Origin of the sequence: Bacillus sp. 22190, assembly GCF_052045575.1 — a bacterium.
Taxonomy (GTDB): domain Bacteria; phylum Bacillota; class Bacilli; order Bacillales; family Bacillaceae; genus Bacillus; species Bacillus altitudinis.
Window position 1 is genome coordinate 57672 of the sequence record NZ_JBQEPF010000002.1, and the last position, 57671, is coordinate 115342.

Here is a 57671-nt window from a genome sequence, read left to right on the forward strand (position 1 = left end):
ACTAACGCATGAAGCAGTAGAGCGATTAGCTGATCCGTCTATTACGATTTGTGATACGAGAAAGACGACACCCGGTCTGCGCATGCTGGAGAAGTACGCAGTAAAAGTTGGAGGCGGAAAGAATCATCGTTTCGGCTTATCCGATGGGGTGATGATTAAAGATAATCATATTGCGGCTTGTGGTTCTATCAGGGAAGCTGTGGAGAAAGCAAGAGCATACGCCGGTCATATGGTGAAAATTGAAGTGGAAATTGAATCAGAAGCACAGCTGATGGAAGCCATTGAAGCCAAAGCAGATGTCATCATGTTTGACAACTGCTCTCCAGACGAAGTGAAGCGCTTTAAACAAATGACCCCTGAAACTATATTGACAGAGGCATCAGGCGGCATCACGTTAGAGAATGTGGCTAACTACCGAGGGACAGGTGTAGACCTTATTTCACTTGGATTTCTCACACATTCTGCTCCATCATTCGATTTTAGTATGAATATGGAATTCAGCCATAAAGGGGGAACGACTCATGTCCATGCTTGATGTGTTAGCAGCGCAGCATACAGCCATGATGCCAGATGAATATAAACAGCGCTCTTATGATGAAATGAAAGAGAGAGTATTAGAGATTAAACGCGCTTTTGGATCAAAGCTTTTTATACCGGGTCATCATTATCAAAAAGATGAAGTCATCCAATTTGCTGATGTGACAGGTGATTCATTGCAGCTTGCACAAATTGCTGCTGACAATCACGAAGCAGAATACATTGTATTTTGCGGGGTTCATTTTATGGCAGAAACGGCCGATATGTTATCAAAAAAGAATCAGCACGTCTTTTTGCCAGATATGAGAGCAGGTTGTTCAATGGCAGATATGGCGAATATGAAACAAACAGACAGGGCGTGGGATCAGCTCACTGAGCTGTTTGGAGATACGATCCTTCCGCTGACTTATGTAAACTCAACGGCTGATATTAAAGCATTTGTCGGCAAACATGGCGGATCGACTGTCACATCTTCAAACGCTAAAAAAGTATTGGAGTGGGCGCTGACCCAAAAAGAGCGGATTCTTTTTCTTCCTGATCAGCATTTAGGGCGTAACACGGCCTATGATTTAGGGATTCCGCTAGAGGAAATGGCTGTCTGGGATCAAATAGAAGAAAAGCTCATCACCGACCAACCGCTTCATCGAATCAAAATGATTTTATGGAAAGGTCATTGCTCTGTTCATGAGAAATTTACCATTGAGAATATTGAACAAATGAGAAAACGTGACCGTGACATACAGATTCTTGTTCATCCAGAGTGTACGCATGAAGTCGTAAAGGCATCTGATCTAGCTGGTTCAACAAAATTTATTATTGATACGATCAAGCAGGCACCAGCAGGAAGCAAGTGGGCCATTGGAACAGAAATGAATTTAGTGAAACGCATCATTGACCAGCACCCTGACAAACAAATTGAATCCCTCAATCCAGATATGTGTCCATGTTTGACAATGAACCGTATTGACCTGCCTCATCTACTATGGTCACTTGAAAGCATTGAAAAAGGGGAGCCAGTCGGTTTGATTCAAGTGGATGAAGAGACGACAAAAGAGGCATTGCTCGCTTTAAATAAGATGCTGACCATTAAATAATGAAGTGTCCCCTCCTATCAGAAAACAAGTTTTTATCATATCGGCTTGTAAATAGGCATAAATTTATGTTGAAACATATTGTACTTCTGACATAACCGCTACGTTCACGTTTTGCATAGGAGGGGAAAACGTTGAAAATTCATATTGTGCAAAAAGGAGACTCCCTTTGGAAAATTTCAAAGAAGTACGGAGTCGACTTTCAAGAATTGAAAAAATTAAATTCACAGCTCAGTAATCCAGATTTGATCATGCCAGGAATGAAAATCAAAATTCCATCTAGTGGTGTTCCTGTAAAAACAGATCATCACAAAGCAAAAGAAATGCCAAAAGCAAAAGAACACCCGTATGTAAAAGAAAAGCCAAAGGATGTCGTGCAAGTTCAAGATACGAAGCCGAAGGAAAAACCGAATGAACCGGTACCTTATGTGCCACCAGTACCAAAGATTGAGCAGCCAGTTTTTCCACAAGTTGATGTAAACTATTATCAGACGAATCTCTACCAGCCATTCACGCCTCCTCCCAAAAAAGAACATCATGAGAAAAAAGATCACGTTCATGAAAAGAAAGATCATGTTCATGAGAAAAAGGATCATAAAGATCACAAGGACCATTTTCATCATGAAAATAAGGATCATTTCAAAGATGAAGTGGCAAAGGGATATGATCCATTCATTCATATCCCACATCAAAAAGAGGAGGGAAAAGATATGGAGCATAGTAATTACCCAAACCTTCCTAATTTCCCGCAAATGCCGAATGTTGGAGGGGCAGCAGTAGGGGGCATGGCTGAAAATAAAGAGCATCACCACCATCATCAAGAATCATATGATCCTTATTATGGTTATGGTCATTACATGCCAGCAATGTATCCATATCCGCAGCAAATGGTACCCGCTTCTCCTATATTACCGGGATCAGGCCTTTGTTATCCGGTACAGCCGTATTATCACCATCACATGATGCCGTACCCTTATCCGGCGGCTCAGCCGTATTACCCTGCGTATCAAGCACCAGCTTATTACGGTGAAAATCACGAGCATCATGCAAACGATGGGCATCACTGGCACCACCATATGCATCCAAATGCAGGAGCGAATGCGAATGCCAATGCCAATCAAGGCTTTTATCCAAACGCTCCAAATGAAGCATATGGCAAGGAAGACTGCGGATGCGATGATGGGATGAAGCATCATCAACCATGGCCTGGACATTATCCAAACCCTGTTCCATATGGTCAAATGGGTGCTTATCCAGCACAGCCTTATATGCAGCAGCCTTATCAAAACCCATCTGTTTTTGCAAGACCAGAAGAAAACGAAGAAGATTAATGTCACAAGGGACGATCTCAATCGTTCCTTTTTTTGTTTATAACTGACAGCTTGTTTTTGTCCTCAACTGTACATGCTAAAACAGAGCCTGTTTTGCGCTCATGAGATTCAATTTGTACAGGGGGTTTTTCGTTTGAGACAAAAATGGCAAAAAACAATCGCCTTAGTGCTTCTACCTATTGGATTAACGGCATGTGGTACAAATAACAATGCGGGTGTAGATACACGTCATAATCAATCTGGCCAGCCAGTTGGATACCACTCCAATCAACAGGCAACAGACAACAATCAAGATCATCAAGGACCGGTTTCTGAGCTTATGGAGGGAATGAACGGAAGAAATACAACGAATGTTGATGATCGTTCACGCCCTACACAGGATCAAGTGAGAATGCCACTTACTGGTGGAGATGGACGCTACAGTCATGGAGATATGAACTATCATAACCAAATGTCGTTCTCTGGCTACGATAAACAAGAGAACATCCAGCGTTCAAGAAAAATCGCCAACCGAGTGAACAAAATGAACCATGTGACAGACTCACAAGTCATGGTGACGGATGAAAATGTGTATATTGCTCTTAAAACAGATGGGCGCTTGACATCAGAGGGTGTATCACAAGTAGAAGAAGCAGCGACTCGTTATGCAGATGGAAGAGCTGTCCAAGTCATTAAAGACGAAGGCGCATTTACACGCTTCAGAGATATGAGAAAAACGCAATTTGAAACAGGTCAGACAGGCATGACCCGATAGGCTGGAATAAAAAAGGCTAAAGTTCATGACGAACTTTAGCCTTTCTTTAAAAATAAACTTTGATCCCGATATAAAATTCATAAAAGAAATAACAGCCAAATCCAAGTAATAAAATACCGGCAATAATGGAAGTCCACTTAATCATTGTTCGGTTCATCACTTTTCTTGTTAGGGAAACAATCGTGAGAAGACCGATGTCATGAAGAAGAATCCCTGCCAAAATACCCGCAGCAGCCAATATAAATTCAGATGAATTTGTATTCGTATAAGCATCTGCCAGTACAGCACCAAACACAGATACCCAGAACACAAGGTTTCCAGGTGATACCGCGACGAGCAGCCCATTTCGGTATGTTTTAGCAAATGATTTATTCACTTTTTCTCCTGCTAAATGGATGTCTTGATCCGCATTTTTAATCGAATCGTAGGCAAGAATCATTAAAAAGATGGCACCGATCAGCCAGAGAGGAATTTGGATAAAGGGCAAAGATAAAAATTGAGCAAATCCAGCATATAAAGTCAAGATGAGCAATATATCGATGGTCATACCACCAGCGCCTACAGTTAATCCATGAAAGAATCCGTTTTTTAATCCCTGCTTTGTCATTTCAACCGTGATCGCTCCAACAGGTAGAGCAATTGAGAATCCAACGACGATAAATGTAAGAAATGTTTGCAATCGACTAGAACTTCCTTTGAATCATGTTTGTATAAAAATTCTCCGTTTAGATTAATTATACATAATAGGAGAAAAGGATCAATGATTATTTCTAATTTAATCGAAATGAGAGAGATAGATCGTGTATAGAAAGATGTATATCGTGAAGATCGTGTATTGATTGTAGGGGAAAGGAACTATTTTCCTGAAACTTCTTTTTTTCATTTCTCAGCTATGCTACACTGTTGTGGAAATCAATATAAGTGACTAGGGGTGCCCGGAAATGCGGGCTGAGAGAGAAGACAAGCTTCTTAACCCTTTGGACCTGATCTGGCTCGTACCAGCGTGGGGAAGTTGAAGATGATACATGTGCCATATGAATGGCATACATGTTTTTTTCTGACGACGAAACCAGGTTCTTTACATAGAATCTGGTTTTTTGCTGGTGCTGATTCCATCCTGACCGGTCACACGAAAAGAAGGAGAGAACAGCAAATGAATGAAAAGACAAATGTTCCATCAACGCAATCTTTATTATCAAACTTTGAAGGCAGTCGAAAGGTATATGAACAAGGCTCAAGACCTGACATTTTGGTGCCAAAAAGAGAAATCGTGCTCACAAATACAGTGACACAAGCAGGTGATATCGAAAATGAACCGATTCGTGTGTACGATACAAGTGGACCGTATACAGATGCGGAGGCTCATATTGATGTCACAAAGGGATTAAAGCGCCTGAGATCAGCATGGATTAAAGAAAGAGAAGATACTGAAAGCTATGAAGGGCGTCAAGTAAAGCCAGAAGATAATGGATATCGCTTGAATGGGAAAGAATCCTTTCAAGCTGCCCATACAGATTTTCATCATGTGCCGCTCCGCGGGAAACAAGGTGCTTGTGTGACGCAAATGCATTATGCAAAAAAGGGCATCATTACGCCTGAAATGGAGTTTATCGCTTTGAGAGAACAGCTAAGTCCTGAGTTTGTTAGAGAGGAAGTGGCTAGTGGGAGAGCGGTCATTCCAGCGAATATCAACCATCCTGAAAGTGAGCCGATGATCATCGGAAAGAATTTTCACGTGAAAATTAATGCGAATATTGGCAATTCAGCTGTGACGTCGTCCATTGAAGAAGAGGTGGAGAAGATGACATGGGCAATTAGATGGGGGGCAGATACGATGATGGACCTGTCTACAGGAAAGGACATTCATACAACGAGAGAATGGATTATCCGCAATTGCCCAGTCCCAGTAGGAACTGTCCCAATTTATCAGGCACTTGAAAAAGTGAATGGAATCGCAGAAAATTTGACGTGGGAAGTATACCGAGACACATTAATTGAACAGGCAGAGCAAGGGGTTGACTACTTCACCATTCATGCGGGCGTCCTGTTAAGGTATATTCCGCTCACAGTCGACCGTGTCACAGGAATTGTTTCAAGAGGCGGAGCCATTATGGCAAGATGGTGTCTCGCTCATCATCAAGAGAACTTTCTGTATACCCATTTTGAAGAAATTTGTGAAATCATGAAAACATATGACATTGCCTTTTCGCTTGGGGACGGGCTCAGACCTGGATCCATTGCGGACGCAAATGACGAAGCGCAGTTTGCAGAGCTGGAAACGTTAGGGGAATTGACAGAGATCGCTTGGAAACATGATGTACAGGTCATGATTGAAGGACCTGGTCATGTTCCAATGGATAAAATCAAAGAGAATGTCGATAAGCAGATGGAGATATGCAAAGAGGCACCTTTTTATACGTTAGGCCCTCTAACAACAGATATTGCACCGGGATATGATCATATTACATCCGCAATCGGTGCGGCGATGATCGGCTGGTACGGAACAGCCATGCTGTGCTATGTGACACCAAAAGAGCATTTAGGTCTGCCGAACAAAGAAGATGTAAGAGAAGGCGTCATCGCTTATAAAATTGCTGCACATGCAGCTGATGTAGCAAAAGGACATCCTGCTGCTCAAAAGCGTGATGATGCCTTATCAAAAGCGAGATTTGAATTCAGATGGCGGGATCAATTTCACCTGTCACTTGACCCAGAACGAGCGCTGGCATTCCATGATGAAACATTGCCTGCTGAAGGTGCTAAAACCGCTCATTTCTGTTCCATGTGTGGACCAAAGTTTTGCAGTATGAAAATATCCCATGACATCCGCAACCAATCAGAAGAAGTGAAAAGAGAGATGGAGAAGAAGGCAAAAGAGTTTATCAGTCAAGGAAGTCAAATCTACCAATCCTAAAAAAAACCTCGCACTCCTCTAGTGCGGGGTTTTTATAAAACGGCTGAAATGGCTTTTCTCACGAGGTGCAAAAATGCTCTAACTGCAATCGCCATCGTTTCAATACTTGGGATGAGGGCATCTGTTAAATGAAACAGGACTGTTTGTCTCTCTGGAGATGTTCGTTTTTTCTTTTGTTTCATAAAGGCAGCCTCCTTTTCATTCAATATACTTCTTTTGAAGAATATATAGATAGATATGTTGTGCGAATTTAAACAAAATTTAAACTTCTTGTGTTTAGAAGGAAAGAAGCAGGGGAAACGGATTGAATAGAGAATGAATGAAAAGAGCTGACCGATTCGGTTAGTGAACAAGACAGAGTGGAAGGTGATCTTATGATGAAAGTATTTAAGGTAACATTTCATATGAACAATGGGGAAGTGCTCGATTTCGAGCTGAAACGTCCAGCTACCTATGATGTGTATAAAAAAATTGAGGAAGCCAATCATTGGTTTAAGCTGAATAATGAAATCATTAACCTATTAAATGTGAATAGTATCCATGTAGAAACAGAATAAAACAGAAAGCCGCTCAAAGAGAGCGGCTTTCAGCGTGTAGACAAAGCCTCGCATTCGGTGTCAGTCCTGCGTGCCGGTGCTCACGAATGTCAAATTCGCTCCGCGCCAGTACTCGTCATTCCTAGGGCTGCAAAGGTTTTCTATCACGCTGAAGAGAAGACAAAGGGCTAAAATCAAGTTCATTTTAGCCCTTTGACAACAATCTGAAAGCCGCTCTTTTCGAGCGGCTTTCATTATGCAGTAAAATCATTTCGATTGTTCAGCTGACTTCGAGACAGCCAGTTTTTCTTATACAAATAGGCAATCACTTCAAGCCATAGACGCGGCGCTTTTTTAGGGAAAAAAGGTTTTTGATAATAGGTGTATGCAGCTTTTAAATCATCCCATTGATGACATGTTTTCGTTTGCGTGAAGCGGGCGACGTCAATGACCCTGACGCGGCCATCCTTTGTTAAAATTAAATTTCGCAGATGAATATCAGAAGGATTTAAACCTTTCGCGCGTGCTTCTTCCAATGCATCATCTACTTGTTCAATCATTTGTTTTTTGATCGGAATTCCTTTTGTCAGGCATTCATAGAAAGTATAACCTTTAATATATTCCATTAAAATATATTGATCCCCAGACTCGTAAATCTCAGGATAATAGGAGGAGCCGGAAAGTTTTTCATAAATTGCAGCCTCTTTGCGGGCGATGTTTCGATAAGAAGGAAAAAAGACTTTTAACGCCATTTTCTTGCCGTCTTTTCTGTATGAAAATACATAGGCACTTCTTCCTTTGCCGCACAGCTCAAGCTCAGCCGGTTTAAAGACGAGCTTATTAAAACGCTTTTCTTCTTGATACTGAATCGATTCGGCTAATCTTTTGACATCTGACATTGACTTCACCTTCTTTGGTTTCAGTTTATGCGGCTGAAAAACGAATGATGAAAAAACCATGTAATTCGGTAGAGCAATGGATTGTATAAAACATAACATTTACGCACGAAGGATACAACGAAAGACGCTCAATATGTGTCAAGACATCGATTTGGTTAATGTGGAGCAAAATGGGTCAAACTACATATGTCATGCATCGATCTTATGTTCTAAAGAGGTGTAAATAGTGAAAGTGAAAATAAAGTATTTCGTTACAGGACTTATCATGACAAGTGTACTCTTTTTCGCTGTTGATATGGAAGCAGCAGAACACTTGCAAAAAGAGTCAAAAACCATCAACGTTCAGCTTGAAAAGGTCTATCTAGACGGCGATGTAAGTATTGAAAGACAGCGGGCATCATTAGAAGACAAAGACACATTTTGGGCCCAGTATAAGGGCTGGACATTGGTAGAACAGCGAGAGGATTTTGCCCTTTTTAGAAAGCAAATTGACGATATATCGCCTTTGAGTAAAGCAAATGGATATATCGGATTATCAGAAGACGGCGTGATTTCTACGTTTCATGGAAGGCCTGACGGGTGGGCGGAGCCTATTCATCTCTTTTTTCAAATTGATACGTCCCGCTTGGAAAGTCATGTAGAGCAGCAGCTTGCACAAGGCATTCCGTTTCGAACAAAAGATGAATTTGAGCATGTGCTTGAAGTCATGAAACCTTACCGAAATGAACAATCATTTTAATCGTATGACAGCTTGCTGGTGTGAAGACCGCAAGCTCTTTTTCATGGGTTGACGATGAAAAAAGGCTGAGCGAACGTATGTTAACTTTTATTACGGTTTTCTCTTCGATTTATGTTACAATGGAGAACAGTCAAAGAGGTGAAAACGGTGATAGAGTTTGTAAAAGGGACCATTGATTATGTGTGCCCGCAATATGTTGTCATTGAAAACGGCGGAGTGGGATATCAAGTCTATACCCCAAATCCGTTTATCTATCGAGTAACAAAACAAGAAACGATTTATACGTATCATTACATAAAGGAAGACGCTTTTTCGTTATATGGATTTCAAACACGAGAAGAAAAAGCGTTGTTCACAAAACTGTTAAATGTCACAGGCATTGGACCGAAGGGTGCGCTTGCGATTCTTGCTTCCGGTGACCCTGGCGCTGTCATTTCAGCGATCGAACGAGAGGATGAAGCTTTCCTCATTAAATTCCCGGGTGTTGGCAAAAAAACAGCACGACAGATCATTCTAGATCTGAAAGGGAAGCTCGCAGATGTGGTGCCTGAAATGATAGGAAACTTATTTAACCACGAGGATCATATCCAGATTGAAACGCAGCAAAGCGCTTTAGATGAAGCGGTTGAAGCCTTAAGTGTCCTTGGGTATGGTGATCGTGAAATCAAAAAGGTTCTTCCTTTATTAAAAGAAGAGAAGAATCTTACAACCGATCAATATGTGAAAAAAGCTTTACAAAAAATGTTGAAATAGGGTGATGTCTCATGGATGAACGGCTCGTCTCAACTGAAGCAGACAACCATGAATCAGCCATTGAGCAAAGTCTGCGTCCACAGACGCTTAGTCAATATATTGGCCAGCAGAAAGTAAAGGATAATCTCAGCGTATTTATTGAAGCTGCCCGAATGAGGCAGGAAACACTGGATCACGTCCTTTTATATGGGCCGCCGGGACTTGGGAAAACAACGCTTGCGTCGATCATTGCCAATGAAATGAATGTTCAGCTGCGTACAACGTCTGGACCAGCGATTGAACGCCCTGGCGATTTGGCGGCGATCTTAACATCTCTTGAACCTGGCGATGTTCTGTTTATTGATGAAATTCATCGCTTGCAGCGTTCAATAGAGGAAGTGCTATATCCAGCGATGGAGGACTTTTGTCTAGATATCGTGATTGGAAAAGGAGATACAGCACGCTCTGTGCGGCTTGATTTACCGCCATTTACGCTTGTAGGTGCTACAACCCGTGTTGGGCTTTTAACAGCGCCGCTTCGTGATAGGTTTGGGGTTCATGCAAGATTGGAATACTATGAGCAAAGAGATTTGGCTCACATTGTAGCAAGAACAGCCGAGCTGTTTGAGATTGGGATCGACATTCGTTCAGCTGAAGAGATTGCAAGAAGATCTAGAGGCACACCGAGGGTCGCCAATCGTCTGCTCAGAAGAGTAAGAGATTTTGCGCAGGTGCTAGGAAATCATGCGATCACACAAGACATTGCAGAAGATGCTCTTGAGCGTCTGCAAGTTGACAGACTCGGACTTGATCATATCGATCATAAACTGCTTTTAAGTATGATTGAAAAATTTAGAGGCGGTCCTGTTGGACTTGATACGATCTCAGCGACAATTGGAGAAGAATCACATACGATTGAAGATGTGTACGAACCGTATTTACTGCAAATTGGTTTTCTACAAAGAACGCCAAGAGGGCGGGTCGTCACAAGAGAAGCGTATGAACATTTTCATATGGAGGTTCCGATTCGTGACTGAATTCCCTAAAATGTTGATGATTTTAGGTGGTGTCCTTTTTGCCGCAGGTTTAGTGTTTCAATTGGTTGGGAAACTTCCAGGCGATATTTTCGTGAAAAAAGGGAACGTAACGTTCTTTTTTCCTGTGATTACATGCATTGTCATTAGCATCGTCCTAACCATTTTACTCAATGTCTTCGGACGGATGAAATAACGTTAACTAGTTAACTACAGAATAGGTGAAGGAAATGAAGTTAGAACTATTTGATTTTGATTTACCAGAAAGATTGATTGCACAAGTGCCGCTTGAAAAACGAGATGCATCAAGACTGATGGTCTTAAATAAACAAACAGGTGACATCACACATGACACATTCTCGCAAATCACAGATTACTTTCAAAAGGGTGATTGTCTCGTTTTAAACAATACACGTGTATTGCCTGCACGTCTGTTTGGAACGAAAGAGGATACGGGTGCTAAAGTGGAGCTGCTTCTTTTGAAACAAGAAGAAGGAGACAAATGGGAAACGCTCGTGAAACCAGCAAAACGTGTGAAAAACGGAACAGTCATTACATTTGGTGATGGACGATTAAAAGCGGTATGTACAGAAGAACTGGAACATGGCGGAAGAAAAGTTGAGTTTCAGTATACAGGCATTTTTTATGAAGTACTTGAATCCTTAGGTGAAATGCCGCTGCCTCCGTACATTAAGGAGCAGCTTGACGATCGTGAGCGTTATCAAACCGTTTATTCCAAAGAGGTTGGTTCGGCTGCTGCGCCTACTGCCGGTCTTCACTTTACAAATGAACTGCTGGATGCACTGAAAGCAAAAGGAGTGCATATTGCGTTTATTACGCTCCATGTAGGACTTGGCACATTTCGACCGGTCAGTGCTGAACGCATTGAAGAACATGAAATGCACGCAGAGTTTTACGAAATGAATGAAGAAACGGCAGAAGAGCTTAATCGCGTGCGCAAAGAAGGCGGGCGGATTATTTCAGTCGGAACAACTTCGACAAGAACGCTTGAAACCATTGCAAGTGCTTATGATGGTGAATTCAAAGCGTCAAGCGGCTGGACATCGATTTTTATTTACCCAGGCTACACATTTAAGGCAATTGATGGCATGATCACGAATTTCCACTTGCCAAAATCGTCTTTAATTATGCTTGTCAGTGCATTAGCTGGACGAGAACACGTCCTAAAAGCGTACAATGAGGCTGTAAAAGAGGAATACCGATTCTTCAGTTTTGGCGATGCCATGCTGATTCAATAACATCATACAACAAAGACAGGAGGGCTCATTTTTGTCGCAATTACCGATACGTTATGAGTTCATTAAATCATGCAAACAAACAGGTGCACGTCTTGGGCGCGTTCATACACCGCACGGCTCCTTTGAAACACCTGTATTTATGCCAGTTGGTACACTGGCTACAGTCAAAACAATGGCGCCTGAAGAGTTAAAAGCAATGGAAGCAGGCATCATTTTAAGCAATACGTATCATTTATGGCTGCGCCCGGGGCATGACATTGTCAAAGAAGCAGGCGGCCTGCACAAATTTATGAACTGGGATCGAGCGATTCTAACAGATTCAGGCGGTTTCCAAGTGTTTTCTTTGAGTGAATTTAGAAAAATTGAAGAGGAAGGCGTTCACTTCCGTAATCACTTAAATGGAGATAAGTTGTTCCTTTCTCCTGAAAAAGCGATGGAGATTCAAAATGCGCTCGGCTCAGATATTATGATGGCATTTGACGAATGCCCTCCATACCCAGCAGAGTACGATTATATGAAACGGTCTGTAGAACGGACAAGCAGATGGGCAGAGCGCTGCTTAACAGCGCACCAGCGTCCAGAGGATCAAGGACTGTTTGGCATTGTGCAGGGCGGAGAATACGAAGAGCTTCGTAAACAAAGTGCAAAAGATCTTGTTTCACTTGATTTCCCAGGCTACGCCATTGGAGGTTTATCTGTTGGTGAACCAAAAGATGTGATGAACCGTGTGCTGGAGTTCACAACGCCATTTTTACCGGATGACAAGCCAAGATACTTAATGGGTGTTGGCTCACCAGATTCATTAATTGACGGCGCGATTCGCGGTGTCGATATGTTTGACTGTGTACTGCCGACGCGAATTGCCAGAAACGGTACGCTCATGACAAGTGAAGGACGCCTTGTTGTGAAAAATGCTAAATATGAGCGTGATTTCAGACCAATCGATGAAAACTGTGACTGCTACACATGTAAAAACTACACACGTGCTTATATTAGACATTTAATCCGTACAAATGAGACGTTCGGAATTCGATTAACAACTTATCATAATCTTCATTTTCTGTTAAAATTAATGGAGCAAGTGAGAGAAGCTATCCGTGAGGATCGTTTAGGTGATTTTAGAGAAGAGTTTTTTGAGCGTTATGGCTTTAACAAGCCGAATGCGAAAAACTTTTAACGCATAAACGAAAAGCTTTACAATGCTTTAGAAAGGGGTGAGATAGAATGGATGGTGGTATGGGTTCAATCATTATGATTGTTGTCATGTTTGCTGTGCTTTACTTCTTGTTAATCCGTCCACAGCAAAAGCAACAAAAAGCTGTGCGTCAGATGCAGCAATCTTTATCAAAAGGCGATAAAATTGTCACAATCGGTGGTTTACACGGTGAAATCGACTACATTGATGAATCAAAAGTGGTCATCAAAACAAGCGAAAACAACCGTTTAACTTTTGACCGACGTGCTATTAGAGAATTAGCTGACAAAGGTTAATCCTCCAATACATAGCGATAAAAAAAGAGCGATATCATTCGCTCTTTTTTTATTTGCCCCGAAGATTAACGCCAATCATTCCCCCTAGCATACAAATTCCCAAAAAGGCTGCATGATAGATGAATTGTTCTGGTGAAAAGGTTTCTCCAAACCCTAAATATTGAAATAAAAAAACAGTGAGTGAAAAGATAAAAGAGGTCATGGCGCCAATGAGCCAGCCCCGTTCCTTTGCTTTCCCTCCAGAAATCATTCCTCCTAGAAAAAGTGCCGCAAAGGACAAGATCATGATCATCCATTTAAACGATGATTCCTGCATACTTGTGAAGGTAAGCATCAGTGATACAAGTAAGCTTGTGACAATCATCACGACAAATATAGCAATTAAGCCAGATAAAATGCCTTTTCCTATTTGTTTCGTTTCCTGCATGTGATTCGTCTCCTCTCCAATTGACCGAAGCTTGTCTTTTACTAAAATGTATTCACGGCGAAGAAAAAATAGACATGTTTCTCGTGATAAAAACCGAGGCTTTCTTTTCTACATAAATAAAGTGTTTTGACACAAGCTATGGTGGAGAAGGAGGGGTTACATCATATGCAGGACATCTTAATTATCTCCATGAGAACGATCATTTTATATTTTCTCATTTGGTTTATCTTCCGTTTAATGGGCAAAAGGGAGATTGGGGAACTGAGTATTTTAGATCTTGTTATTTTTATGATGATCGCTGAAATTGCGGTGCTCGCCATAGAAGAAGTAGAGGATCACATGTTACATACAGTATGGCCGATCCTGCTGTTAACCTTCATTCAAATCACCCTTGCCTATTTGTCACTAAAATTCCAAGGTGTCCGTCGTTTTCTCGACGGTAAGCCGGCCCTGCTCATCATCAACGGAAAAATAGACGAGGGTGCGATGAGAAAACAGCGATACAATTTTGATGATTTGCTGATTCAATTAAGAGAAAATAACATCGATAGTATCCAGGACGTCTCATATGCCATCTTAGAGCCTTCAGGAAAGCTCGCCGTTGTTGAAAAAGAAAACAAGCGCAAACATGCAGCGCTTGAGCTCCCGCTTATTGCAGACGGTGTGGTTCAGCATGATCATCTCAAGCAGATCAACCATGATGAACAGTGGCTCATAAAGGAGCTTGTCAAAAGAGGCTATCATGACATCGAGCAAATCTCTTACTGCAGCTTTAATCAGAAGGATTTTTATATTGATTTGAAAGATGAAGTGATCAAGAAAGAATGAGCTAAAGCAGCTTCCCAATAAACGGGATGCGGCGTAGCTCTTCTCGTTTCACTAGCCCAAGACAGATTAATAGAATGACATACAGCATGCACGTCAAAAAGATCATCATGACAAGCTCTAAAGGTGCGGAAAAGAGTCCGCTCGCTTGATGTTTCATCCATAAGCTGACCGCCCCAGTACCGATGATCACAAGGACGCAAAGTCCATATTCTTTTAATGGTAAATGAATAGGCAGTACTTTACCGACAGTTGCCGCATGGAGCAACGTGACAAGAACGATGCCGATGAGTATCGCAAGCGCTGCGCCCATAATGCCAAAGCTTGGCTGTGAAGCAAGAACAAAGATCATACCTGTTTTCACAACAGCTCCTATCAAACTGTTGGTCATCGCTGCCCCCGCTAAATTTAATGCTTGAAGGACAGCCTGCAGCGGCCCTTGAAAGTAATAGAGCAAAAAGAAGGGGGCCATGAATTTTACATAGACAGCGGCATGAGATGAACCATACATGAAGAGGGTTAAATTTTCTGCATACACGAAAAGGATAATACATGAAATGCCCCCGCTTAATAAACAAAGGCGCATCGCCTGCTTGAGCCGGTATTCGACCGTTTTGCGTTTGTTCTGTTCCATCCCCTCACTAATCGCTGGAACTAGTGCGGTGGAGAGAGAATACGTGATAAAACTAGGAAGTGTCAAAAGGGTGAGCGCAAGTCCTGTCAATTCTCCGTACTGCCTTGTTGCTTCCACAGCTGCATAACCGGCAATCGCAAGGCTTTGAGCGACGACAATCGGTTCTAAAAACCAAGAGATATTGCCGATGAAACGGCTGCCTGTCGTTGGCAGGGCAATACTCATGAGTTGCTTAAACGTGTCCTTCCCATCATGAATTGCCTTGAAAAAACGTTTTCGGATACGGATGGTCTTTTTATAACGAAAGGCAATCAGTAAGTAAGCAAGTGAAATCATTTCGCCAATGACAGATGAAATCATGGCGCCTGCTGCTGCGTATTCAATTCCATAAGGCAGGAACGCTGTTGTACATACTGCCACGAGTGAAATTCTTGCGACCTGTTCTAGTACTTGTGACATCGCAAGCGGGCTCATTTGCTGTCTTCCTTGGAAATAGCCCCTTAACACACTAGAGATCGCAATAACGGGTACGACTGGTGTAATGGCAAGCAGAGGATAGACCGTTCTAGGATCTGTCAGCATATTTTCCGCCATAATAGGGGCAAACCATAAAAAGAGCGGCGTGAAAATCAGGCTGAGTGTTCCTGTTATCGCAAGGGACATCACTAGAATGCGTTTTGTTTTCTGTTTGTCACCACGGGCTTCTGCTTCTGCGACTAGCTTACTAATCGCAACAGGAAGTCCGAATTGAGTCAGCGTCACGGCGAGAAAAAAGGTAGGCGCTGCCATCATATAAAGCCCTACGCCTTCTTCACCAATGAACCTTGCAATCACAATTCGATTGACAAAACCCAATATTCTTGTAATAAAACCTGCTAAAATTAAAATAATGGTCCCTTTTAAAAACGTTTGCTTCGTCAAATCACAGATCACCTGCCTTCTCAAACGACATAGAATCATATACAATAAGATATGCGTGTATATCGTCCAAGCATGACAAGTCTCTCGATAAAAAACTGAAAAGGGGGAGCCTCACATTGACACAACATCCGGCTGCTATATACAAAGACCATTTAAAGCCTTTTCTGTTCAGTAAGCTTGAAGAATTCATCGTTTTGGGCTATAAAGATGTAGATTTAGAGGAATTATGGTCATACTTAGAGAATAAGAAGTGGAAGAAAAAACAAGAGTATCCGATTCATGAAATGGTTGCAGATATTTTATCTGTGAAAATTGGCGAATTTATGAACTATGCAACCGTTCAGTCGTTTAAAACGTCTGCTTTTTTGGACAGTGAAGATGGCAAGAATATGCTGGACGAACTGTTGAAATAAGCCATCTAAATGGATTCAGGTGTTTAAGGAGGAAATACATAATGAAAAAAGGGCGCATACTTGCGTTTTTCTTAGTGGTTCTGTTAATCGGAACTGGTGTGGGCTTATTAACGAAGCCCGTTGCGAAAGATATGACGCTAGGGCTGGACTTACAGGGTGGATTTGAAGTTCTGTATGATGTACACCCAGTGAAAAAAGAAGACAAGATCACAAATGGTGTTCTCGTCAGTACAGTAGAGGCTTTGAACCGAAGAGCCAACGTGCTTGGGGTCAGTGAGCCGAACATTTCGATCGAAGGAAACAACCGTATCCGCGTACAGCTTGCGGGCGTAAAAGATCAAAACAGAGCACGGGAGATTCTATCGACTGAAGCACAGCTTTCCTTCAGAGATACGAATGACAAAGAGCTTCTAAACGGATCTGATCTTGTTGAAAATGGTGCAAAACAAACATTCAATCAAACGAATGAGCCGATCGTGACGGTCAAACTAAAGGATGCGAAAAAGTTTGGTGACGTGACAAAAAAAGTAGCGGCGATGGCACCAAACAATCAGCTTGTCATTTGGCTTGATTATCATAAGGGAGATTCCTTCAAAAAAGAAGTCTCTAAATCAAATCATAAGTATGTATCTGCGCCGAATGTAAACCAAGAAATTAACAGCAGTGACGTACAAATCGAAGGAAACTTTACGGTTCAAGAGGCAAAAGACCTTGCGAGCATTTTAAATGCCGGCGCATTGCCAGTAAAATTAACCGAAAAATATTCAACATCTGTGAGTGCACAGTTTGGTGAGCAAGCACTAAACGAAACAGTCTTCGCAGGAATTGTAGGAATCGCATTTATCTTCTTATTCATGCTGTTTTATTACCGATTACCAGGTCTTGTTGCTGTCATTACACTGTCAGCTTATATCTATATCACACTGCAAGTCTTTGACTGGATGGGTGCGGTCATGACACTGCCTGGAATCGCTGCATTGATTCTTGGGGTAGGGATGGCTGTAGATGCCAACATTATTACGTATGAGCGGATTAAAGAAGAGCTCAAGCTCGGTAAATCTGTCCGTTCTGCTTTCAGATCGGGTAACCGCAGATCATTTGCCACGATCTTTGATGCAAACTTAACAAGTATTATTGCCGGAGGGGTTCTGTTCTTCTTTGGAACAAGCTCTGTCAAAGGGTTTGCAACCATGCTTATCCTATCGATTTTGACAAGCTTTATCACGGCTGTCTTCCTATCAAGATTCCTTCTTGGATTACTTGTAGAAAGCCGTTATCTCGACCGCAGAAAAGGCTGGTTTGGTGTTCGTCAGAAAGACATCATCGATATTCATGAAACAACTGAAAATACTGAACCGAAAACACCATTTGATAAATGGGATTTTGTCAGCAAACGTAAAGGCTTTATGATTTTCTCGGCAGCCATTACCATTGCTGGAATCATTGTGCTGTCGATCTTCAAGCTCAATGCAGGTATTGACTTTGCAAGTGGTACTAGAGTTGATATTCAAAGTGACCATAAACTGTCAACAGAACAGGTGGAGCAAGATTTTAAAAAGCTAGACCTTGAGACAGACAGTGTTGTGTTATCGGGTCAAAAAGAAAATCAAGCAGCAGCTCGATTTGTCGGTGTTCCGAATAAAGAAAAAATCGCTGAAGTGAAAGATTACTTCAAAGATAAATATGGAACGGAGCCTAACGTAAGTACAGTGTCTCCGACGGTTGGAAAAGAGCTTGCGCGTAACGCATTATACGCTGTCATCATTGCTTCTATCGGGATTATCTTATATGTATCCGTCCGATTTGAGTATAAAATGGCGATTGCAGCCATTGTCTCTCTGCTTTACGATGCATTCTTTATCGTTGCCTTCTTTAGTATTACGCGCTTAGAGGTGGATGTCACCTTCATTGCAGCGATACTCACGGTCATCGGGTACTCAATCAATGACACGATTGTCACCTTCGACAGGGTGCGTGAGCAAATGAAGAAACGCAAACCGAAAACGATCGAAGATTTATCGTACATTGTGAATTTAAGTTTACAGCAAACCTTTACGCGTTCTGTGAACACTGTACTCACTGTACTTGTAGTGGTGATTGCACTTCTCATTTTCGGTTCAGCATCTATTACAAACTTCTCCATCGCCTTACTTGTCGGCCTATTAACAGGGGTGTATTCATCCCTTTACATTGCGGCACAAATTTGGCTGATATGGAAAGGTCGTGAGCTGAAAAAGCCGGCTAAAATCGACACAGAACAAGATATTTAAACAAGAAAGACTGCCAGCTTGGCAGTCTTTTTTTCATGCATCATACTTGTCATCGTCACAACAATAAGATGATATGTAAAAACATTTCGGGTTTCATTGATCTTGAAATGGTCTTTTGCTATAATGACATACGTTTAGATCAGTATAGAAAGCAAGTGTCCGTTTGGGGCATTTGGCTTTTATTCATTGGAGGGGCTGTTATGAAGGTTCGGGAAACTGAACTGCCAGGTATCGGTCACAAAGCCGAAATGATCACAAGAAATAATGAGAAACTTGCCATTATCACACATGATGACGGCAGAAGAGAGATGTATCATTTTCAAGAAGATGATCACGAAGAATGTATTTCTGGTATCTTGCTTAGCGATGAAGAAGCAAGACAAATCTCGGCTATTTTAGGCGGCATGGTCTATAAACCAAAAGCGCTTGAGACAGTGGAGGTGGCCATTGATGAACTCATCATTGAATGGTTTAAGATTGAAAAGAACGCACCGGCTGTTAACCAGACGATCGGAGACCTGAGTGTTCGCCAAAACTATCAAGTAACAGTCATCGCCATTGTGAGAAAATCACATGAGAAAATTTTAAATCCAGGACCAGATACGGTGATTGAAGAAGGAGACACCCTTGTCATCTCTGGAGAAAGAAAAGAATTAAAGAGCCTCATTAAAGAAAAACTCAGCAGCTAAGCGCCCATGCTGATAGAAAACCTTCCGCCATGTTCTTTCGGTGTTTAAAAAGGACAAGAAAGAGGGAAGAATAAAAGAAAAAGCTTGGGGGATTTGTAGATGAATAAACAACAATGGACCATCATACTCGCATTTATTTTCGTATTAATTGTCTCGGTATTTGCTGTTATTAACGTGCGGCCTGTACAGGTAGACTACTTATTTGGAACGGCTGAATGGCCGCTGATCCTTGTCATTATCGGTTCTGTTCTTATGGGCGGACTCATTGTGGCTTTTGCGGGGATTTTCCAAATTGTGAAACTAAAACGTGAATTAAAAACATTAAAAGCTGAACACGCAGCCGCTAAAGCAAGCCCTGCTTCTTCTCATAAAAAGGCGGACAAAGACGTTCAAAAGAAAACGAATGTCACACCTTTAAAAGAACAGCCAGCGTCTTTTGACCGGAAGGAAAAATAATCTTCCAGTACAATTTCATAAAATAAAAATTGAAACCCCTCAGTCCACTCTAGTATAATAGTGTGGTTGAGGGGTGAATTTATGTTATTATCCAAAATGCGTTGGGAATATGAACATCCTAGCGAAGAAAAAGTGAAATCACTCTCTGAAAATCTGAATATTTCAGCGCTGACTGCATCACTTCTTGTACAAAGAGGGCTCGAAGAAGTAGAAGAAGCGAGGTCTTTTTTATTTGATCAAAAAGCCGTATTTCATGATCCATTCTTATTAAAAGGAATGAAAGAAGCAGTAGAGCGCATCAACAAAGCGATCGAAGAGCAGGAATCGATTGTGATCTTCGGAGATTATGATGCAGATGGTGTGACAAGTACGTCTGTACTTTTACATACATTAAAAGAGCGGTCTGCGAAGGTGGACTTTTATATTCCAGATCGATTTAAAGAAGGATATGGGCCAAACGAACAGGCTTTCCGATATATCAAAGAGCAAGGAGCATCGCTTGTTATCACCGTGGATACAGGGATCGCTGCTGTAAATGAAGCACGTATTGCAAAAGAAATAGGATTAGACCTGATCATCACAGATCACCATGAACCAAGCGAGGAACTGCCTGAGGCACTTGCAATTGTACATCCTAAGCAGCATGGGTGTGAGTATCCGTTTAAAGAGCTGGCGGGTGTCGGTGTTGCGTTTAAAGTGGCACATGCACTCCTCGGTAAACTCCCAGTAGAATTATTAGATCTTGCTGCAATCGGTACAATTGCGGATCTTGTCCCGCTGCATGATGAAAATAGATGGATTGCCAAAAAAGGTCTTCTGCAGCTTCGTCAATCTAGACGGCTTGGGTTAAAAGCGTTATTAAAAGAAGCAGGCGCCACTCTTGAAGAAGCAAATGAGGAAACGGTCGGCTTTCAAATTGCGCCAAGGCTGAATGCTGTTGGACGAATTGAGCAGGCAGATCCGGCTGTTCATCTTCTCATGACTGAGGATATGGATGAAGCAGAAGAACTCGCTCGTTTTGTACAAGAATTGAACAAAGAACGGCAGAAAATTGTGAGTACGATCACGGAAGAAGCCATTCAAATGGTTGAAGAGACAGGCGCTGACCAGTCTGCTATCGTCGTAGCAAAAGCTGGCTGGAATCCAGGCGTTGTCGGCATTGTTGCCTCAAAATTGACGGATACATTTTCTCGTCCGGCGATTGTGCTTGGAATAGACGAAGAAACGCAGATGGCGAAAGGGTCAGCACGAAGTATTCCTGGCTTTGATTTATTTTTCCATTTGAGTAAGTGCCGTGACATCCTGCCGCATTTCGGTGGACACCCGATGGCAGCAGGAATGACACTTCAAGCGGATGATGTTCCTTTACTTAGGGAAAGATTGAATCAATATGCAAATGAAACGTTGACAGAAGAAGATTTTATTCCAATTCAACGGGTCGATGCAGTATGTAAAGTGGACGAAATGACGGTGCAAGCCATTGAAGAAGTGGGACTGCTGTCCCCGTTTGGCATGCAGAATCCTAAGCCGTTCATTATGATTGAAGACGCCAAGCTTGAAGACATCCGAACGATCGGGGCCAATCAAAATCACATTAAAATGTCACTAAAAGACGAAGACAAGCTGCTCGACTGTGTCGGTTTTCACCAAGGCAAGCTAAAAGAAGAACTTGTCCCAGGGAGTCAAATCTCTGTCGTTGGCGAGGTCTCGATTAATGAATGGAATAACCGAAAGAAACCTCAGCTCATGCTAAAAGACGCTAGAGTCGATGAATGGCAGCTGTTTGATTTGCGCGGGAAAAAAGATTGGGAAAAGAAAGTATCAACACTTGATCCAGCAAAAACGATGGTCTTCTGTTTTGACGAAGAAACAAAAAGGCAATCGGAGCTAGTGGATATTCCGATTCATCTTATTGATGCAGAAAATGTATCCACGTTTGATGTGCAGGAAAAGTATGTGATCTTTGCCGATGTTCCTGCCGATGAACACTTGCTCAAGCTGCTTTTAGAAAACCAACAACCAGCAAGAATTTATACGGTGTTTCAGCGGAAAGAAGATCACTTTATGTCCTCATTCCCGAGCCGTGATCAATTCAAATGGTTTTATGGGTTCTTGTTCAAACGAGGAAGTTTTCCTATTAAAGAACAAGGCATGGAGCTTGCCAAACATAGAGGTTGGACAAAAGATACAATCATTTTTATGACAAAGGTGTTTTTTGAACTCGGTTTTGTTAAAATAGAGAATGGTGTGCTGTCAATAGTGCGTGATGCCCCTAAAAAAGATTTAACCGCATCATCGTCTTATACAGCAAAACAACGATTGATGGAACTCGATCAAACACTAACATATTCCTCAGCCAAAGAGCTGAAGGAATGGCTGAATAGCATGATGAGCGAAGTCTCACCTGTGCTTTGACGTACGAGGAGGAAAAGGAAAAGATGGATTTAAAACAATATGTGACAGTTGTACCTGACTACCCAAAGGAAGGTGTACAATTTAAAGATATTACAACGTTAATGGATAAAGGCGAAGTGTACCGTTATGCAACGGATCAAATCGTTGAATACGCGAAGGAAAGAGACATTGATCTCATTGTTGGACCTGAAGCGCGTGGATTCATTATTGGCTGCCCTGTAGCATACGCACTTGGTGTAGGTTTTGCCCCAGTTCGTAAAGAAGGAAAGCTTCCTCGTGAAGTCATCAAAGTCGATTACGGTTTGGAATACGGTAAAGATGTATTAACGATTCATAAAGATGCAATTCGTCCTGGTCAGCGTGTACTGATCACAGATGATTTGCTTGCGACAGGTGGAACGATTGAAGCGTCCATCAAGCTGGTTGAGGAATTAGGCGGCGTTGTGGCAGGGATTGCATTTTTAATTGAGCTGACGTATCTTGATGGCAGAAAGAAGCTTGACGGTTACGACATCTTGACGTTAATGCAATACTAATGGAGTTTTACGCAAAAAGCACTCAGTAAGAAGGGTGCTTTTTTCCTATCAAAAATCTTTTAGCGGACTTCTTCTCTTTACATCTATCGAATTTTTCTTGATAATAAACTACAATACAGTTTTCATTTAAAAAGGTGATTCCATGGCGAACGAACAAGTTTTAACGGCGCAGCAGGTCATTGATAAGGCAAGAGAATACCTGTCCGCTGAACATATTCAATTTATAGAGCGTGCATACGAATATGCTGAAAATGCTCACAAGGAACAATACCGGAAATCCGGTGAGCCCTATATTATCCATCCTATTCAAGTGGCGGGAATTCTTGTTGATCTTGAAATGGACCCTTCGACCATTGCAGGCGGCTTCTTGCATGATGTTGTCGAAGACACGGATGTGACATTAGAAGATTTAAAAGAGCATTTTAACGAAGAAGTGGCCATGCTTGTTGATGGTGTGACAAAGCTCGGAAAGATTAAATATAAATCACAAGAAGAACAACAGGCTGAAAACCATCGTAAAATGTTTGTTGCAATGGCGCAGGATATTCGCGTCATCTTAATTAAGCTGGCAGACCGTCTTCACAATATGAGAACACTCAAACATCTTCCGCAGGAAAAGCAGCGAAGAATTTCAAATGAAACCCTTGAGATCTTTGCACCGCTTGCGCACAGATTAGGGATTTCAAAGATTAAGTGGGAGCTTGAAGATACAGCCCTCCGCTATTTAAATCCGCAGCAATACTACCGGATTGTGAATCTCATGAAGCGCAAACGAGCGGAACGTGAAGAATACTTGGACGAGGTTGTCAATGAAGTGAAAGACCGCGTGTCTGAGGTGAACATTAAGGCTGAATTCTCCGGCAGACCGAAACATATTTATAGTATTTATCGCAAAATGGTCATGCAAAATAAGCAGTTTAATGAAATATATGATTTGCTGGCTGTTCGTATTTTGGTTGACAGCATTAAAGACTGCTATGCGGTACTTGGCATTATTCATACATGCTGGAAGCCGATGCCAGGCAGATTTAAGGATTATATTGCGATGCCAAAGCCGAACATGTATCAGTCTCTTCATACAACGGTGATTGGTCCAAAAGGGGACCCGCTTGAAGTTCAGATTCGTACAGTGGAAATGCACGAAATTGCGGAATACGGAATTGCGGCACACTGGGCGTATAAAGAAGGCAAAGAATCAGCAGAATCGACGGAAGAAGCCGTTTTCCAGAAGAAGCTGTCTTGGTTTAGAGAAATCCTTGAATTCCAAAATGAATCCACAGATGCGGAAGAATTTATGGAATCGTTAAAAATTGATCTTTTCTCTGATATGGTGTTTGTATTTACACCAAAAGGAGACGTCATAGAGCTGCCGTCTGGTTCTGTTCCAATTGATTTCTCATACCGGATTCATTCGGAAATTGGGAATAAAACAATCGGAGCCAAGGTCAACGGTAAAATGGTCACACTTGATCATAAGCTAAAAACAGGTGACATTATTGAAATTCTGACATCTAAGCATAGCTATGGACCAAGCCAGGATTGGGTCAAACTTGCCCAAACCTCCCAAGCGAAGCACAAGATCAGACAGTTTTTCAAGAAACAGCGCCGTGAAGAAAATGTCGAAAAAGGCCGAGAACTTGTGGAGAAAGAAATCAAAAACCTTGAGTTCGATGTCAAAGACATTTTGACAGCTGAAAATCTGCAAAAAGTGGCTGATAAATTTAATTTCTCAAATGAAGAGGACATGTATGCAGCTGTCGGTTATAACGGAATTACGGCACTCCAAGTGGCGAATCGTTTAACGGAAAAAGAAAGAAAACAAAGAGATCAGGAAGAACAAGAGAAAACCGTTCAAGAAGTGTCTGTAGAGTCAAAACCATATCACGGGAAAAAACGCGAAGCTGGCGTACGAGTGAAAGGAATTGATAACTTGCTTGTCCGTTTATCTAAGTGTTGTAATCCTGTTCCTGGTGATAGCATTGTTGGCTTTATTACAAAAGGCCGTGGCGTATCTGTTCACCGTGAGGACTGCCCAAACGTGAAGACAGGAGAAGCGCAGGAGCGGTTAATTCCGGTCGAGTGGGAGCACGAACAGCCTGCTCGAAACCGTAAAGAATACAATGTGGAAATTGAAATATTAGGATATGACAGACGCGGCTTACTTAATGAGGTGCTTCAAGCAGTCAACGAAACCAAAACGAACATCTCGTCGGTATCTGGTAAGTCTGATCGTAACAAAGTGGCGACGATTCATATGGCGATCTTTATCCAAAATATTAACCATTTGCATAAAGTAGTGGAACGTATCAAACAAATCAAAGACATTTACTCAGTTCGCCGATTTATGAATTAGAAAGGAAGTATATCGTCTATGAGGCTTGTTGTTCAGCGTGTGACGAGTGCATCTGTGAAAGTAGAAGAAGAGATCACAGGTGCCATCAATGAAGGCTATATGGTGCTCGTTGGGGTTACACATGAAGACACAGAAGAAGATGTGCATTACTTAGCTGATAAGCTCGCACACTTGCGTATTTTTGAAGATGAAAACGGGAAAATGAATCATTCTTTGTTAGATGTAAAAGGAAGTGTACTGTCTGTGTCTCAATTTACCCTTTATGGTGATACGAGAAAAGGCAGACGGCCGAACTTTATGAAAGCTGCCAAACCGGATGTGGCGAATTCACTTTACGAATGCTTCAATGAAACGCTTAGAGAAAAAGGCATCCATGTTGAAACTGGGCGTTTTGGGGCGATGATGGACGTCTCATTGACCAATTCGGGGCCTGTCACCATGTTGATGGACAGCAAAGAATAGAAAGACATTAGACTGTAGATAAACTCTTGCTGAGAGTTTGTTTAGAGTCTTTTTCTTTTGGTATCAAAAAAGAGGCGCAGCGGCCTCTTTTTTCTATCGGAAATATTGTTTTAATCCTTCTGTCATTCCTTCTGTCACTCGTTCTTGGTAAGAGGCGCTATAAATGATCGCTTCTTCTTGAGGATTGCTTAAATAGCCGAGTTCATATAAAAGGGAAGGGCGCTTGTTTTCTCTTAAAACAAAATAATCTCCAAATTTGACTCCTTTATCAGGGATCTGTGATCGTTTTGCGACTTCAGTATGAACGCTTGTCGCCAGACGTTGATCTTTGGATGCCTGATAATAATATGCGGTGCTCCCTCTGATACTTGGGTCCATAAAGCTATCATAATGAAGACTAATAAATGCATCTGCATTTCGGTAATGTGAAGTGGCAACCCTCGATTGAAGGCTGATGAATGTATCATCACTTCTTGTTAAATAGACATTTGCTCCAGAAGCTCTTAACTTACCCGCCAGCAAATGAGCGGTTTTGATCGTGATATTCTTTTCAAATGCACCGTCTGCGCCGATCGTGCCGCTGTCTTTTCCGCCATGGCCAGGATCAAGCACAATTGTTTTGCCTTTTAAAGATCCAGTGCCAGACGATGAATCCTGCTGAGGTCTTGGTGCTTCGCTGCTATTTTTCTTTGTTTGAACGACCCAGCTCGCCACATAGCCTGTTCCGCCGTTTGATAATGTCACCTCGTACCAGTCACCTTGCGTACGAACAATTTGATAAGCAGCTCCTTTTGTTGCTCTTTCTGCAATACCAGCAGAGGTAGAAGCGCTTTTTCTAATATTCGTTCCGTCATAAACGATGTACGCTTTCTGATGAGATGACGAAGAGGATGAATTCTTTTCAGGTGCTGAACTTGTTCCTTGGCTTGAAACAATATAATAACTTGCAACCCAGCCTTTAACGCCTTTTGCTTCGATTTCATACCAGCCATTTTGCTCCCGTAAAATGGTGACTTGAGTGTTACGGGAAAGTGAAGCGGCCACTTGTGCGTTTGGTGCCGCCGATTTACGAACATTCAAGCTTGATACGCCAACTGTGCCGGACTGTTTAGAACGAGCGGGCTCAGCTGAACTGGATGAAGAAGCGTTTTGTCCGCCAGAAATATAATCAGAGTGGACCCAGCCTTCCGCTTGTTTGTACGATATTTTTGTCCATTCGCCGCTTGTGTCCAGCTTTTTAGCGGAAGCGCCTTGCGGGAAAGTGCCAATGACTTGATAGGAAGTCCCTGGGCCTGTCCGAATGCGAAGGTCAGAGGCTGTTGACGTAATCGAACTGCTTCCTTGCGTACTTTGACCTTGCGTCTTTTGCTTAGCAGGCTTTTGTGCATCAGATGACTTGGTAATCAGCCATGAGACGACCCAGCCTTTTTGTCCGTTCGATAGCCCGATCTGTACCCATTCTCCTTGTTCAGTGAGAATGGGATAGCTTTCTCCTCGTTTCACAACTGCTGCGATCCCGTAGCTTAAACCAGGTCCGGTTCGCACATTGATTTCATCTGTTGCAACGACAGCTTGATCTGTTTGAGCCGTCGCATGTGTCATTGGCCAAGTGCTGGCAATGAGGACAAAACAGGTGAGCAGCAACATGATGTGATGGTGTGTTTTTAGATTCAAAACGGTGTTTTCCCCTCCCTTGTAAAACCGATGAATGTTAATTCGTTATGTAATGGATGAATTCCTTGCAGTTTCCCTAATAAAAATGAATCAATCTGTTTATACTAGATAAAAATGTGATAAAAGGATGTACAAACATGAGATTAAGCAGAAAATTAGGACGAGTGCAATATAATGGACATCGTGATATCGATCGCTGGCAGCACGACGAAATGGATCAACCAGGCTTCCTTGAAGAAACGGCATCTGAATACGGATGCACGTCAAAAGAAGAGCTGGAAAAGAAAAAGAGACACGGCAAGGGTTGACAGAGTGGCAGCACCGACCTTATTATAATATAAATCAACACACTTGAAAATTTAAAATGTGGAACTGATGATAGAGAATAGTAGGGTAAATTGCGTGAGCAGAGAGGAATCGCCTTAGGCTGAAAGCGAATCCGCATGGCATTTATCACGAAAGAACACTCTGTAGGTTTCCTGCTGAACACTCAAAAAATGAGTCATTAGGCGGAGAACGTGAATCTGCGTTAAGGATTTGAGCGGGAACATGGCTAGATCATGTTCCAACTAGGGTGGCACCACGGGTATAACTCTCGTCCCTACTATACACATAGTAGAGGCGGGGGTTTTTTATATGTCCACATAAAAAATGAATGATGGTCGTAGGAGGACGAAAAATGAGTTTTAATATTCCAAGAGGCACACAGGATATTTTACCGGGAGAATCAGAACGCTGGCAGTATGTTGAACAAATTGCGAGAGATACATGTGCAGCCTTTCAATACAAAGAAATCCGCACACCGATTTTTGAGCATACGGAACTGTTTGCACGAGGAGTAGGCGAGTCAACAGATATCGTTCAAAAAGAGATGTACACATTTGAAGACAAAAAAGGACGTAGCATCACACTTCGCCCAGAAGGAACAGCTTCAACTGTCCGTTCTTATGTTGAAAATAAACTGTTTGCACAGCCTGCACAGCCTACAAAGCTGTACTACATTGGACCAATGTTCCGCTATGAGCGTCCGCAAACGGGAAGATATCGTCAATTTTATCAATTCGGAATTGAGGCGATCGGTTCAAAAGATCCTGCCATTGATGCAGAGGTCATTTCATTAGCGATGAGTGTGTATGAGAAAGCGGGTCTTTCCAACTTAAAACTCGTCATTAACAGCCTTGGTGACAAAGAAAGCCGTGCAGATTACCGTCAAGCACTTGTCGAGCATTTTGAACCAAGAATTGATGAATTCTGTCACGACTGCCAAATTCGTTTACATCAAAATCCATTACGTATTCTTGATTGTAAAAAGGACCGCGATCACGAACTGATGGCAACGGCACCATCCATTCAAGATTACTTAAATGAAGAATCACGGACTTATTTTGAAAAAGTAAAACAATACTTAACCGATCTAGGCATTGAATATGTCGTCGATCCGAACTTAGTGCGCGGTCTTGATTATTACAATCACACTGCCTTTGAGATTATGAGTAATGCAGAAGGCTTTGGCGCGATCACAACATTAGCCGGCGGCGGCCGTTATGATGGACTTGTTGAAGGAATTGGCGGTCCTGAATCACCAGGTATCGGCTTTGCGATGAGTATTGAACGTTTCCTATCAGCGATTGATGCAGAGAAGATCGAGCTTCCTGTTCAAGACGGCATTGATTTATATATTGCGGCATTAGGAGATCAAGCAAAAGATTATGCTGTTGGCTTATTGAATCGCCTAAGAAAAGAAGGCATTTCAAGTGAAATGGACTATACAGGGAAAAAGCTAAAAGCACAATTTAAAGCGGCAGACCGCTTGAAAGCCAAGTTTATTGCAGTTCTTGGTGAAGATGAGCTAGCGCAGCAAATTGTAAACGTAAAAGATACGACAACGGGTGAACAAATTGAAGTGAAGCTTGATGAGCTGATTCAAATGATGAAAGCCCACCAGAAAGCGTAAAGAAGGAGTGGAATGTTTGTGTTTGGTAGAACTTTTTATTGTGGAGAAGTAACAGAAGACCAAATCGGTCAAACCGTTGTATTAAAAGGATGGGTACAAAAACGTCGTGACCTTGGCGGATTAATCTTTATTGACCTGCGTGATCGTACAGGCATTGTGCAAGTTGTCTTTCATCCAGACCAATCAAAAGAGGCTCTTGAGACAGCAGAATCGATTCGGAATGAATATGTCCTTGATATTAAAGGGACAGTGGTCGCAAGAGAAGAAGCCACGATCAACCCAAATTTAAAAACAGGCAAAATTGAAATTCAAGTCGACACAGTCACTGTTTTAAATGAAGCCAAGACGCCTCCATTTGTGATTTCTGATCAAGCAGATGAGGTATCAGAAGATGTGCGCTTAAAATACCGCTACCTAGATCTTCGCCGTCCTGCGATGTTTGAAACGATGAAAATGCGACATGAAGTCACAAAAGCATTCCGCCATTTCTTAGATGATCACGGCTTTCTAGACATTGAAACGCCAATTTTAACAAAAAGTACGCCAGAAGGTGCGCGTGACTATCTTGTGCCAAGCCGTGTACACGAAGGAGAATTCTATGCGCTGCCGCAGTCTCCGCAATTATTTAAGCAATTGCTCATGGTGTCTGGGATGGACCGCTACTATCAAATCGCTCGCTGCTTTAGAGATGAAGACTTACGTGCTGACCGTCAGCCGGAATTTACACAAGTCGATATTGAAATGTCCTTTATGAGTCAAGAAGACATCATGACGCTTGCTGAAGAGATGATGTCAAAGGTGATGAAAGATGTCAAAGGCGTTGACCTGACATTGCCATTACCTCGTATGACGTACGATGAAGCGATGAATTCCTATGGTTCTGACAAGCCAGATACCCGATTTGACATGAAGCTTGTCAACATTTCAGACACGGTAAAAGACTCAGATTTCAAAGTCTTCAGCGGTGCTGTAAACAATGGCGGAGCTGTCAAAGCCATTAATGTCAAAGGGGCTGCAGCAAACTACTCAAGAAAAGACATCGATGCACTTGGTGCATTTGCAGCGAACTATGGTGCAAAAGGTCTTGCTTGGCTAAAAGCTGAAGGGACAGAGTTAAAAGGACCAATCGCTAAATTCTTTGATGAGTCAAAACAAGCAGAATTAAAAGAACAGCTTCAAGTTGAAGAAGGCGACCTTTTACTCTTTGTTGCAGATAAGACGTCTGTTGTCCATGATGCGCTTGGCGCACTTCGCTTAAAACTTGGCAAAGAGCTTAAACTCATCGATGAGTCTGTCTTCAATTTCTTATGGGTTGTCGATTGGCCGCTGCTTGAAAAAGATGAAGAAGAAGGCCGCTTCTATGCTGCCCACCATCCTTTCACAATGCCAGTTCGTGATGATCTTGAATTAATTGAAACAAGTCCAGAAGATATGAAAGCTCAAGCGTATGATCTTGTGCTGAACGGCTATGAGCTTGGCGGAGGTTCTATTCGTATTTTTGAAAAGGACATTCAAGAGAAAATGTTTGGTTTACTTGGCTTTTCTAAAGAAGAAGCGTACGATCAGTTCGGCTTCCTTCTTGATGCATTTGAGCATGGTGTGCCTCCGCACGGCGGAATTGCGCTTGGACTTGACCGCTTAGTGATGCTGCTTGCCGGCCGATCTAACCTAAGAGATACCATTGCGTTCCCGAAAACGGCAAGTGCAAGCTGTGTTCTCACAGATGCTCCTGGCACTGTAAGCACAGCGCAGCTAGATGAACTGAGTTTGGCGATTAAAACAAAAGTAAAACAGTAAAATAGGCGCATGTTTATAGGCATGTAAACGCTTGAAAAAGGGACATGCCTATGATATGCTTTCATCAACCAATAAATAAAGTCCTGATACGTACGGTGGTTACCTAGTTTTGACCGAACATTTTTTTCTACGGGAGCTTGCCTTTCCTTTCTGCATAAATGCCTCTTCTGAGGACTTATAAAGTGAGGAAGAAAGCACCCACCTGCATGGTGCGGGGTTCAAAACGAAGGAAAGGCTGGCGGCGTGATCGGGACTTTTTTGTGTTTTTTTCTATTTGAGAAGGATGACGGAGAACGCTGAATATGATATGATTCTTTCGATTCATTTTAAATAAAGGTGGAGTGAGGCACTTGTTACATCAGTTTTCAAGAAACGAGCTTGCCATTGGCAAGGAAGGCTTAAATATATTAAAAAACAGTACAGTTGCAGTGCTTGGAGTAGGCGGCGTAGGTTCTTTTGCAGTAGAAGCCCTTGCTCGTTCAGGTGTTGGCCGTATTGTTCTTGTTGATAAAGATGATATTGATATTACAAATGTAAATAGGCAGCTGCCAGCTTTGCTATCAACGGTTGGTCAGCCTAAAGTTGACTTAATGCAGGCAAGAATTGCTGATATTAACCCAGAATGTGAAGTTGTTGCGCTCAAAATGTTCTATACAGAAGAAACATATGAACAATTCTTTGAGTATCCACTTGATTATGTCATTGATGCATCAGATACAATTCATTATAAAATTCATTTAATGAAAGAGTGCCTGAAACGCGATGTGAACATTATTTCGAGTATGGGTGCTGCAAACAAAACAGATCCGACACGGTTTAAAATTGATGACATCTCGAAAACACATACAGACCCAATTGCAAAAGTCGTCAGAACACGCCTGCGGAAGGAAGGCATTCGTAAGGGAATTGAAGTTATTTTCTCTGATGAAAGTCCGATTGTCATTCGTGAAGATGTGAGAAAAGAAGTTGGAAATGATGAAGCGAAAATTCGTAAGGCACAAATGCCGCCATCATCCAATGCGTTTGTTCCATCTGTGGCTGGACTGATCATGGGTGGCCATGTCATTATGAAGCTTTTAAAAGATATTCCGATTACACGTGTGAAAGATAAATAAACAGCCCGCCTGCTAATATGCAGGGGGCTTTTTTTATTTCTGGCGTTTTAAATTCTCATAGACCTGTTTCAATGCACCTTCAAATTTCCCGGTTTGCTTCGGTACATAGTATTGCTTGTTTTTCAGCGGGTCAGGTAAATATTGCTGCTTCACCCAGCCGTTTTCGTAATCATGTGGGTATAAGTAATCGACGCCTCTTCCGAGTGCTGTGGCGCCTTTGTAGTGAGCATCCTTTAAATGAACTGGAACTTCACCAATTTTCCCTGTACGAATGTCACCAAGTGCCGCATCAATCGCCTTATATGCCGAATTGGACTTAGGAGAAAGACACAGCTCAATCACTGCGTTCGCCAGCGGAATCCGTGCTTCTGGGAAGCCGACTCTTTCTGCTGTTTGTACGGCGCTTAACACGCGGGGGCCTGCCTGCGGGCTGGCTAAGCCAATGTCCTCATAAGCCATCACGAGTAATCTTCTTGAAATGCTTTCAAGGTCTCCAGCTTCGATTAGTCTAGCAAGGTAATGCAGCGCCGCATCTGTATCAGATCCTCTAATGGATTTTTGAAAAGCCGAGAGGACATCATAATGAGCATCACCATTCTTGTCATGTGAGAAACTCTTTTTTTGTAAACATTCTTCTGCTGCGGCAAGAGTGATTATGATATGCCCAGTCTCATCTGCTTTTGTTGATAAGACAGCGAGTTCTAGTGCATTTAAAGCTGAACGCACGTCTCCTCCGCATCCATTGGCAAAATGATTCATCGCTTCATCGTCAACTGTCACCTCATAACCGCCAAGCCCGCGATGTTCATCCTGTAAAGCTCGAGATAATGCAGCTTTGATTTGTTCTGTTTCCAGCGGCTTCAGCTCAAATATTTGTGTCCGGCTACGGATGGCTGGGTTAATCGCATGATACGGATTAGCTGTTGTCGCGCCAATTAAAATAATCATGCCATTTTCTAAATACGGAAGAAGGAAATCCTGCTTCCCTTTATCGAGTCTGTGGACTTCGTCTAAAATCAAGATGACCTGACCACTCATTTTCGCTTCAGCGGCGACAGCTTCCATATCTTTTTTGTTATGAATCACCGCATTCAATGTACGGAAGGCAATGCTTGTACTGCCAGCGATTGCAGTGGCAATGGATGTTTTGCCGATTCCCGGCGGTCCGTATAAAATCATCGAGGACAAATGTTTTGCCTCGACCATTCGTCTAATAATTTGACCTTCTCCAACGAGATGCTCCTGCCCAATAATGTCTCCAATATGACTTGGGCGCATCCGATACGCTAAAGGTTTCATGATTATCTCTCCTAAAGCAATGTCTTGTTTGTATAGAGTACCGAAATTTCTTCAAATAGAAAAGGGATGCGTCCTCGTTTTGAGCTCAGAACCCGCAAATGAAAGTTGGCTAAAAGTATGATATAATTGCTTTTGGTCTATATAAGCGTATATGAAATCAGAAAAATAATTGATGACATAGAAATAGAAAACGCAGAGGTGTTTAACTTGAAAATTTCTACTAAAGGCAGATATGGTCTGACGATCATGATCGAATTAGCCAAAAAACATGGCGAAGGCCCTACATCATTAAAATCAATCGCTCAAAACAATGATTTGTCTGAGCATTATTTAGAGCAGCTTGTATCACCACTTCGCAATGCACGTCTTGTGAAAAGTATCCGCGGAGCGTATGGCGGCTATGTGCTTGCCCATGAGCCAAACGAGATTACAGCCGGTGATATTATTCGAGTATTAGAAGGACCTATTAGTCCTGTTGAAGTGATCGAAAACGAAGAGCCAGCAAAGCGTGCACTTTGGATTCGTATTCGTGATGCAGTAAAAGACGTACTAGACAATACAACTCTTGAAGACTTAGCAAGCTATAAAGATGATGAGGATCAAGAGGCGTATATGTTCTATATTTAGATCAGAGGTGTACCGGAAATGGAACGTATCTATTTAGATCATGCAGCCACAACGCCGATGGATCAGCGAATTGTGGACAAGATGATGCCTTACTTTACAGAGATATTTGGCAATCCCTCTAGTATTCATTCATATGGGCGCGAGGCAAGAAAGTGGCTCGATGAAGCAAGGGAAGTCATTGCAGGAGAATTACACTGTAAGCAGCAGGAGATCATCCTCACAAGCGGGGGAACAGAGGCAGACAACTTGGCCATTACAGGTGTTGCAATGGCAAGGCAGCATGAAGGAAAACATATCATCACAACAAAAACTGAGCATCATGCAGTGCTGCATACATGCGAACGCTTAGAGAAGCTTGGTTTTGATGTGACGTATTTAGATGTGGATCACACTGGATTGATTCATCTTGATCAATTAAAACAAGCACTAAGAGACGATACAATTCTGGTGACCATCATGTATGGCAATAACGAAACAGGTGTGATTCAGCCAATTAAAGAAATTGGTCAACTTTTACACGAACACACTGCTTATTTTCATACAGACGCTGTACAAGCATTTGGGACAATATCAATTGATGTCACAGAACTTCATATCGACCTCTTATCTGCGTCCGGTCATAAACTAAATGGCCCGATGGGAACAGGCTTTTTATACGTGAATGAGCGTGTAAAACTTTCTCCGCAGCTATTCGGAGGAGAACAAGAGAGAAAACGCCGTGCTGGCACTGAAAATGTGGCGGGAATCATTGGACTTGCAGAAGCAGTTCAATTAACAAAGCAAAATAGAAGAGAAAAAGCAGTGCATTATGGTAAGCTCAAAGAAGCGATGCTGCAAGTATTCGAAGAGGAATCACTCAATTTCTCTATCAATGGACATCCGAAAGAGACATTGCCGCATATTTTAAATGTCCACTTCCCGGGCGTTTCTATTGAATCGTTACTTGTGAACTTAGATATGGAAGGGATTGCTGTTTCAAGCGGGTCAGCATGTACGGCTGGATCTGTCCTTCCTTCGCACGTATTAAGCGCCATGTATGGTGAAGAAGCAAAAGAGCTGACATCCTCAGTCAGAATAAGCTTCGGTCTTGGAAATGAAGAGGAACATGTGAAGCAGGCGGCGCATAAGATAGCGGCTGTCGTGAAACGCCTAGCCAAATAAATGCTCCCTTTTGTTCGTGTGTGAAAAATGAAACAGCTAGGCACCTGAAGAACGAAACGCGCACGTTGTTTCATTGAAATTGGAGTTGATGAAGATGACAAAAAGACCTGAAGACACAAGAGTTGTGGTCGGTATGTCCGGAGGCGTCGATTCATCAGTTGCTGCGCTCATGTTAAAGGAGCAAGGCTATGATGTGATCGGCATATTTATGAAAAACTGGGATGACACAGATGAAAATGGTGTATGTACAGCAACGGAGGACTATGAGGATGTCATTCGTGTTTGTAACCAGATTGGAATCCCATATTATGCAGTGAATTTCGAGAAACAGTATTGGGACAAAGTGTTTCAATATTTTCTTGATGAATATAAAGCAGGCAGAACGCCGAATCCAGATGTCATGTGTAATAAAGAAATTAAGTTCAAAGCATTTCTTGAGCATGCATTGTCGCTTGGAGCGGATTATTTGGCAACAGGCCACTATGCCCGTGTCGACAGAACCGGCGATGAAGTGAAAATGCTAAGAGGTCTTGATACAAACAAAGACCAAACTTATTTCTTGAATCAACTGACTCAAGAACAACTTGATAAAGTGTTGTTCCCAATCGGCGATTTAGAGAAAAAAAGAGTGCGTGAATTAGCGAAAGAAGCAGAGCTCGCAACAGCAACGAAAAAAGATTCTACGGGCATCTGCTTTATTGGGGAAAGAAACTTTAAAACGTTCCTTAGCCAATATTTGCCTGCACAGCCCGGTGTGATGCAGACAATGGACGGAGAAGTAAAAGGTGAACATGATGGACTCATGTATTACACGATCGGTCAACGCCAAGGACTTGGCATTGGCGGAAGCGGTGATCCGTGGTTCGTTGTTGGGAAGGACTTAGAGAAAAATATCTTATTTGTTGAACAAGGCTTCCACAATCCGCTTTTATACTCTGAAAGTATTTCAGCTGTTAACATCAGCTGGACTCGTCCTCATATTGTCGGCGAAAACGGTGAACTCACATGCACAGCAAAATTCCGATACCGTCAAGAAGACCATCATGTAAAAGTCAAAATGACAGGTGAGCAGGAAGCAATGGTGATCTTTGATGAACCCGTCCGTGCTGTCACTCCAGGACAAGCTGTTGTTTTTTATGATGGCGAAGAATGTCTTGGCGGCGGAACCATTGACGATGTCTTTAAAGATGGCCAAAAGCTGTCGTATGTGTAACATGTGTTAAAAACCTCAACGTCGCTGTTGAGGTTTTTTAATGAAAGGATGAAGAGAGCGAATGAATCATAACGAAATCGGTATTGAAGCTTTAAATCAAGGGAACATCGAACAGGCAGCTGAAGCTTTTACGAAAGCCATTGAAGAAAGCCCAAAGGACCCGGTTCCATATATTAACTTTGCGAATTTACTTTCAAGTGTTCATGAATTTGAACGTGCTTTGAACTTCTTTCAAAAAGCCATTGAACTTGATCATACAGCAGCTGCAGCCTATTACGGAGCAGGAAATGTCTATACGATGAAAGAAGACTTTATGAAAGCGAAAGACTATTTTGAGCAAGCGCTACAAGCTGGAATGGAAAACAGTGATTTGTTTTATATGTTAGGGCAGACACTGATGAAATTAGAGCAGCCGAAGCTTGCGATGCCTTATCTTCAGCGTGCAGTTGAGCTAAACGAAGAAGATAACGAAGCAAGATTTCAATTTGGTATGTGCTTAGCGAATGAACATCTGCTGGAGGAAGCGGTCGCAGTCTTTACTGAAGTGATTACGCGAGATTCGCAGCATGCAGACGCCTTTTATAATGCAGGCGTTGCGTATGCGTATTTAGAGAAAAAGGACGAAGCGCTTGAAATGCTAGGAAAAGCCATTGAAGTGCAGCCTGATCATATGCTTGCATTGCATGCGCAAAAGCTAATTCAAGAGGCAGAATAACCGGAAGGAGGGAAGACCTGTGCAGGAACATCCAGATCAAATGAAGCTTGAAGACGAACCGTTTTTAAAAGGGACGGTTCAAGCCGTTATTTTCCATAATGAAAGTAATTTATACTCGGTGTTAAAAGTAAAAGTCATTGAAACATCAGAGAATTTAGAGGAAAAAACAGCATCTGTCACAGGCTACTTCCCAGCGCTTCATGAGGAGGAAACCTACACCTTCTATGGCAAGGTCACAAGTCATCCGAAGTTTGGCGAGCAGTTTCAAGCCACTCATTTTCAAAAGGAAGTCCCTACAACAAAACAAGGCATTATTCATTATCTCTCTAGTGACTTGTTTGAAGGGATTGGGAAAAAGACGGCGGAAGAAATCGTCGGCAAGTTAGGCAATCAGACGCTTCATCAAATTATGCGTGATCCGTCTGTGTTGTATGACGTCCCTCGCCTGTCAAAAAAGAAGGCTGATAAGCTGGCTGCCGCACTTCAAGAGCATCAGGGGCTTGAGCAAATCATGATCAGCCTGAATCAATATGGCTTTGGTCCTCAGCTTAGCATGAAGATTTACCAAGTGTACGAGAGTGAAACGTTGCAGAAAATTGAAGAAAATCCTTATCAGCTCGTCAAAGACGTAGAGGGGATTGGATTTATTAAAGCAGATGAACTCGGCGCTAGAACAGGGATATCTGGAAATGATCCAGACCGCATTCGTGCAGCCCTTTTGTATACCGTTGAGACAGCAAGCCTGCAAGACGGTCATACGTACATACAAACGAAAGATCTGATCGTCGAAACCCGTAAACTACTGAATCAAACCGGCAATGACTACAAAGTGACTGAAATGGACGTTGCCAATCAGATTATTGCACTTGGTGAAGGGAAAGACATGATCATTGAAGATGAGCGCTGTTATCATCCGTCGCTCTTTTATGCGGAGCAAAGTGTGGCAAAACGCATTCAAAAAATTGTCGCTCAAACGGAATATGCAGATCAATTTCCTGAATCAGAATTTCTGCTTGCACTCGGTGAACTGGAGGAACGGCTTGGTGTCCAGTATGCACCAACCCAAAAAGAAGCCATTCAAAAGGCACTCATGTCTCCAATGCTGCTTTTAACAGGCGGACCGGGTACAGGGAAAACGACGGTCATTAAAGGGATTGTCGAGCTTTACAGCGATCTTCACGGCGTATCTCTTGACCCGGGTGATTATAAAAAAGATGAAGCATTTCCGTTCGTGCTTGCCGCACCAACTGGACGTGCTGCGAAACGAATGACAGAATCCACTGGACTTCCTGCTGTGACCATTCACCGGTTGCTAGGCTGGAATGGATCAGAAGGCTTCTCACATGATGAAGACCAGCCGATTGAAGGAAAGCTTGTTATCATTGATGAATCGAGTATGCTGGATATTTGGCTGGCGAACCATTTGTTTAAGGCGATCCCAGATCATATTCAAGTCATTATGGTTGGAGACGAACATCAACTTCCATCTGTCGGGCCTGGTCAAGTGTTAAGAGACCTGCTTGCGTCACAAGCTATACCGGCAGTTACATTAACTGATATTTACCGGCAGGCAGACGGTTCAACAATTGTTGAGCTTGCGCATGATATGAAAAATGGTGTTTTGCCAAAGGATATTACTGCACGCTCGAAGGATCGATCCTTTATTCAATGCTCTAGTGACCAAATGAAAGAAGTCATCGAGAAAGTGGTCAGCAATGCTGCTCAAAAGGGATATTCAGCAAAGGACATTCAAGTGCTTGCCCCGATGTATAAAGGAAAAGCAGGCATTAATGAACTGAATAAAATGCTCCAGCAAATTTTGAATCCTAAAAAGCCAAAAGGAAGAGAAATTCCTTTTGGTGATGTCGTCTACCGGACAGGTGATAAGGTACTTCAGCTTGTCAATCAGCCCGAGAATAACATTTTTAATGGAGATATTGGCGAAATTGTCTCGATCTTTTATGCGAAAGAAAACACAGAAAAAGAAGATATGGCGGTCATCTCCTTTGATGGAAATGAAATCACGTTTACGAAAAAAGATTTTCATCAATTTACACACGCTTATTGTTGCTCGATTCATAAATCCCAGGGCAGTGAATTCCCAATCGTGGTGCTGCCAGTCGTGAGAAGTTATTATCGAATGCTCCGAAGAAATTTGCTTTACACGGCCATTACACGAAGTAAAAAGTTTTTAATTTTGTGCGGCGAGGAATCAGCATTAGAGTGGGGCGTGAAAAATAATGAAGACTCCCTCAGACAAACGTCTTTAACCATGCGTCTTACTGAAACGGAAGAAGTCATGGATGCTGAGCTAGCAGCCCTCCAAAAAGAACTTCCTTTCAGCGTACACGATGCCAATATTGGCATGGAGGGAATCACCCCGTTTGATTTTATGCAAGAGTAAATGGCTTCCATGGAAGCCATCATATTGTTAAACAAAGGGCTAAAATGAACTTGATTTTAGCCCTTTGTTTTTTTTTCAGCGTGAAAGAAAACCTTTGCAGCCCTAGGAAGGACAGGTACTGGCGCGGAGCGAATTTGACATTCGTGAGCACCAGCACGCAGGACTGACAAAGAATGCGAGGGTTTGTCTACACGCTGATGGCTTCCTTCATGGAAGCCATTTCTTCGTATGAGTCATAGAGGAAACGCACACGATAAGACTGTTCCGAAAAGGTGGTTGATCACATTTTGAGAACATGTCGAGAGCTTGAAGGACTGACGATCTATACAGACGAGCTGTCTCATTCACTTGGGGCGATCAAAGATATTTGCTTTTTAGCCGGCGGCAGCTGCGGGGGATATGTTTTAGATGGGAAAAAGAAAGACTGTGCTTTCATTCCATTCTCAGCTGGCGACAAACTGACAGACAAAGGTCTATATGTGAGCTACCAGAAGGGCATCGAGATAGATACCTCCGCCCCATCCTTCTTCTTTTCGAAATTAAAAAAGAAAATGATCCATACGCCAGATGGTGAAACATTAGGTGTTTTGGAAGATGTATACTTTTGCATGAATTCGGGCACAATCGTAGCATATGAACTCTCGGACGGCTTCTTTACAGAGCTATCAGGGATTCGAAAGCAGCTTCATGCTGCCGGAACCTTGATGGATGTTCAAAAGGAAGCACTTGTTCTAAACCGAACGTAAAGAGGTGCTGAATATGCTCATTTGCCCAAATTGCAAATGTAAAGACATCGGAAAAATTGGGGTCAATCAATATTATTGCTGGGGCTGTTTTATTGAATTGACACTGTCAAAAGGCAAAATATCTACTCACCAAGTGGAGGAAGACGGTACACTAAGCAGTTTAGACGACCTGTTTAGTGACGATGAACGTTCAATTCAACTATAAGTGTTAAGGGGGAATTTCGAATGGGCAAAATGACTTCTTCACTATTAACGCTTGGTGCAGGTGCACTCGCATATCACTTTGCAAGTCGATATGATATGCCATCTAAGCGGGATATGAAAAAGATGAGAAAACGAGTTATGCGAATGCTTTAAACAAAAAGGGACATCCACCATGAGCGGATGTCCTTTTTTTATGCCTGCCTGTACTCTAATCTCCGTGCAAGTATAGACAAGCTGAAGTTGACAACAAAATACATCATGGCCGCCAAGAGGAAAATAGGAAGTAAATAAGATTGGCTTTGACCATTTAAAATCTGCGCGTGATGCAATAACTCTGGAAGGGCAATCACAACGGCAAGCGATGTATCTTTTAAAAGAGAAATAAATTGACTGACAATCGGCGGGACCATTCGGCGTAACGCCTGTGGCATGATAATCATTTTTAACGTTTGAATATACGTTAAACCAGAGGACCTGGCCGCTTCGATTTGTCCTTTATCAATTGATTTTAATCCACTACGAATAATTTCTGACAGCATGGCGGATTCAAACACGGTTAAAGCCGCAATGGCAGAGGCCGTAATGCTCAGCTTAATACCGATTTCAGGCAGGGCGAAATACGTAAAAAAGATGATCAGCAAAAGCGGCAGGTTCCGAACGGTTTCAACAATGACCGCAAGCACCTTTGATAAAATAGGGATTTGTGCGAACCTCAATGTGCCAACGACTAATCCGATGATAAAGCTTAAAATGATGGAGATAAAAGCCACTTTTAAGGTGACAGCAAATCCTTCAAGTAAAAAGGCGAGATGATCGGGCTGGTAGGCACCTATAAAATCCATTGTGTTTCCTCCTTTCTAGTGGCTTCGGGCTAATCTTTTTTCTAAATAACCAACGCCTAGACTAAGCGGAATGGTCAATAGAAGATAGAACATGGCAACAAAAATGTATACATCAAATGTCACAAACGTTCTCGAAGCGATAAGGTCTCCTTGGTACATCAGATCAAACCCTGCAATGACACCTAAAATAGACGAGTTTTTCACAAGGTTGATAAATTGATTCCCAAGTGGTGGAATGACAATTTTGATGGCCTGCGGCAGAATAATATATCGCATCGTTCCGCCATATGACAGACCAGAAGCTCTAGCAGCTTCCATTTGTCCAAGCGGTACAGCTTGTATACCTGCACGAATGGCTTCAGCGATAAAAGCAGACGTATAAATGGAGAGGGCAATGGTTCCTGCTGTAAAGCCATCTGCCACAATGCCAAGTACCGGTAAACCAAAAAAGAACACAAAGGTGATCAATAATAACGGAATATTCCGAATAAATTCCACATAAGCCGTCCCTAACCAGTTGAGCGGCCTTAGTGGCGCAATTCTCATGATGGCAATGAGTGTACCGATGAAAAAGCTTCCAATCAACGCAATGACACTTGCACCAATCGTATATTTAAACCCTTCTAAATAAAGATGGAAGTTCTCAGTTAAAATGGAAAACCGCAGCAATCAGTTCACTTCCTTCCTAATCAACAGAGGAGCCGGCAAGCGGCTCTCCTGAGGGTGTTGAGGTTGATCGAGTCAATTGATTATTCTTTGATCCATTTTTTATGAATCTTGTCATACTCTCCATTGTCTTTTAATGCCTTTAACGCTTTATTAATGGCTTCTGTCAATTCTTCATCGCCTTTTTTCACAGCGATTCCATAAGGCTCATCGGTAAATGTTCCACCAACGACTTCATAATTTGAATCTTCGTCTGCCATGCCAAATAAAATTGCATTATCAGTTGTCAGAACTTGCCCTTGATTTGATTTTAAGGCTGTAAAGGCTTCTTGGTAATTTTCAAATTCTAAAACGGATGCTTCTGGTGCTTTTTCGCGAATGTTTTGAGAAGAAGTGGACCCTTTCACTGCAAGCACCTTCGTACCTTTTTTTAGATCATCAATCGATTGAATGTCGCTGCCTTTTTTCACAAGCAGTGATTGTCCTGCTTCAAAATATACGTCTGAGAAATTGACCTCTTTTTTACGCTCTTCTGTGATCGTCATTGTGGCAACAATGGCATGAATATCTCCTTTTTGCAGTAAAGGAATTCTTGTTTTAGATGTCACTTCTTTAAATTCTGCTTTTCCTTCATCACCGAGCATTTCTTTAGTGATCGCTTTTGCGATATCGATATCAAACCCTTCAATATCCCCGCTACTAGGATTTTTTAGACCGAATAAACGAGTATCGTTTTTTACACCGAAAACGATTTTTTTGTCTTTCTTAATGGCTTCTAATGAGCTGCTTTGTTTTGCATCGGTTGAGCCTTTCTCGGCAGAGCCGCAGGCAGCGAGAGCGATCATACAGCAAGTCATCAACAGTAATAGGCCAAAGCGTTTCATTTTTTTCATCAAATTCATTCCCCCTAGTGATTTAAAATACGGCTTAAAAAGAGCTGAGCGCGTTTCTCGCGCGGTTTTTCATAAAAGGCAGCTGGTGTAGATTCTTCAAGAATTCTTCCTTCATCAATAAACACAATACGGTCTGCGACTTCACGGGCAAAACCCATCTCGTGCGTGACAACGACCATTGTCATTCCTTCCCTTGCCAGCTGTTTCATCACATCTAGCACCTCACCGATCATCTCTGGATCAAGAGCTGATGTTGGTTCATCGAAAAGCATGACCTCAGGTTTCATTGCAAGTCCCCTTGCGATTGCCACACGCTGCTGCTGTCCTCCTGAGAGTCTAGAAGGGTAGGTGTCTGCTTTTTCAGGAATACCAACTTTATTTAAATAAAATTCAGCTGTTTCCTTTGCTTCTTCTTTGCTCACTTTTTTAACCTTCATCGGCGCAAGCATAATGTTTTCAAGCACCGTCTTATGCGGATAAAGATGGAAGTGCTGAAACACCATCCCGATATTTTGCCTGATGAGATTGATATTGGTTTTCGGATGCTGAACAGACACTTGATTGACAAGGACTTTTCCTTCATCAATGCTTTCAAGACGATTGATACACCTGAGCATCGTGCTTTTTCCAGATCCTGAAGGACCGATGATCACAACAACCTCACCTTTTTGAATATGTAGGTTAATGTCCTTAAGTACATGGAACTGGCCGTAATGCTTGTTGACTTCTTCGAATGTGATCATGAAGAACCTCCTCTTCTAATGATTGAGCTAAAGCGGATTCTAGCATAAATGAGGTGAAAATAAGAAAATAATGGAATATTTTCTAACGAGATTTTTACAGCAAACAGTGACTTTGGATGGAGCCGTATGTTTCATGTGTATTCATTTTTAACAAAGTTAGGACAAATTTTATTTACATGGATAATTGCAGAAGTTGGTTAAACAATAAGAAGAGAGGTGAAAAAGGTGAAGAAACGTCCGATCGAGTTTCTAATATATGCTGCAGGTGTACTGCTTGTCCTTGCGTCTTTACTCATTTTGGTTCAGCTCGACGAGTTATGGATGCCTATTTTTTTATTGCTTAAAGCGGTTTTGATCCCGCTTCTTATCGCTATTTTTATTTCTTATCTTCTTTATCCAATTGTTGAAAGACTACATAAGCGAGGTTTGCCAAGGACGGTCAGTCTCTTATTGATATATGTGCTGTTTTTTGGCGGCATTGGTTTGGCTGTGTATAAAGGGGCACCGGTTTTAATCGCTCAGTTAAATGAATTGTCGGAGCAAATTCCCATGCTTGCCGAAACGTATAATGGTGCTTTATCACATGTTCATCGTCATACAAGCCACTGGCCTGATGGACTGCATGAACGGCTGGATCGTTTTATTGTCCAATCTGAAACGTATGCCGCAAATGGGGCAGAGCGGATGATTCTTAGCTGTAAAGTACTGCTTGATTACGCCTTAGTTGCTGCACTTATTCCTTTTCTTGTCTTTTATATGGTGAAAGATATGAACACGATGAAGCGGGCAGCATGGTATTTAACCCCGCCAAGCTTCCGAAAAAGGGGACATGCCTTTGTGAAAGCAGTGGATGACTCACTTGGGGATTATATTAGAGGGCAATTGCTTGTCTGTTCTTTAATTGGAGGTGCTGCCGCCATTGTTCTTTGGCTGTTTCATATTCCATATCCGCTTGTACTAGGTATGTTAATCGGCGCAACGAATGTCATTCCGTATTTTGGTCCGATTATTGGAGCGATTCCAGCTGTCTTTATCGCTTTTACCATCTCAGTGAAGTCAGTGATCATTGTGCTAATTACAGTAGCCGTGCTTCAATTTTTAGAAAGCAATGTACTGAGTCCGATCATTGTCGGGAGAAGCCTGCATATGCATCCTGTCGTAATCATGCTGGTGTTACTCGCTGGAGGTGAGCTGTTTGGCTTGATTGGAATGATTTTAGCCGTGCCGTCCGCAGCCATTATGAGGGTCATTATTGTGCAATATATTCACATGAGACGAAGCGTTCATTGACAAGACGAGCCGAGTTGTCTATAATAATTTCGATTCATACATATTGAATTCAATGACGGACCCGAGTACGTTAAAAAGCTGTTGCAGAGAGAGGCTTTGTTTGCTGAGAAAAGCCTTATCAGACCTTTAACGGAAGCTAGTCCCGAGTGCAGATAAACACTGCCGCTCTCTTCCGGCGTTATCGGATGTGAAGGTGATAGACGCATATGTCTATAATCAGGGTGGTACCGCGAGAGCATCTCGTCCCTGTGTAAGTAGTTTTTTGCTTGCATAGGGCGGGATGTTTTTTCGTTTGTTTGAAGATTGAGAATAAAAAAGGGAGGATTTATGATGAAAACTTTAACTTCAGCTCAAGTACGTCAAATGTTTTTAGATTTTTTTAAAGAAAAAGGACATGCTGTCGAACCGAGTGCGTCCCTCGTACCGCATGACGATCCAACACTTTTATGGATTAACAGCGGGGTGGCAACATTAAAGAAATACTTCGATGGCCGCGTCGTGCCTGAGAATCCACGTATATGCAACGCACAAAAATCAATTCGTACAAATGACATTGAAAATGTAGGGAAAACAGCACGCCATCATACGTTTTTTGAAATGCTGGGCAACTTCTCTATTGGAGACTATTTCAAAGAAGAGGCAATCGAATGGGCTTGGGAATTCCTCACAAGTGACGAGTGGATTGGCTTTGATCCGAATCTGTTATCTGTAACGGTACATCCAGAGGATGAAGAAGCATATGTTCTTTGGAGAGATAAAATGGGTGTCCCTGAGGAACGAATTATTCGTCTAGAGGGCAACTTCTGGGATATTGGCGAGGGGCCAAGTGGTCCGAATACAGAAATTTTCTATGATCGCGGCGAAGCATATGGCAACGACATGAACGACCCTGAATTATATCCAGGCGGAGAAAATGAACGTTATCTAGAAGTATGGAATCTTGTTTTTTCTGAATTTAACCATAATCCAGATGGTACATATACACCGCTTCCGAAGAAAAACATTGATACAGGAATGGGTCTTGAGCGTATGGTCTCTGTGATTCAAAACGTACCGACGAACTTTGATACAGACCTGTTCATGCCGATTATTCGTGCAGTAGAAACGATTTCTGGAGAAAGCTATGGGGAGTCAAAAGAAAAAGACACAGCATTTAAAGTCATTGCTGACCATATTCGTACTGTTGCCTTTGCCGTCAGTGACGGAGCACTTCCTTCTAATGAAGGCCGAGGTTATGTGTTAAGACGTTTGCTGCGCCGTGCTGTGCGTTATGCAAAAACGATCCATATCCACCGTCCATTCATGTATGATCTAGTTCCAGTTGTTGCGGAGATCATGAAGGATTTCTATCCAGATGTTCAAGCAAAAGAAGAATTTATTGCAAAAGTGATCAAAAATGAAGAAGAGCGTTTCCATGAGACACTGAATGAAGGGTTAGCCATTTTATCAGAAGTGATCAAAAAAGAACGAGACAATGGCAGCTCACAAATTTCCGGTAAAGATGTGTTTAAGCTTTATGACACATATGGATTCCCGGTCGAACTCACAGAAGAATATGCTGAAGATGAGAACATGACAGTCGATCGTGAAGGCTTCCAGCTAGAAATGGAGAAGCAGCGTGAACGTGCAAGAAATGCCAGACAAGATGTGGGCAGTATGCAGGTTCAAGGCGGGGCTTTAGGCGATATAAAAGCAGAAAGTACGTTTGTTGGCTACGAAAATTTAACTGCAGATGCTCGTATTATCGAATTGCTTCAAAACGGTGAAATTGTCACAGAAGCACACGAAGGGGAAACGGTGCAAATTTTATTAGATGAAACACCTTTCTATGCGGAAAGCGGCGGACAAGTGGCGGATAAAGGAACGTTAAAAAGTGCCGAAGCGATCATTGATATCAAAGATGTGAAAAAGGCGCCAAACGGCCAGCATGTCCACGAAGGAGTCGTCGTAAGTGGTACGGTTCAAAAAGGCATTGAAGTCACTGCAGAAGTCGAATCAGCGCTTCGAAAAGGCATTGTGAAAAATCACACAGCGACACATCTTTTGCACCAAGCGCTAAAAGATGTATTGGGTAGCCACGTTAACCAAGCGGGTTCACTTGTGAATGAAAACAGACTTCGCTTTGACTTTTCTCACTTTGGACAAGTAACAAAAGAAGAATTGTCACAAATTGAAAAAATCGTCAACGAAAAGATTTGGGAAGGCATTTCGGTTGCCATTGACCTGAAACCAATTGCTGAAGCAAAAGAAATGGGCGCAATGGCGCTGTTTGGCGAGAAGTATGGCGATATTGTCCGTGTTGTGCAAGTGGGTGATTACAGCATCGAGTTATGCGGAGGCTGTCACGTTCAAAACACTGCGGAGATTGGATTGTTTAAAATTGCATCTGAATCGGGTATTGGTGCTGGAACACGCCGTATTGAGGCTGTAACAGGTAAAGGTGCTTATGAAGAATTAAATGATCAGCTTGCGATTTTAGAAAAGGCAGCTAATGAACTGAAATCAAATACAAAAGATGTACCAAAACGCATCGCTTCCTTGCAGGCTGATTTAAAAGAAGTTCAAAGAGAAAACGAATCACTTCTTGCGAAATTAAGTCAAGCAGAAGCTGGCTCTATTTTGGAAAAAGTTATCGAAGTTGGCGGAGTGAACGTGTTAACTGAAAAAGTAAACGCCAAAGACATGAACCATTTAAGAACGATGGTTGATGACTTAAAAGCGAAATTAGGTTCAGCTGTCATCGTACTTGGTGCCGTTCAAAATGGAAAAGTCAACATTTCAGCCGGTGTGACAAAAGATGTCATTGAAAAAGGTCTTCATGCAGGAAAACTTGTGAAGCAGGCAGCTGAAATTTGCGGCGGAGGCGGAGGCGGACGCCCAGATATGGCACAAGCAGGCGGGAAACAGCCAGAAAAGCTTGAAGAAGCACTGGCAACTGTCGAAGAATCTGTCAAATCCGTTTTATAATCAGTCAATGTAGTGTAGAATAATGGTATTAGATGAGCGGTTAGAAAAAAGCTTGCTAGTAGAATGTTGGAAGAGAGGTGCAAGAAGCAGTGAGTTCATTTGATAAGACAATGAAGTTTAACTTCTCTGATGATTCAGCTGAAACCAATGTGAATGAAGTGCTCATAACAGTTTATGACGCACTCCAAGAAAAAGGATACAACCCGATCAATCAAATTGTCGGATACTTGCTGTCAGGCGACCCTGCTTATATTCCAAGACATCAGGATGCACGCAACCTAATTCGTAAACTAGAACGAGACGAATTAATTGAGGAATTGGTTAAATCGTACTTAGAGACACATAAAGAGGCGTAAAACATGAGAATTTTAGGCTTAGATTTAGGCACGAAAACCCTTGGTGTGGCAATCAGTGATGAAATGGGATGGACAGCTCAAGGGATTGAAACCATTAAAATTGATGAAGCAGGCGGAGACTTTGGTCTCAGCCGCCTGTCTGAGATCGTCTCGCAATATGGAACGGATAAAATTGTCCTTGGTTTTCCAAAAAATATGAACGGTACGGTCGGTCCAAGAGGCGAGGCCAGCCAATCATTTGCGAAAGTGTTAGAAAACACGTACAATGTTCCTGTTGTGCTTTGGGACGAGCGTCTGTCAACGATGGCAGCAGAAAAAATGCTCATCTCTGCAGATGTGAGCAGACAAAAGCGTAAAAAAGTCATTGATAAAATGGCGGCTGTTATGATCCTTCAAGGGTACTTAGACAGCTTAAATTAAAATGAGGTGAATCAAATGGAACACGGAGAAAAGCAAATTACAATCGTTGATGATAATGGAAATGAGCAGCTTTGCGAAGTACTATTTACTTTTGAAAGCGACCATTTTAACAAATCATATGTTCTTTACTACCCAATTTCTGAACAAGATAACGAAGAAATTGAAATTCATGCATCAAGCTTCACACCAAATGAAGACGGTGAAGATGGCGAATTAGAGCCAATTGAAACGGATGAAGAGTGGGACATGATTGAAGAAACGTTAAATACGTTCTTAGATCAAGAAGACGAAGAAGAATAGAACGAATAAAAGGCCTGTGAAGCAGATGAGAGTTATCTGCATGATCACAGGCCTTTTTTATTTATGGAAGCTTTGAAGTGATGGTTAACTTTTGATTATTTCGTTGTGCATTTTGAAAGTTAAGTAAATAAAGACCATGATCAAATGTTAAATGAAAATGATTTTCTTTCTTTAGTGAACCAATTTTTTTGATGGAATCGTTCTTCTCTTTAAGTATCGTGTAACCACTCTTTTTAGGTTCATCTGTTTCGACGAAAAATCGATTATGATCATCAATCACGATCGATCCGATACCCGAGTCAGTGTTCTTAATTAGTTTAGATTGTTTTGTGTTTATGTCATAAAAGATTAATTGGCTTTTATTGATTGTTCCTTCCGAGTCAGTAAAAGCCTTCTCGTAAACAAATTGATGGTCGTTAATGAGTTGACTATTATTGATTAAACTTTGATTTAATGGGATTTTTTTAAGCGACTCAGTAGTCAGATTGTAAATGTATGCTTGCTGCTTTCCATTGTCTTTATTAAAAAAGAGAAGCTTATCATTGTGAACAGAGAGATGGGCGTTATTCATTGAGTCTAGTTTAAAGAGCTTTTTTGTCTGCTTTTTTTTGAGATCTTTCATATAAATGTGAGTAGCATCCTTTTCTTCATCATGAGATATCCACACTGCACGATGACCTGTTAATTCAAGAGTGTCACTTAATGTCTCCGAAGTGTTATTCTTTTTGATCGACTCTATCTCTTGTGTGCTCAAATTCATGACGTAATAATTCATCTGTCCGCCTAATTCATCACTGTCAATCCAAACGACCCAGTCTTTATTAGCTTTTAAACCTTGAATGGAAGAACGCTCGAAAGTGGTTGTAAATAGTATGTTGCTTTTCTGTGTCTTTCTATTAAATTCAACTACTTTATTTGCCATCTTTGAAGGACTATGGTCATCTACACTTAAAAATAAACGATCTCCAATGGCTGAAACAGAGTTTGTCACAAGATAGTTGAGCATAGTTGTATGACCAAATTCTTTGTCCTCAATTTTAAACTCTATTTTATGATCTTCTGAAACGGTCTTTTTTTGACTACATCCGCCTAGATATAAAAGAGTTACTGAACCAATTAGTATCATTAAAATATAAAAGATTTTACGCAAAATGTGTTTCCTCCAGTATGTACTTTCACTAAGATATAGGTATTAATGAAATATATCCTTATCAAGAAAATAATAGCATTTAGTTAATCAGGAAATAAATAGATCTACAGTTAATTTAAGTTTAATTTAAAGACATGATGTTAATGCCGACATTCAATTTCAAGCCTAGAGGAATTAAAGTTTTATATTAAGTTAATTCTTTTTTACACCCATTATGTCAACTTTAAATTATTTTAAGTTGACATAATGGACTGTACCTTTTACGCTATTTTTAATAATGAATCGAGTGAGGGGTATGAAAATTGAAAATTCACGATATGATGCAAATGGCATTAATGACAGCAGTTATTGGGATGTTAGGATTAATTCCGCCTATTTTTCTTGCGTTTACACCTGTACCAATCACCTTACAAACCGCAGGTCTTTTGCTTGCTGGAGGGCTGTTAAAACCAAAGCAAGCGCTGATTAGTTTACTTCTGTTTCTTCTAATAGTGGCAGCAGGCGCACCTCTTTTATCTGGAGGGAGAGGCGGAATAGGGGTCTTTTTTGGGCCAAGCGGTGGTTTTTTACTTGCTTATCCAGTGGCTGCCTTTATGATCAGCCTGTGGCTGAACCGGCTGAAGAAAGTGACGGCCTTACGCCTATTTTTGATCTATGCGGTATGCAGTATCGGGATATTATATATAGGCGGAATTCCCTTTCAAGCCATGATGATGCATATAAAGATCACGCAAGCAGCTCTGTTCAGCGTCATTTATTTACCGGGTGATCTGATCAAAGCAGGAATATGTGCCGTCTTCACGGTGAAAATCATTCAAGCGATGTCATATCGAAAAAGGGACTTACATAGAGGGAGGCGAGCAGTTTGATGAGAATAACGGAAAGCTATGCAGCTCATGCAAAAGTGAAGCCAGGTCAGATGGCGATCATAGATGAAAAAGAGAAGATCACTTATGAAGAATGGCATAAGCGTGTACAGTCATCTGCACAATGGTTAAAAGAAATGCCTCATCAGCAAAAAAGAGTCGCTTTTTTAGTATCAAATGGTGTTCCGTTTCTTCAACTATTTGCTGGCGCAGCTTCTGCAGGATGGACAGCGGTGCCTCTTGATCCGCGGTGGAGTAACAAGGAATGCGCGGAAAAGCTCTTATTAAGCGACGCGGACCTTGTCATTGTGGAAGATCGATATATCAAAAGGATTGAAAAGTACAAGCTGGATATGCCAGTGTTCTCTTTATCTGAATGGAAAGAAAGAATCAGTCTCAGCATAAACGTTCAATCGAACAAAGGTGAACCGGAGGAAGATCCTGCTTTTTATATGGGGTTTACTTCAGGATCAACGGGATCGCCCAAAGCCTTCATAAGACGCCAGCAGTCATGGATCGAGAGCTTTCAAATGACAACATCCGTCTTTGGGATCACACATCAAGACCATGTGCTGATTTTAGGTACACTTTTATCCTCTCATTTTTTATATGGGGCGATCAGCACACTTTATTTCGGCGGCACCGTGACATTGTTAGAAAAATTTGTGCCAGAGAAAGCAAAGAAAACCTTAGAAAGAGGAGACATCACGGCTATTTATACGGTTCCGACTATGACAGAAGCGTTACTGCAAATGGATGCTTTCGGAAAGAATCCGCTTCTTGTCCTATCGTCTGGTGCAGATTGGGGAAGCTCTTCAAAAAAACAGCTCGTCAACCGCTATCCCCGCATCACATTTTTTGATTTTTATGGGACATCAGAATTGAGTTTTGTCTCCTATTTATCTTCAGATGATTTTTTGCAAAAGCCTACTTCTGTCGGAAAGCCATTTCCTTCTATTCAGGTTGAAGTCAGGAGGGCAGATCAAACCGTTTGTAAGCCAAATGAAATCGGGAGAATTTATGTGAAAAGCCCAATGTCTTTTTCAGGCTATTTACAAGATGAAAAGCCGACCAAAGAGTGGCTGACGGTTTATGACATGGGGTGGCTCGACGCGGATGGTTACTTGTATATGAGCGGCCGCGAGAATGGCATGATTGTCTATGGGGGACTGAATATTTTTCCAGAGGAAATTGAGCGTGTGCTGAATGAACAGCCAGAGGTGAATCGGTCAATCGTGATTGGACTTCCTGATCCATATTGGGGCGAAATCCCTGTTGCCATTATTGAGAATGTACAGCAAACAAAAACCATTCGGCAAGCTGTAAAAGAAACATTAGCGGCATACAAAGTACCAAAAAAATGGCTCGTCACGGACAAAATGATCGAAACATCAGGAGGGAAAATCGCTCGTGCCAGTATGAAAAAGTGGGCGGAGGAACAACTATTATGCAAGCCGTGATCGTACAAGCGAAGCGGACGCCCTTCGGTGAGAAAAATGGAATGTTGAAGGATTACCGGCCAGAGCATCTAGCTGCGCCCTTGATCCAGCATTTTTCAAACGTGACCAAGCCAGATGACATCATTTTAGGCAATGTCGTCGGGGGTGGTGGCAACATTGCCCGTCTGTCCTCGTTAGAAGCAGGGCTTTCATTACATATTCCGGGTATGATCATTGATAGGCAGTGTGCTTCCGGTCTTGAAGCCATTAGAACGGCGTGCATTATGATTCAGTCGGGGGAGGGATCAATGTATATCGCTGGTGGAACGGAAAGCATTTCTAGGTCACCAATGAAAGAAAGGGCTCGCTTTTCTCCAGAGTGGATAGGAGACCCTCATATGGGGGAAGCGGCAGAGCTGACGGCGTCGAGATTTTCAGTTGCGAGACAAGAGCAAGATGACTATGCACTTTTAAGCTGGGAACGAAGTATAACCGCATTCAAGCAAGGAACGTATTCAGAAGAAATTGTTCCGATTAGCGGGCTGAGTACAGATGAAGCGGCAGCTAAAATAAGACCGATTGCAAGCTTGATAAAGCGGGCAAAACCTGTCTTTTTACCAGGAAAAGGTACTGTGACTGTGACCAATAGCTGTAAAGAAGCAGATGGTGCAGCTGCCGTCGTTGTGATGGAAAGAGCGGAAGCGGAGGCAAAAGGCTTCAGCCCTATGCTGCGGTATATCGGGAGTGCCGTGACCGCTATAGACCCGCATTATCCTGCTGCTTCACCAATTGATGCAATCAAGAAACTTTTACATAAAGAACAGGTGAAGATAGAAGATGTTGCACTTTTTGAAATCAATGAAGCGTTTGCGCTCAAAGTAGTGCTCATTGCCCGGACACTAGGTATTCCTTATGACCGTATCAATAAAAGAGGCGGTGCGCTTTGTCTTGGGCATCCATATAGCGCCTCGGGAGCTGCTATGATGGTGAGACTGTTTTACGAAGCCCGCGCCTTACCGAATGGAAGTTATGTCATGGCTGCAATTGGCAGTGGAGGCGGTGTCGGTTTAGCCACACTATGGCAAGTTCTGTCATGACATGCATGAGCAAGTAATTGCCGAACTCCGTCGAATCATGTACTATAAAAGCTAGATGTGAGGAGGGCCATGCATGTTTTCAGAACAAAAGAAACGACCATTTTTTAAACGAAAAATGGGGATCGTCCTGTTATCTGTACTTGCTGTGATCATCATTGCAGCATTATCAGGTTTTTTATATGTAAAATCAGCACTCGGGCCGGTCGATCAAAAAAGCAAACAAACCATTAATATTCATATTCCAAATGGAACATCTGTCAGTGGAATTGCGAGCATTTTAAAAGAAAATGAACTGATTTCAAATGACACGATTTTCACTTACTATGCAAAGTACAAAAAAGCATCAGGCTTTAAAGCGGGCTATTTTCATCTCAAACAAACAATGGATGCGGATCAGCTGATTCAAAAGCTGACATCTGGCGGGACAGACTACGCATTTCAGCTTGTGATACCTGAAGGGAAACAGTTGTCTGATATTGCAGCTATTATCGCAAACCAGACGAATTTTTCAGCGAAGGAAGTTGAAGCGAAGCTGGATGATCCAGCCTTTATTAAAAAATTGATGAAAAAATACCCGAAAACGGTGACATCACAAGTGAACGGGAAACAGGTCAAGCATCCGTTAGAGGGATATTTATTCCCGGCGACGTACCCGTTTTATCGTGAGGATGAATCACTTGAAACCATCATTGACACGATGATTAAACAAACAGATCAATATGTAAAAACGTATGAAAAGGACATGAAAAAGAGAAAGATGTCCATCCATGATGTCCTAACGATGGCATCCCTGATAGAAATGGAAGCAACTGAAAAAACAGACCGGTCAAAAATATCAAGTGTGTTTTATAACCGGTTGAAAAAGGACATGCCGCTTCAAACAGATCCAACCGTTCTTTATGCGCTTGGCGAGCATAAGTCCCGTGTTTATTACAAAGATTTAAAAGTAAAATCACCTTATAATACGTATACAAACAAAGGGCTGCCGCCTGGACCTATTGCCAATGCTGGAGAATCTTCTTGGAAAGCAGCACTCCATCCAGAGAAAACAGATTTTGTTTACTTCCTAGCAAAGAAAAATGGCGAAGTCGTCTTTACGAAAACGTTAAATGAGCACAACAAAGCGAAAGCGAAATACATCACAGGCAGCAACTAGCGCTCATGTGAGAGGAAAAAGACTGTAGACAATGGTGAAATTGCCTGCAGTTTTTTTCGTTGTTATATCCATTTTATAGGTTCGCAATTACCACATCTTTGTGGTAAAATATATCGGGTTGTTTTTACTTAGATGAACGAAAGATTGACGAGAAAGAGAGCTGTAATAGGCAGGACTCTTCTTTTTCAGGTCATGAAGGAGCTAGACATATAATGACAATCGAAGATGATCAAATAAATGATTATATTGAAGATTTAATTGAGCCGAGTCCTGATGCCATCGCTCAATTAGAGGAGTATGCGAAAGAGCATCATGTGCCAATCATGGAAAAGGTGAGCATTGAACTGTTATTGCAGCTGCTTTCTTTGAAAAAACCGAAGAAGATTCTTGAGGTTGGGACAGCGATTGGTTATTCAGCGATTCGAATGGCAGAAGCTCTGCCAGATGCTGAAATCTATACGATTGAGCGAAATGCAAAACGTTATGAGGAAGCGACACGGAATATTGAAGAATTACATTTCAAAGATAGAATTCACGTGTTTTTTGGCGATGCGATAGAATCAGCTAAAACGGTTCAGACGATGGCGCCCTATGATGTGATCTTCATTGATGCGGCAAAAGGTCAGTATCAACGCTTTTTTGAGCTGTTTGAACCGATGCTGTCCGATGACGGAATGATTATTACAGACAACGTATTATTTAAAGGCTTAGTTGCGACAAATTATGAAGAAGAAATTGAAGATAAACGAAAAAAACAATTAATAGGCAAAATTGATCGATACAATCAATGGCTGATGTCAAATCCTGACTACCAAACGTGTATCATTCCGGTTGGAGATGGGATCGCCATTAGTACAAAAAGAGGTGACCAATCATGAAAAAACCAGAATTGCTTGTGACACCAAGCAAGGTGTCGGATGTACTGCCGCTCATTGAAGCGGGTGCTGACGCATTTTTAATAGGTGAACAAACATATGGAATCCGTCTTGCAGGTGAATTTTCAAGAGAAGATGTGAAACAAACGGTTCAAATCGCGCATGCACATCACAAAAAAGTATATGTCGCCATGAATGCGATTTTTCATAATGACCGTGTGGCACTGCTTGGAGATTATTTAACCTTTCTCGATGGGTTAAACGTGGATGGTGTCGTTTTTGGAGATCCGGCAGTGATCATGGCCGCAAAAGAAACAGGTGTCAACTTGAATTTGCACTGGAGTACAGAAACAACTGGGACAAATTATTACACTTGTAACTACTGGGGCAGAAAAGGCGCAACACGTGCTGTTCTTGCCAAAGAACTCAATATGGACAGTGTGATTGATATCAAAGAAAACGCTGAAGTGGAGATTGAAATTCAAGTCCACGGCATGACCTGTATGTTCCAATCCAAACGGACACTTGTTGGCAACTATTTTGAATATCAAGGCAAACAAATGGACGTGGAAGGAAGAAATATGGAAGAAGGTCTATTCCTTCACGACCAGGAACGTCAAAACAAATATCCTATTTTTGAGGATGAAAATGGCACACACATTATGAGTCCAAATGATGTATGTATGATTGATGAATTAGAAGAATTTGTCGACGCAGGCATTGACTCATTTAAAATTGACGGAATTTTAAAGTCACTTTCTTATATGACAGAGGTGACATCCCTCTATCGAAAAGCCATTGATTTACTAGTGACTGATAAGGAAGCCTATGAAGATCAGAAAGATGAATGGGTGGAGCGTATTGAAGAGATCCAGCCTGTCAACCGCTCAATCGATACAGGATTCTTCTTTAAAGAAACGGTTTATTAAGATAAAAGGAGGCAGAGGAAATGGCACTTTTAAAAGATGGAATTTCTGAAGTGATCGATGGAAAACGTGTCATTACAAAAAAACCAGAACTGCTTGCGCCAGCAGGAAACTTAGAAAAACTAAAAATTGCTGTGCATTATGGAGCAGACGCTGTTTTTATTGGTGGGAAAGAATTTGGACTTCGTTCAAATGCAGATAACTTTTCAATTGAAGAAATGGCAGAAGGTGTTGCATTTGCGAACAAATACGGTGCTCGCATTTATGTGACAACGAATATTTTCGCCCACAACGAAAACATGGACGGGCTGGAAGAATATCTTCAAGGGATTGAAGGAGCCGGTGTAGCGGGAATTATTGTCGCTGATCCACTCATCATCGAAACATGCAAACGAGTAGCTCCAAAGCTTGAAGTCCACTTAAGCACACAGCAGTCTCTTTCAAATTGGAAAGCGGTGCAGTTTTGGAAGGAAGAGGGGCTTGAGCGTGTGGTCCTTGCACGTGAAACAAGCGCTCTAGAGATTAAAGAAATGAAAGAAAAAGTGGATATTGAAATCGAAACGTTCATTCACGGGGCCATGTGTATTGCTTATTCTGGCCGCTGCGTGCTCAGTAACCATATGACAGCGAGAGATTCAAACCGCGGGGGCTGCTGCCAATCTTGCCGCTGGGATTATGATCTTTATAAACTAGAAGGCTCTGAGGAAGCGCCTTTATTCGGTGAAGAAGACGCACCATTTGCGATGAGTCCAAAAGATTTAAAACTCATCGAATCCATACCGCAAATGATCGAAATGGGAATTGATAGCTTAAAGATCGAAGGACGAATGAAGTCCATTCATTATGTAGCAACAGTTGTCAGTGTCTATCGTAAAGTCATTGATGCTTACTGTGCGGACCCAGACAATTTCGTCATTCAACAAGAATGGCTCGATGAATTAGACAAATGTGCCAACCGTGACACGGCTCCTGCCTTTTTTGAAGGTGTACCAGGGACGGATGAACAAATGTTTGGCATTCACGGAAAGAAAACGACCTTTGATTTCGTCGGACTTGTA

The 57671-nt window shown here is 42.0% G+C and carries 58 protein-coding genes, 1 other RNA gene, 1 riboswitch and 2 other annotated features (2 of these 62 cut by a window edge); of the genes, 47 read left to right on the forward strand and 12 right to left on the reverse strand.

Features of this window, described 5'->3' with window-relative positions; all coding sequences use genetic code 11:
- From nadC to ACTJKA_RS03110, 4 genes are all read left to right on the forward strand, one after another.
- Nucleotides 1-535 carry the 3' portion of a carboxylating nicotinate-nucleotide diphosphorylase gene (nadC, locus tag ACTJKA_RS03095; RefSeq protein ID WP_017358129.1) on the forward strand. It extends 329 nt beyond the left edge of the window, so only the last 535 of its 864 coding nucleotides appear in the window; its start codon lies off the left edge, out of view; the stop codon is at nucleotides 533-535.
- On the forward strand, nucleotides 522-1631 hold the full coding sequence (gene nadA, locus ACTJKA_RS03100) for a quinolinate synthase NadA (protein ID WP_017358128.1): 1110 nt from the start codon (nucleotides 522-524) through the stop codon (nucleotides 1629-1631). The genes nadC and nadA overlap by 14 nt, the downstream gene beginning before the upstream one ends.
- 131 nt (nucleotides 1632-1762) lie before the next feature.
- Nucleotides 1763-2959, forward strand: a complete 1197-nt coding sequence (gene safA, locus ACTJKA_RS03105; RefSeq protein ID WP_125589887.1) for a SafA/ExsA family spore coat assembly protein — start codon at nucleotides 1763-1765, stop codon at nucleotides 2957-2959.
- Between the two features lie 133 nt (nucleotides 2960-3092).
- Nucleotides 3093-3713, forward strand: coding sequence for a YhcN/YlaJ family sporulation lipoprotein (locus ACTJKA_RS03110; protein WP_008342769.1), 621 nt, complete (start codon nucleotides 3093-3095; stop codon nucleotides 3711-3713).
- A 46-nt stretch (nucleotides 3714-3759) separates the two neighbouring features.
- Here the strand turns inward: ACTJKA_RS03110 and ACTJKA_RS03115 are convergent, their stop codons facing one another.
- Nucleotides 3760-4392: a LysE family transporter gene (locus tag ACTJKA_RS03115; RefSeq protein WP_440607624.1), complete on the reverse strand. Its 633-nt coding sequence runs from the start codon at nucleotides 4390-4392 to the stop codon at nucleotides 3760-3762.
- A gap of 238 nt (nucleotides 4393-4630) precedes the next feature.
- A riboswitch (TPP riboswitch) is annotated at nucleotides 4631-4740 on the forward strand.
- A gap of 126 nt (nucleotides 4741-4866) precedes the next feature.
- On the opposite strand from ACTJKA_RS03115, the gene thiC reads away from it, so the two are divergent.
- Nucleotides 4867-6627: a phosphomethylpyrimidine synthase ThiC gene (gene thiC, locus ACTJKA_RS03120; protein ID WP_182489294.1), complete on the forward strand. Its 1761-nt coding sequence runs from the start codon at nucleotides 4867-4869 to the stop codon at nucleotides 6625-6627.
- Between the two features lie 32 nt (nucleotides 6628-6659).
- On the opposite strand, the gene ACTJKA_RS03125 is transcribed toward thiC, so the two are convergent.
- Nucleotides 6660-6809, reverse strand: coding sequence for a hypothetical protein (locus ACTJKA_RS03125; RefSeq protein ID WP_008342763.1), 150 nt, complete (start codon nucleotides 6807-6809; stop codon nucleotides 6660-6662).
- Between the two features lie 192 nt (nucleotides 6810-7001).
- Here ACTJKA_RS03125 and ACTJKA_RS03130 point away from each other — a divergent pair, with 192 nt between their 5' ends.
- Entirely contained in the window at nucleotides 7002-7184 is a 183-nt protein-coding gene (locus ACTJKA_RS03130) for a hypothetical protein (RefSeq protein WP_008342761.1), read from the forward strand.
- 233 nt (nucleotides 7185-7417) lie between these two features.
- Here the strand turns inward: ACTJKA_RS03130 and ACTJKA_RS03135 are convergent, their stop codons facing one another.
- The gene (locus ACTJKA_RS03135) at nucleotides 7418-8062 is read right to left on the reverse strand and encodes a protein kinase family protein (RefSeq protein WP_429617713.1); all 645 of its coding nucleotides are present in this window, start codon (nucleotides 8060-8062) and stop codon (nucleotides 7418-7420) included.
- Between the two features lie 226 nt (nucleotides 8063-8288).
- Here ACTJKA_RS03135 and ACTJKA_RS03140 point away from each other — a divergent pair, with 226 nt between their 5' ends.
- The 7 genes from ACTJKA_RS03140 (at nucleotide 8289) to yajC (ending at nucleotide 13317) form a co-directional block, all read left to right on the forward strand.
- On the forward strand, nucleotides 8289-8801 hold the full coding sequence (locus tag ACTJKA_RS03140) for an intercompartmental signaling factor BofC (RefSeq protein ID WP_008342756.1): 513 nt from the start codon (nucleotides 8289-8291) through the stop codon (nucleotides 8799-8801).
- Nucleotides 8802-8948: 147 nt separating this feature from the next.
- Nucleotides 8949-9554 carry a Holliday junction branch migration protein RuvA gene (ruvA, locus tag ACTJKA_RS03145; protein ID WP_017358123.1) on the forward strand — a complete coding sequence of 202 codons (606 nt, stop codon included), beginning with the start codon at nucleotides 8949-8951 and terminating at the stop codon, nucleotides 9552-9554.
- Nucleotides 9555-9565: 11 nt separating this feature from the next.
- The gene (gene ruvB, locus ACTJKA_RS03150) at nucleotides 9566-10570 is read left to right on the forward strand and encodes a Holliday junction branch migration DNA helicase RuvB (protein ID WP_007501501.1); all 1005 of its coding nucleotides are present in this window, start codon (nucleotides 9566-9568) and stop codon (nucleotides 10568-10570) included.
- On the forward strand, nucleotides 10563-10763 hold the full coding sequence (locus tag ACTJKA_RS03155; protein WP_008342752.1) for a DUF2905 domain-containing protein: 201 nt from the start codon (nucleotides 10563-10565) through the stop codon (nucleotides 10761-10763). The genes ruvB and ACTJKA_RS03155 overlap by 8 nt, the downstream gene beginning before the upstream one ends.
- 34 nt (nucleotides 10764-10797) lie before the next feature.
- Nucleotides 10798-11826 (forward strand): tRNA preQ1(34) S-adenosylmethionine ribosyltransferase-isomerase QueA, encoded by a 1029-nt coding sequence (gene queA, locus ACTJKA_RS03160; protein ID WP_007501498.1) that lies wholly within the window; start codon nucleotides 10798-10800, stop codon nucleotides 11824-11826.
- Nucleotides 11827-11857: 31 nt separating this feature from the next.
- Nucleotides 11858-13003, forward strand: a complete 1146-nt coding sequence (gene tgt, locus ACTJKA_RS03165; RefSeq protein WP_008342748.1) for a tRNA guanosine(34) transglycosylase Tgt — start codon at nucleotides 11858-11860, stop codon at nucleotides 13001-13003.
- A 47-nt stretch (nucleotides 13004-13050) separates the two neighbouring features.
- The gene (gene yajC, locus ACTJKA_RS03170) at nucleotides 13051-13317 is read left to right on the forward strand and encodes a preprotein translocase subunit YajC (protein WP_003216659.1); all 267 of its coding nucleotides are present in this window, start codon (nucleotides 13051-13053) and stop codon (nucleotides 13315-13317) included.
- A gap of 49 nt (nucleotides 13318-13366) precedes the next feature.
- Here yajC and ACTJKA_RS03175 read toward each other — a convergent pair whose 3' ends face one another.
- Nucleotides 13367-13744, reverse strand: coding sequence for a TIGR04086 family membrane protein (locus ACTJKA_RS03175; RefSeq protein ID WP_007501492.1), 378 nt, complete (start codon nucleotides 13742-13744; stop codon nucleotides 13367-13369).
- Between the two features lie 165 nt (nucleotides 13745-13909).
- Between ACTJKA_RS03175 and ACTJKA_RS03180 the strand changes: the two genes are divergently transcribed.
- Nucleotides 13910-14572, forward strand: a complete 663-nt coding sequence (locus ACTJKA_RS03180) for a DUF421 domain-containing protein (protein WP_056705838.1) — start codon at nucleotides 13910-13912, stop codon at nucleotides 14570-14572.
- Nucleotide 14573: 1 nt separating this feature from the next.
- Here the strand turns inward: ACTJKA_RS03180 and spoVB are convergent, their stop codons facing one another.
- On the reverse strand, nucleotides 14574-16124 hold the full coding sequence (gene spoVB / locus ACTJKA_RS03185; RefSeq protein ID WP_056705836.1) for a stage V sporulation protein B: 1551 nt from the start codon (nucleotides 16122-16124) through the stop codon (nucleotides 14574-14576).
- Nucleotides 16125-16240: 116 nt separating this feature from the next.
- On the opposite strand from spoVB, the gene ACTJKA_RS03190 reads away from it, so the two are divergent.
- The 8 genes from ACTJKA_RS03190 (at nucleotide 16241) to dtd (ending at nucleotide 25718) form a co-directional block, all read left to right on the forward strand.
- Nucleotides 16241-16537, forward strand: a complete 297-nt coding sequence (locus ACTJKA_RS03190; RefSeq protein ID WP_003216788.1) for a post-transcriptional regulator — start codon at nucleotides 16241-16243, stop codon at nucleotides 16535-16537.
- A 41-nt stretch (nucleotides 16538-16578) separates the two neighbouring features.
- Nucleotides 16579-18807, forward strand: coding sequence for a protein translocase subunit SecDF (gene secDF, locus ACTJKA_RS03195; protein ID WP_017358118.1), 2229 nt, complete (start codon nucleotides 16579-16581; stop codon nucleotides 18805-18807).
- Between the two features lie 200 nt (nucleotides 18808-19007).
- Nucleotides 19008-19496, forward strand: a complete 489-nt coding sequence (locus tag ACTJKA_RS03200) for a cation:proton antiporter regulatory subunit (protein ID WP_008342734.1) — start codon at nucleotides 19008-19010, stop codon at nucleotides 19494-19496.
- Between the two features lie 99 nt (nucleotides 19497-19595).
- Nucleotides 19596-19952: a LapA family protein gene (locus tag ACTJKA_RS03205; protein ID WP_017367707.1), complete on the forward strand. Its 357-nt coding sequence runs from the start codon at nucleotides 19596-19598 to the stop codon at nucleotides 19950-19952.
- 81 nt (nucleotides 19953-20033) lie between these two features.
- Complete coding sequence (recJ, locus tag ACTJKA_RS03210) at nucleotides 20034-22367, forward strand: single-stranded-DNA-specific exonuclease RecJ (RefSeq protein WP_440607625.1); 2334 nt, start codon at nucleotides 20034-20036, stop codon at nucleotides 22365-22367.
- A gap of 23 nt (nucleotides 22368-22390) precedes the next feature.
- Entirely contained in the window at nucleotides 22391-22903 is a 513-nt protein-coding gene (locus ACTJKA_RS03215) for an adenine phosphoribosyltransferase (RefSeq protein WP_008342729.1), read from the forward strand.
- A gap of 142 nt (nucleotides 22904-23045) precedes the next feature.
- Nucleotides 23046-25256, forward strand: coding sequence for a RelA/SpoT family protein (locus ACTJKA_RS03220; protein WP_007501480.1), 2211 nt, complete (start codon nucleotides 23046-23048; stop codon nucleotides 25254-25256).
- A gap of 18 nt (nucleotides 25257-25274) precedes the next feature.
- Nucleotides 25275-25718 carry a D-aminoacyl-tRNA deacylase gene (dtd, locus tag ACTJKA_RS03225; RefSeq protein WP_249669263.1) on the forward strand — a complete coding sequence of 148 codons (444 nt, stop codon included), beginning with the start codon at nucleotides 25275-25277 and terminating at the stop codon, nucleotides 25716-25718.
- Nucleotides 25719-25811: 93 nt separating this feature from the next.
- On the opposite strand, the gene ACTJKA_RS03230 is transcribed toward dtd, so the two are convergent.
- Nucleotides 25812-27365, reverse strand: a complete 1554-nt coding sequence (locus ACTJKA_RS03230) for an SH3 domain-containing protein (protein WP_430623133.1) — start codon at nucleotides 27363-27365, stop codon at nucleotides 25812-25814.
- Nucleotides 27366-27529: 164 nt separating this feature from the next.
- Here ACTJKA_RS03230 and ACTJKA_RS03235 point away from each other — a divergent pair, with 164 nt between their 5' ends.
- From ACTJKA_RS03235 to ACTJKA_RS03255, 5 genes are all read left to right on the forward strand, one after another.
- Nucleotides 27530-27700 carry a YrzK family protein gene (locus tag ACTJKA_RS03235; RefSeq protein ID WP_003216250.1) on the forward strand — a complete coding sequence of 57 codons (171 nt, stop codon included), beginning with the start codon at nucleotides 27530-27532 and terminating at the stop codon, nucleotides 27698-27700.
- 58 nt (nucleotides 27701-27758) lie between these two features.
- Nucleotides 27759-27998 (forward strand) — a binding site (T-box leader).
- A gap of 73 nt (nucleotides 27999-28071) precedes the next feature.
- A complete protein-coding gene (gene hisS, locus ACTJKA_RS03240) occupies nucleotides 28072-29346 on the forward strand; it encodes a histidine--tRNA ligase (protein WP_008342721.1) in 1275 nt (424 codons plus the stop codon).
- A gap of 18 nt (nucleotides 29347-29364) precedes the next feature.
- Nucleotides 29365-31143, forward strand: coding sequence for an aspartate--tRNA ligase (aspS, locus tag ACTJKA_RS03245; RefSeq protein ID WP_046527135.1), 1779 nt, complete (start codon nucleotides 29365-29367; stop codon nucleotides 31141-31143).
- A 77-nt stretch (nucleotides 31144-31220) separates the two neighbouring features.
- Nucleotides 31221-31401, forward strand: a non-coding RNA gene (gene ssrS / locus ACTJKA_RS03250) — 6S RNA.
- Nucleotides 31402-31493: 92 nt separating this feature from the next.
- Complete coding sequence (locus ACTJKA_RS03255) at nucleotides 31494-32258, forward strand: tRNA threonylcarbamoyladenosine dehydratase (RefSeq protein WP_008342718.1); 765 nt, start codon at nucleotides 31494-31496, stop codon at nucleotides 32256-32258.
- A 33-nt stretch (nucleotides 32259-32291) separates the two neighbouring features.
- On the opposite strand, the gene ACTJKA_RS03260 is transcribed toward ACTJKA_RS03255, so the two are convergent.
- Complete coding sequence (locus ACTJKA_RS03260) at nucleotides 32292-33557, reverse strand: replication-associated recombination protein A (protein ID WP_350386236.1); 1266 nt, start codon at nucleotides 33555-33557, stop codon at nucleotides 32292-32294.
- Between the two features lie 207 nt (nucleotides 33558-33764).
- Here ACTJKA_RS03260 and cymR point away from each other — a divergent pair, with 207 nt between their 5' ends.
- The 8 genes from cymR to ACTJKA_RS03300 all read left to right on the forward strand — a co-directional run bounded on the left by cymR (nucleotide 33765) and on the right by ACTJKA_RS03300 (nucleotide 40780).
- On the forward strand, nucleotides 33765-34184 hold the full coding sequence (gene cymR / locus ACTJKA_RS03265; protein ID WP_008342713.1) for a cysteine metabolism transcriptional regulator CymR: 420 nt from the start codon (nucleotides 33765-33767) through the stop codon (nucleotides 34182-34184).
- Between the two features lie 18 nt (nucleotides 34185-34202).
- A complete protein-coding gene (locus ACTJKA_RS03270; protein ID WP_008342711.1) occupies nucleotides 34203-35345 on the forward strand; it encodes a cysteine desulfurase family protein in 1143 nt (380 codons plus the stop codon).
- A gap of 94 nt (nucleotides 35346-35439) precedes the next feature.
- The gene (gene mnmA / locus ACTJKA_RS03275; RefSeq protein ID WP_008342709.1) at nucleotides 35440-36558 is read left to right on the forward strand and encodes a tRNA 2-thiouridine(34) synthase MnmA; all 1119 of its coding nucleotides are present in this window, start codon (nucleotides 35440-35442) and stop codon (nucleotides 36556-36558) included.
- Nucleotides 36559-36619: 61 nt separating this feature from the next.
- On the forward strand, nucleotides 36620-37273 hold the full coding sequence (locus ACTJKA_RS03280; RefSeq protein WP_108611464.1) for a tetratricopeptide repeat protein: 654 nt from the start codon (nucleotides 36620-36622) through the stop codon (nucleotides 37271-37273).
- A gap of 19 nt (nucleotides 37274-37292) precedes the next feature.
- On the forward strand, nucleotides 37293-39677 hold the full coding sequence (gene recD2 / locus ACTJKA_RS03285) for an SF1B family DNA helicase RecD2 (RefSeq protein ID WP_057079263.1): 2385 nt from the start codon (nucleotides 37293-37295) through the stop codon (nucleotides 39675-39677).
- Nucleotides 39678-39964: 287 nt separating this feature from the next.
- Nucleotides 39965-40423, forward strand: coding sequence for a PRC-barrel domain-containing protein (locus ACTJKA_RS03290; protein WP_336750311.1), 459 nt, complete (start codon nucleotides 39965-39967; stop codon nucleotides 40421-40423).
- A 13-nt stretch (nucleotides 40424-40436) separates the two neighbouring features.
- Nucleotides 40437-40628: a hypothetical protein gene (locus ACTJKA_RS03295; protein ID WP_003216308.1), complete on the forward strand. Its 192-nt coding sequence runs from the start codon at nucleotides 40437-40439 to the stop codon at nucleotides 40626-40628.
- 20 nt (nucleotides 40629-40648) lie between these two features.
- Complete coding sequence (locus ACTJKA_RS03300) at nucleotides 40649-40780, forward strand: YrzQ family protein (RefSeq protein WP_008342695.1); 132 nt, start codon at nucleotides 40649-40651, stop codon at nucleotides 40778-40780.
- 38 nt (nucleotides 40781-40818) lie between these two features.
- Here ACTJKA_RS03300 and ACTJKA_RS03305 read toward each other — a convergent pair whose 3' ends face one another.
- The 4 genes from ACTJKA_RS03305 to ACTJKA_RS03320 form a co-directional block, all read right to left on the reverse strand.
- Nucleotides 40819-41469, reverse strand: a complete 651-nt coding sequence (locus tag ACTJKA_RS03305; RefSeq protein WP_008342693.1) for an amino acid ABC transporter permease — start codon at nucleotides 41467-41469, stop codon at nucleotides 40819-40821.
- A 15-nt stretch (nucleotides 41470-41484) separates the two neighbouring features.
- Nucleotides 41485-42138, reverse strand: coding sequence for an amino acid ABC transporter permease (locus ACTJKA_RS03310; RefSeq protein ID WP_007501460.1), 654 nt, complete (start codon nucleotides 42136-42138; stop codon nucleotides 41485-41487).
- A gap of 80 nt (nucleotides 42139-42218) precedes the next feature.
- Nucleotides 42219-43028 carry a transporter substrate-binding domain-containing protein gene (locus ACTJKA_RS03315; protein ID WP_017367698.1) on the reverse strand — a complete coding sequence of 270 codons (810 nt, stop codon included), beginning with the start codon at nucleotides 43026-43028 and terminating at the stop codon, nucleotides 42219-42221.
- A 14-nt stretch (nucleotides 43029-43042) separates the two neighbouring features.
- Entirely contained in the window at nucleotides 43043-43771 is a 729-nt protein-coding gene (locus ACTJKA_RS03320) for an amino acid ABC transporter ATP-binding protein (protein ID WP_007501456.1), read from the reverse strand.
- A gap of 225 nt (nucleotides 43772-43996) precedes the next feature.
- Between ACTJKA_RS03320 and ACTJKA_RS03325 the strand changes: the two genes are divergently transcribed.
- The 5 genes from ACTJKA_RS03325 to ACTJKA_RS03345 all read left to right on the forward strand — a co-directional run bounded on the left by ACTJKA_RS03325 (nucleotide 43997) and on the right by ACTJKA_RS03345 (nucleotide 49104).
- Nucleotides 43997-45061 carry an AI-2E family transporter gene (locus tag ACTJKA_RS03325; protein WP_017358104.1) on the forward strand — a complete coding sequence of 355 codons (1065 nt, stop codon included), beginning with the start codon at nucleotides 43997-43999 and terminating at the stop codon, nucleotides 45059-45061.
- A 43-nt stretch (nucleotides 45062-45104) separates the two neighbouring features.
- Nucleotides 45105-45312 (forward strand) — a binding site (T-box leader).
- 79 nt (nucleotides 45313-45391) lie between these two features.
- Nucleotides 45392-48028 carry an alanine--tRNA ligase gene (gene alaS, locus ACTJKA_RS03330; RefSeq protein WP_017358103.1) on the forward strand — a complete coding sequence of 879 codons (2637 nt, stop codon included), beginning with the start codon at nucleotides 45392-45394 and terminating at the stop codon, nucleotides 48026-48028.
- A gap of 89 nt (nucleotides 48029-48117) precedes the next feature.
- Complete coding sequence (locus ACTJKA_RS03335; RefSeq protein ID WP_024718370.1) at nucleotides 48118-48384, forward strand: IreB family regulatory phosphoprotein; 267 nt, start codon at nucleotides 48118-48120, stop codon at nucleotides 48382-48384.
- A 3-nt stretch (nucleotides 48385-48387) separates the two neighbouring features.
- The gene (gene ruvX / locus ACTJKA_RS03340) at nucleotides 48388-48804 is read left to right on the forward strand and encodes a Holliday junction resolvase RuvX (RefSeq protein ID WP_003216519.1); all 417 of its coding nucleotides are present in this window, start codon (nucleotides 48388-48390) and stop codon (nucleotides 48802-48804) included.
- Between the two features lie 15 nt (nucleotides 48805-48819).
- A complete protein-coding gene (locus ACTJKA_RS03345) occupies nucleotides 48820-49104 on the forward strand; it encodes a DUF1292 domain-containing protein (RefSeq protein ID WP_017358102.1) in 285 nt (94 codons plus the stop codon).
- A gap of 61 nt (nucleotides 49105-49165) precedes the next feature.
- Here ACTJKA_RS03345 and ACTJKA_RS03350 read toward each other — a convergent pair whose 3' ends face one another.
- Nucleotides 49166-50254, reverse strand: a complete 1089-nt coding sequence (locus ACTJKA_RS03350) for a hypothetical protein (RefSeq protein ID WP_099497018.1) — start codon at nucleotides 50252-50254, stop codon at nucleotides 49166-49168.
- A 302-nt stretch (nucleotides 50255-50556) separates the two neighbouring features.
- On the opposite strand from ACTJKA_RS03350, the gene ACTJKA_RS03355 reads away from it, so the two are divergent.
- The 7 genes from ACTJKA_RS03355 to ACTJKA_RS03385 all read left to right on the forward strand — a co-directional run.
- A complete protein-coding gene (locus ACTJKA_RS03355; protein WP_007501449.1) occupies nucleotides 50557-51123 on the forward strand; it encodes a biotin transporter BioY in 567 nt (188 codons plus the stop codon).
- On the forward strand, nucleotides 51123-52580 hold the full coding sequence (locus tag ACTJKA_RS03360) for an acyl-CoA synthetase (RefSeq protein WP_440607641.1): 1458 nt from the start codon (nucleotides 51123-51125) through the stop codon (nucleotides 52578-52580). Before ACTJKA_RS03355 ends, ACTJKA_RS03360 begins: the two co-directional genes overlap by 1 nt.
- On the forward strand, nucleotides 52568-53656 hold the full coding sequence (locus ACTJKA_RS03365; RefSeq protein ID WP_144684057.1) for an acetyl-CoA C-acyltransferase: 1089 nt from the start codon (nucleotides 52568-52570) through the stop codon (nucleotides 53654-53656). The genes ACTJKA_RS03360 and ACTJKA_RS03365 overlap by 13 nt, the downstream gene beginning before the upstream one ends.
- 73 nt (nucleotides 53657-53729) lie before the next feature.
- Complete coding sequence (gene mltG, locus ACTJKA_RS03370) at nucleotides 53730-54812, forward strand: endolytic transglycosylase MltG (protein WP_025207696.1); 1083 nt, start codon at nucleotides 53730-53732, stop codon at nucleotides 54810-54812.
- A 212-nt stretch (nucleotides 54813-55024) separates the two neighbouring features.
- Complete coding sequence (locus ACTJKA_RS03375) at nucleotides 55025-55690, forward strand: O-methyltransferase (protein ID WP_008342672.1); 666 nt, start codon at nucleotides 55025-55027, stop codon at nucleotides 55688-55690.
- Nucleotides 55687-56616: a peptidase U32 family protein gene (locus ACTJKA_RS03380; RefSeq protein ID WP_007501439.1), complete on the forward strand. Its 930-nt coding sequence runs from the start codon at nucleotides 55687-55689 to the stop codon at nucleotides 56614-56616. Before ACTJKA_RS03375 ends, ACTJKA_RS03380 begins: the two co-directional genes overlap by 4 nt.
- A 20-nt stretch (nucleotides 56617-56636) precedes the next feature.
- Nucleotides 56637-57671, forward strand: the 5' portion of a protein-coding gene (locus tag ACTJKA_RS03385) for a peptidase U32 family protein (protein WP_052320979.1). It continues 234 nt past the right edge of the window; only the first 1035 of its 1269 coding nucleotides appear in the window; the start codon lies at nucleotides 56637-56639; its stop codon lies off the right edge, out of view.

Excerpts from the sequence above, each read along its gene's own strand:
- nadA (WP_017358128.1), top strand. The coding sequence starts at position 522 with ATGTCCATGCTTGATGTGTTAGCAGCGCAGCATACAGCCATGATGCCA.
- thiC (WP_182489294.1), top strand. The coding sequence starts at position 4,867 with ATGAATGAAAAGACAAATGTTCCATCAACGCAATCTTTATTATCAAAC.
- ACTJKA_RS03125 (WP_008342763.1), bottom strand. The coding sequence starts at position 6,809 with ATGAAACAAAAGAAAAAACGAACATCTCCAGAGAGACAAACAGTCCTG.
- ACTJKA_RS03130 (WP_008342761.1), top strand. The coding sequence starts at position 7,002 with ATGATGAAAGTATTTAAGGTAACATTTCATATGAACAATGGGGAAGTG.
- ACTJKA_RS03135 (WP_429617713.1), bottom strand. The coding sequence starts at position 8,062 with ATGTCAGATGTCAAAAGATTAGCCGAATCGATTCAGTATCAAGAAGAA.
- ruvB (WP_007501501.1), top strand. The coding sequence starts at position 9,566 with ATGGATGAACGGCTCGTCTCAACTGAAGCAGACAACCATGAATCAGCC.
- queA (WP_007501498.1), top strand. The coding sequence starts at position 10,798 with ATGAAGTTAGAACTATTTGATTTTGATTTACCAGAAAGATTGATTGCA.
- yajC (WP_003216659.1), top strand. The coding sequence starts at position 13,051 with ATGGATGGTGGTATGGGTTCAATCATTATGATTGTTGTCATGTTTGCT.
- ACTJKA_RS03175 (WP_007501492.1), bottom strand. The coding sequence starts at position 13,744 with ATGCAGGAAACGAAACAAATAGGAAAAGGCATTTTATCTGGCTTAATT.
- ACTJKA_RS03180 (WP_056705838.1), top strand. The coding sequence starts at position 13,910 with ATGCAGGACATCTTAATTATCTCCATGAGAACGATCATTTTATATTTT.
- secDF (WP_017358118.1), top strand. The coding sequence starts at position 16,579 with ATGAAAAAAGGGCGCATACTTGCGTTTTTCTTAGTGGTTCTGTTAATC.
- ACTJKA_RS03200 (WP_008342734.1), top strand. The coding sequence starts at position 19,008 with ATGAAGGTTCGGGAAACTGAACTGCCAGGTATCGGTCACAAAGCCGAA.
- ACTJKA_RS03205 (WP_017367707.1), top strand. The coding sequence starts at position 19,596 with ATGAATAAACAACAATGGACCATCATACTCGCATTTATTTTCGTATTA.
- recJ (WP_440607625.1), top strand. The coding sequence starts at position 20,034 with ATGTTATTATCCAAAATGCGTTGGGAATATGAACATCCTAGCGAAGAA.
- ACTJKA_RS03215 (WP_008342729.1), top strand. The coding sequence starts at position 22,391 with ATGGATTTAAAACAATATGTGACAGTTGTACCTGACTACCCAAAGGAA.
- ACTJKA_RS03220 (WP_007501480.1), top strand. The coding sequence starts at position 23,046 with ATGGCGAACGAACAAGTTTTAACGGCGCAGCAGGTCATTGATAAGGCA.
- dtd (WP_249669263.1), top strand. The coding sequence starts at position 25,275 with ATGAGGCTTGTTGTTCAGCGTGTGACGAGTGCATCTGTGAAAGTAGAA.
- ACTJKA_RS03230 (WP_430623133.1), bottom strand. The coding sequence starts at position 27,365 with ATGTTGCTGCTCACCTGTTTTGTCCTCATTGCCAGCACTTGGCCAATG.
- ACTJKA_RS03235 (WP_003216250.1), top strand. The coding sequence starts at position 27,530 with ATGAGATTAAGCAGAAAATTAGGACGAGTGCAATATAATGGACATCGT.
- hisS (WP_008342721.1), top strand. The coding sequence starts at position 28,072 with ATGAGTTTTAATATTCCAAGAGGCACACAGGATATTTTACCGGGAGAA.
- ACTJKA_RS03260 (WP_350386236.1), bottom strand. The coding sequence starts at position 33,557 with ATGAAACCTTTAGCGTATCGGATGCGCCCAAGTCATATTGGAGACATT.
- ACTJKA_RS03270 (WP_008342711.1), top strand. The coding sequence starts at position 34,203 with ATGGAACGTATCTATTTAGATCATGCAGCCACAACGCCGATGGATCAG.
- mnmA (WP_008342709.1), top strand. The coding sequence starts at position 35,440 with ATGACAAAAAGACCTGAAGACACAAGAGTTGTGGTCGGTATGTCCGGA.
- ACTJKA_RS03280 (WP_108611464.1), top strand. The coding sequence starts at position 36,620 with ATGAATCATAACGAAATCGGTATTGAAGCTTTAAATCAAGGGAACATC.
- ACTJKA_RS03295 (WP_003216308.1), top strand. The coding sequence starts at position 40,437 with ATGCTCATTTGCCCAAATTGCAAATGTAAAGACATCGGAAAAATTGGG.
- ACTJKA_RS03300 (WP_008342695.1), top strand. The coding sequence starts at position 40,649 with ATGGGCAAAATGACTTCTTCACTATTAACGCTTGGTGCAGGTGCACTC.
- ACTJKA_RS03305 (WP_008342693.1), bottom strand. The coding sequence starts at position 41,469 with ATGGATTTTATAGGTGCCTACCAGCCCGATCATCTCGCCTTTTTACTT.
- ACTJKA_RS03315 (WP_017367698.1), bottom strand. The coding sequence starts at position 43,028 with ATGAAAAAAATGAAACGCTTTGGCCTATTACTGTTGATGACTTGCTGT.
- ACTJKA_RS03320 (WP_007501456.1), bottom strand. The coding sequence starts at position 43,771 with ATGATCACATTCGAAGAAGTCAACAAGCATTACGGCCAGTTCCATGTA.
- alaS (WP_017358103.1), top strand. The coding sequence starts at position 45,392 with ATGAAAACTTTAACTTCAGCTCAAGTACGTCAAATGTTTTTAGATTTT.
- ruvX (WP_003216519.1), top strand. The coding sequence starts at position 48,388 with ATGAGAATTTTAGGCTTAGATTTAGGCACGAAAACCCTTGGTGTGGCA.
- ACTJKA_RS03345 (WP_017358102.1), top strand. The coding sequence starts at position 48,820 with ATGGAACACGGAGAAAAGCAAATTACAATCGTTGATGATAATGGAAAT.
- ACTJKA_RS03360 (WP_440607641.1), top strand. The coding sequence starts at position 51,123 with ATGAGAATAACGGAAAGCTATGCAGCTCATGCAAAAGTGAAGCCAGGT.
- ACTJKA_RS03365 (WP_144684057.1), top strand. The coding sequence starts at position 52,568 with ATGCAAGCCGTGATCGTACAAGCGAAGCGGACGCCCTTCGGTGAGAAA.
- mltG (WP_025207696.1), top strand. The coding sequence starts at position 53,730 with ATGTTTTCAGAACAAAAGAAACGACCATTTTTTAAACGAAAAATGGGG.
- ACTJKA_RS03375 (WP_008342672.1), top strand. The coding sequence starts at position 55,025 with ATGACAATCGAAGATGATCAAATAAATGATTATATTGAAGATTTAATT.
- ACTJKA_RS03380 (WP_007501439.1), top strand. The coding sequence starts at position 55,687 with ATGAAAAAACCAGAATTGCTTGTGACACCAAGCAAGGTGTCGGATGTA.